The organism is Flavobacterium luteolum (genome assembly GCF_027111275.1).
GTDB classification, from domain to species: domain Bacteria; phylum Bacteroidota; class Bacteroidia; order Flavobacteriales; family Flavobacteriaceae; genus Flavobacterium; species Flavobacterium luteolum.
The window spans coordinates 2,306,858-2,364,528 of the sequence record NZ_CP114286.1; the positions used below are offsets into that span (position 1 = coordinate 2,306,858).

49 protein-coding genes (1 of these 49 cut by a window edge) are annotated in these 57,671 nt (G+C 34.0%); 13 read left to right on the forward strand and 36 right to left on the reverse strand.

Translation table 11 applies throughout. The features are described from left to right. The 6 genes from OZP10_RS09915 to OZP10_RS09940 all read right to left on the reverse strand — a co-directional run. Positions 1-8: the 5' portion of a FecR family protein gene (locus tag OZP10_RS09915; protein WP_281634499.1), read on the reverse strand. 1,171 nt of this gene lie to the left of the window's left edge; 8 of the gene's 1,179 nt are visible here — the first part of the coding sequence; it begins with the start codon at positions 6-8; its stop codon lies off the left edge, out of view. A 429-nt stretch (positions 9-437) separates the two neighbouring features. Next, on the reverse strand, positions 438-1,001 hold the full coding sequence (locus OZP10_RS09920; protein WP_281634500.1) for an RNA polymerase sigma factor: 564 nt from the start codon (positions 999-1,001) through the stop codon (positions 438-440). A 377-nt stretch (positions 1,002-1,378) separates the two neighbouring features. Beyond that, on the reverse strand, positions 1,379-2,035 hold the full coding sequence (locus OZP10_RS09925; protein ID WP_008466087.1) for a hypothetical protein: 657 nt from the start codon (positions 2,033-2,035) through the stop codon (positions 1,379-1,381). 124 nt (positions 2,036-2,159) lie between these two features. Then, complete coding sequence (locus tag OZP10_RS09930; protein WP_281634501.1) at positions 2,160-2,531, reverse strand: YraN family protein; 372 nt, start codon at positions 2,529-2,531, stop codon at positions 2,160-2,162. A gap of 182 nt (positions 2,532-2,713) precedes the next feature. Continuing rightward, a complete protein-coding gene (locus OZP10_RS09935; RefSeq protein WP_281634502.1) occupies positions 2,714-3,613 on the reverse strand; it encodes a S66 peptidase family protein in 900 nt (299 codons plus the stop codon). 154 nt (positions 3,614-3,767) lie between these two features. Beyond that, entirely contained in the window at positions 3,768-4,793 is a 1,026-nt protein-coding gene (locus OZP10_RS09940) for a serine hydrolase domain-containing protein (RefSeq protein WP_281634503.1), read from the reverse strand. Between the two features lie 183 nt (positions 4,794-4,976). Between OZP10_RS09940 and OZP10_RS09945 the strand changes: the two genes are divergently transcribed. Together OZP10_RS09945 and OZP10_RS09950 are read left to right on the forward strand one after the other, a co-directional pair. Further along, positions 4,977-6,077 carry an endonuclease/exonuclease/phosphatase family protein gene (locus tag OZP10_RS09945; RefSeq protein ID WP_281634504.1) on the forward strand — a complete coding sequence of 367 codons (1,101 nt, stop codon included), beginning with the start codon at positions 4,977-4,979 and terminating at the stop codon, positions 6,075-6,077. 115 nt (positions 6,078-6,192) lie between these two features. Then, positions 6,193-6,732 carry a 3-hydroxyanthranilate 3,4-dioxygenase gene (locus OZP10_RS09950; RefSeq protein WP_281634505.1) on the forward strand — a complete coding sequence of 180 codons (540 nt, stop codon included), beginning with the start codon at positions 6,193-6,195 and terminating at the stop codon, positions 6,730-6,732. A 139-nt stretch (positions 6,733-6,871) separates the two neighbouring features. Here OZP10_RS09950 and OZP10_RS09955 read toward each other — a convergent pair whose 3' ends face one another. Then, positions 6,872-7,828 carry an MBL fold metallo-hydrolase gene (locus OZP10_RS09955; RefSeq protein WP_281634506.1) on the reverse strand — a complete coding sequence of 319 codons (957 nt, stop codon included), beginning with the start codon at positions 7,826-7,828 and terminating at the stop codon, positions 6,872-6,874. A 180-nt stretch (positions 7,829-8,008) separates the two neighbouring features. Between OZP10_RS09955 and amaB the strand changes: the two genes are divergently transcribed. Next, entirely contained in the window at positions 8,009-9,562 is a 1,554-nt protein-coding gene (gene amaB / locus OZP10_RS09960) for an L-piperidine-6-carboxylate dehydrogenase (RefSeq protein WP_281634507.1), read from the forward strand. Positions 9,563-9,626: 64 nt separating this feature from the next. Here amaB and OZP10_RS09965 read toward each other — a convergent pair whose 3' ends face one another. From OZP10_RS09965 to aspS, 18 genes are all read right to left on the reverse strand, one after another. Continuing rightward, positions 9,627-12,479: a pectate lyase family protein gene (locus OZP10_RS09965; protein WP_281634508.1), complete on the reverse strand. Its 2,853-nt coding sequence runs from the start codon at positions 12,477-12,479 to the stop codon at positions 9,627-9,629. Between the two features lie 474 nt (positions 12,480-12,953). Then, entirely contained in the window at positions 12,954-13,724 is a 771-nt protein-coding gene (locus OZP10_RS09970; RefSeq protein WP_281634509.1) for a Bax inhibitor-1/YccA family protein, read from the reverse strand. Positions 13,725-13,885: 161 nt separating this feature from the next. Then, positions 13,886-15,277 carry an NADH-quinone oxidoreductase subunit N gene (locus tag OZP10_RS09975; protein ID WP_177211336.1) on the reverse strand — a complete coding sequence of 464 codons (1,392 nt, stop codon included), beginning with the start codon at positions 15,275-15,277 and terminating at the stop codon, positions 13,886-13,888. A 66-nt stretch (positions 15,278-15,343) separates the two neighbouring features. Continuing rightward, positions 15,344-16,783, reverse strand: a complete 1,440-nt coding sequence (locus OZP10_RS09980) for a complex I subunit 4 family protein (protein WP_281634510.1) — start codon at positions 16,781-16,783, stop codon at positions 15,344-15,346. A 10-nt stretch (positions 16,784-16,793) separates the two neighbouring features. Beyond that, positions 16,794-18,683 (reverse strand): NADH-quinone oxidoreductase subunit L, encoded by a 1,890-nt coding sequence (gene nuoL, locus OZP10_RS09985; protein WP_281634511.1) that lies wholly within the window; start codon positions 18,681-18,683, stop codon positions 16,794-16,796. A gap of 6 nt (positions 18,684-18,689) precedes the next feature. Then, positions 18,690-19,010 (reverse strand): NADH-quinone oxidoreductase subunit NuoK, encoded by a 321-nt coding sequence (gene nuoK / locus OZP10_RS09990; RefSeq protein WP_008466103.1) that lies wholly within the window; start codon positions 19,008-19,010, stop codon positions 18,690-18,692. Next, complete coding sequence (locus OZP10_RS09995) at positions 19,010-19,549, reverse strand: NADH-quinone oxidoreductase subunit J family protein (protein WP_177211333.1); 540 nt, start codon at positions 19,547-19,549, stop codon at positions 19,010-19,012. Before OZP10_RS09995 ends, nuoK begins: the two co-directional genes overlap by 1 nt. Further along, positions 19,550-20,095: a NuoI/complex I 23 kDa subunit family protein gene (locus OZP10_RS10000; RefSeq protein ID WP_177211332.1), complete on the reverse strand. Its 546-nt coding sequence runs from the start codon at positions 20,093-20,095 to the stop codon at positions 19,550-19,552. An 86-nt stretch (positions 20,096-20,181) separates the two neighbouring features. Further along, positions 20,182-21,234, reverse strand: a complete 1,053-nt coding sequence (gene nuoH / locus OZP10_RS10005; protein ID WP_177211331.1) for an NADH-quinone oxidoreductase subunit NuoH — start codon at positions 21,232-21,234, stop codon at positions 20,182-20,184. Between the two features lie 3 nt (positions 21,235-21,237). Beyond that, the gene (locus OZP10_RS10010; RefSeq protein WP_111378915.1) at positions 21,238-22,269 is read right to left on the reverse strand and encodes an NADH-quinone oxidoreductase subunit G; all 1,032 of its coding nucleotides are present in this window, start codon (positions 22,267-22,269) and stop codon (positions 21,238-21,240) included. A 93-nt stretch (positions 22,270-22,362) separates the two neighbouring features. Then, positions 22,363-23,733: an NADH-quinone oxidoreductase subunit NuoF gene (nuoF, locus tag OZP10_RS10015; protein ID WP_274255020.1), complete on the reverse strand. Its 1,371-nt coding sequence runs from the start codon at positions 23,731-23,733 to the stop codon at positions 22,363-22,365. A 1-nt stretch (position 23,734) separates the two neighbouring features. Further along, positions 23,735-24,265 (reverse strand): complex I 24 kDa subunit family protein, encoded by a 531-nt coding sequence (locus OZP10_RS10020; protein ID WP_057115709.1) that lies wholly within the window; start codon positions 24,263-24,265, stop codon positions 23,735-23,737. Between the two features lie 56 nt (positions 24,266-24,321). Further along, on the reverse strand, positions 24,322-25,560 hold the full coding sequence (locus OZP10_RS10025) for an NADH-quinone oxidoreductase subunit D (protein ID WP_111368854.1): 1,239 nt from the start codon (positions 25,558-25,560) through the stop codon (positions 24,322-24,324). A gap of 21 nt (positions 25,561-25,581) precedes the next feature. Further along, on the reverse strand, positions 25,582-26,103 hold the full coding sequence (locus OZP10_RS10030; protein ID WP_177211328.1) for an NADH-quinone oxidoreductase subunit C: 522 nt from the start codon (positions 26,101-26,103) through the stop codon (positions 25,582-25,584). A 1-nt stretch (position 26,104) separates the two neighbouring features. After that, a complete protein-coding gene (locus OZP10_RS10035) occupies positions 26,105-26,653 on the reverse strand; it encodes an NADH-quinone oxidoreductase subunit B (RefSeq protein WP_095929653.1) in 549 nt (182 codons plus the stop codon). A 158-nt stretch (positions 26,654-26,811) separates the two neighbouring features. Then, the gene (locus tag OZP10_RS10040; protein ID WP_008466117.1) at positions 26,812-27,177 is read right to left on the reverse strand and encodes an NADH-quinone oxidoreductase subunit A; all 366 of its coding nucleotides are present in this window, start codon (positions 27,175-27,177) and stop codon (positions 26,812-26,814) included. 244 nt (positions 27,178-27,421) lie between these two features. Then, entirely contained in the window at positions 27,422-27,616 is a 195-nt protein-coding gene (locus tag OZP10_RS10045; RefSeq protein ID WP_007137066.1) for a cold-shock protein, read from the reverse strand. Positions 27,617-27,924: 308 nt separating this feature from the next. After that, the gene (gene aspS, locus OZP10_RS10050; RefSeq protein WP_281634512.1) at positions 27,925-29,676 is read right to left on the reverse strand and encodes an aspartate--tRNA ligase; all 1,752 of its coding nucleotides are present in this window, start codon (positions 29,674-29,676) and stop codon (positions 27,925-27,927) included. 158 nt (positions 29,677-29,834) lie between these two features. Here aspS and OZP10_RS10055 point away from each other — a divergent pair, with 158 nt between their 5' ends. After that, positions 29,835-30,827 (forward strand): TlpA family protein disulfide reductase, encoded by a 993-nt coding sequence (locus tag OZP10_RS10055; RefSeq protein WP_281634513.1) that lies wholly within the window; start codon positions 29,835-29,837, stop codon positions 30,825-30,827. Positions 30,828-31,038: 211 nt separating this feature from the next. Next, a complete protein-coding gene (locus OZP10_RS10060; protein ID WP_281634514.1) occupies positions 31,039-31,386 on the forward strand; it encodes a toxin-antitoxin system YwqK family antitoxin in 348 nt (115 codons plus the stop codon). A 55-nt stretch (positions 31,387-31,441) separates the two neighbouring features. Here OZP10_RS10060 and OZP10_RS10065 read toward each other — a convergent pair whose 3' ends face one another. From OZP10_RS10065 to OZP10_RS10100, 8 genes are all read right to left on the reverse strand, one after another. Then, positions 31,442-32,554 carry a PepSY-associated TM helix domain-containing protein gene (locus tag OZP10_RS10065; protein ID WP_281634515.1) on the reverse strand — a complete coding sequence of 371 codons (1,113 nt, stop codon included), beginning with the start codon at positions 32,552-32,554 and terminating at the stop codon, positions 31,442-31,444. Between the two features lie 14 nt (positions 32,555-32,568). Next, the gene (locus OZP10_RS10070; protein WP_281634516.1) at positions 32,569-35,022 is read right to left on the reverse strand and encodes a TonB-dependent receptor; all 2,454 of its coding nucleotides are present in this window, start codon (positions 35,020-35,022) and stop codon (positions 32,569-32,571) included. 112 nt (positions 35,023-35,134) lie between these two features. Continuing rightward, entirely contained in the window at positions 35,135-36,682 is a 1,548-nt protein-coding gene (locus tag OZP10_RS10075) for a PepSY-associated TM helix domain-containing protein (protein WP_281634517.1), read from the reverse strand. Between the two features lie 5 nt (positions 36,683-36,687). Further along, positions 36,688-36,990, reverse strand: a complete 303-nt coding sequence (locus OZP10_RS10080) for a hypothetical protein (protein WP_281634518.1) — start codon at positions 36,988-36,990, stop codon at positions 36,688-36,690. 19 nt (positions 36,991-37,009) lie between these two features. Continuing rightward, on the reverse strand, positions 37,010-37,342 hold the full coding sequence (locus tag OZP10_RS10085) for a hypothetical protein (protein ID WP_281634519.1): 333 nt from the start codon (positions 37,340-37,342) through the stop codon (positions 37,010-37,012). 55 nt (positions 37,343-37,397) lie between these two features. Further along, entirely contained in the window at positions 37,398-39,893 is a 2,496-nt protein-coding gene (locus OZP10_RS10090; RefSeq protein WP_281634520.1) for a TonB-dependent receptor, read from the reverse strand. A gap of 217 nt (positions 39,894-40,110) precedes the next feature. Next, positions 40,111-41,355 carry a 2-oxoglutarate dehydrogenase complex dihydrolipoyllysine-residue succinyltransferase gene (gene odhB / locus OZP10_RS10095; RefSeq protein WP_281634521.1) on the reverse strand — a complete coding sequence of 415 codons (1,245 nt, stop codon included), beginning with the start codon at positions 41,353-41,355 and terminating at the stop codon, positions 40,111-40,113. A gap of 90 nt (positions 41,356-41,445) precedes the next feature. Next, on the reverse strand, positions 41,446-44,220 hold the full coding sequence (locus tag OZP10_RS10100; RefSeq protein WP_281634522.1) for a 2-oxoglutarate dehydrogenase E1 component: 2,775 nt from the start codon (positions 44,218-44,220) through the stop codon (positions 41,446-41,448). A 117-nt stretch (positions 44,221-44,337) separates the two neighbouring features. Here OZP10_RS10100 and OZP10_RS10105 point away from each other — a divergent pair, with 117 nt between their 5' ends. Further along, positions 44,338-44,904 (forward strand): hypothetical protein, encoded by a 567-nt coding sequence (locus OZP10_RS10105; protein WP_177211316.1) that lies wholly within the window; start codon positions 44,338-44,340, stop codon positions 44,902-44,904. Between the two features lie 50 nt (positions 44,905-44,954). Beyond that, entirely contained in the window at positions 44,955-45,521 is a 567-nt protein-coding gene (locus tag OZP10_RS10110) for a hypothetical protein (protein WP_281634523.1), read from the forward strand. Positions 45,522-45,541: 20 nt separating this feature from the next. On the opposite strand, the gene OZP10_RS10115 is transcribed toward OZP10_RS10110, so the two are convergent. Both OZP10_RS10115 and OZP10_RS10120 read right to left on the reverse strand, forming a co-directional pair. Then, positions 45,542-45,895 (reverse strand): hypothetical protein, encoded by a 354-nt coding sequence (locus OZP10_RS10115; protein ID WP_177211313.1) that lies wholly within the window; start codon positions 45,893-45,895, stop codon positions 45,542-45,544. Positions 45,896-45,948: 53 nt separating this feature from the next. Continuing rightward, positions 45,949-46,923, reverse strand: a complete 975-nt coding sequence (locus tag OZP10_RS10120; RefSeq protein WP_281634524.1) for a polyprenyl synthetase family protein — start codon at positions 46,921-46,923, stop codon at positions 45,949-45,951. 266 nt (positions 46,924-47,189) lie between these two features. Between OZP10_RS10120 and OZP10_RS10125 the strand changes: the two genes are divergently transcribed. The 6 genes from OZP10_RS10125 (at position 47,190) to OZP10_RS10150 (ending at position 55,573) form a co-directional block, all read left to right on the forward strand. Continuing rightward, the gene (locus tag OZP10_RS10125) at positions 47,190-47,711 is read left to right on the forward strand and encodes a YceI family protein (RefSeq protein WP_281634525.1); all 522 of its coding nucleotides are present in this window, start codon (positions 47,190-47,192) and stop codon (positions 47,709-47,711) included. A 107-nt stretch (positions 47,712-47,818) separates the two neighbouring features. After that, complete coding sequence (locus OZP10_RS10130) at positions 47,819-48,418, forward strand: TetR/AcrR family transcriptional regulator (RefSeq protein ID WP_281634526.1); 600 nt, start codon at positions 47,819-47,821, stop codon at positions 48,416-48,418. A 93-nt stretch (positions 48,419-48,511) separates the two neighbouring features. Beyond that, a complete protein-coding gene (locus OZP10_RS10135; RefSeq protein WP_281634527.1) occupies positions 48,512-49,843 on the forward strand; it encodes a TolC family protein in 1,332 nt (443 codons plus the stop codon). 12 nt (positions 49,844-49,855) lie between these two features. Continuing rightward, positions 49,856-50,923 (forward strand): efflux RND transporter periplasmic adaptor subunit, encoded by a 1,068-nt coding sequence (locus OZP10_RS10140; RefSeq protein WP_281634528.1) that lies wholly within the window; start codon positions 49,856-49,858, stop codon positions 50,921-50,923. Between the two features lie 91 nt (positions 50,924-51,014). Beyond that, a complete protein-coding gene (locus tag OZP10_RS10145) occupies positions 51,015-54,191 on the forward strand; it encodes an efflux RND transporter permease subunit (protein WP_281634529.1) in 3,177 nt (1,058 codons plus the stop codon). Positions 54,192-54,337: 146 nt separating this feature from the next. Beyond that, complete coding sequence (locus OZP10_RS10150; RefSeq protein ID WP_281634530.1) at positions 54,338-55,573, forward strand: TCR/Tet family MFS transporter; 1,236 nt, start codon at positions 54,338-54,340, stop codon at positions 55,571-55,573. A gap of 75 nt (positions 55,574-55,648) precedes the next feature. Here the strand turns inward: OZP10_RS10150 and OZP10_RS10155 are convergent, their stop codons facing one another. Beyond that, complete coding sequence (locus OZP10_RS10155; protein ID WP_281634531.1) at positions 55,649-57,640, reverse strand: T9SS type A sorting domain-containing protein; 1,992 nt, start codon at positions 57,638-57,640, stop codon at positions 55,649-55,651. Between the last annotated feature and the right edge of the window lie 31 nt (positions 57,641-57,671).

Sequence of the window (57,671 nt, forward strand, 5' to 3'; positions counted from 1 at the left end):
GAATTCATTAAGAATGTTTTTAGGTTCTGTGTTTCTATAATACAGTTGAGATACAATTGAGTACTACTCAAACGTTATAAATTTTTAAATTTTAACATTTTGAATTGTTTAATGTGTTGATTTTTAGCGAAATAATAAAATTTATTTTTTGAAGAAATAATGATTAAATGCATTTTGTCATCCTTTGCTGTCTTGTTTTTTTCAATTGCTTCCAATTTTAACTGGAGGTTATAAAATTCAGTCTCAAATTAGGCTTTAGCCAAAATTATTTAGAAGCAATAGATTTTTTAGCCACAGATTAATAGATTAAAAAGATTCCAATCTGTTGGTTTAAAAAAAAAAATAATCTGTGAAAATCCTTTAAATCTGTGGCTAGAGAAAAATCAAAAAAAAATCACTCCGAAGAGTGATTTTAAGGGTAATATTTGTGGTTTTGGTTAGATAATTTCATCGTGAAGTTGAAAAAAACCGCGCATCGATTCGAGCGCTTTACTCATTTGGTTCCGGACAGTGTTTATCGAGATTCCGAGTTCCTCGCTTATTTCTTCGTAGCTCATTCCTTTTTTCCGCGACATTTTAAAAATCTGCCGTCGTTTTGGCGGGAGCTGTTTTATAGCTTGTTTTCGAAGTTTTTTGCAATCGGCTTCCCGAACAGCATAATCTCCGTATTCATGTGATTTCTGACTTTCGTAGAAAACGGCTTCTTTTAATAAAATTTCATTCGCAGCCTTATTCAAAACATTAAAAGCCTGATTTCTTGCAATAGTAAAAATGTAGGCTTTAAAAGATTGATCTACATCCAGACTTTCGCGATTGAGCCAGACTTTCATAAAAACATCCTGAACATTTTCCTCAGCAGCTTCTTTTGATTTTAGAAGACTAATGCTATATCCATAAATATCTTGGCGGTATAAATCAAAAAGCTGGCGAAAGGCTTTTTCGTTTCCTTTTTTGAGTTCACTTACCAATAACTTTTCACTATGGTTGGCAGCTTCTAACAATTTAAATTGCGTTTATTTAATTCCAGTGGTATTAAACTATCAAAATGCGAGGTCTGATGTCTGACTTCTTCGCAAATATATAAAAATATTATTCGCAACAAATTATATATAAAAAAACTTAATTCTGATTTTTTGTTAGTTTTTTAAAGAAAGAAACAAAAACTCTTGTTAAGTCGCAGTCGCACTAGTAAGTGTTATTTTGACGCTATTGATAAATAAAATTTAATTGTGAATTTGGCTTTTGAGAATATTCTTATTTAAGAAATATAGAATTGAAGGGCTTATTTCGATTTATTTCAAAAGAAAAATCCTTTCATCTTAAGAAAAGACAAAAGGATTTTGTTATTTATAAACTTTAATTTGAATCTATTTCTAAACTAGTTTTTCAAGTCTTTAATTACTTTAAAAGCAACATCTACTTGATCTTCTCCAACTAAAATAGTAAATTCATTTGAAGTCGAAATTACCTCGTTAATGATGATTCCTTCCCAAGCCAAACGCTGAAAAATGAAGTAGTAAATACCAGGAACTACAATATTTTCTTTTGGTAATTTTACAGTAATAGAAGCTAAATTATCCAATTTTTGGATTAATTTTTCTCTCATAAAGTGTTTTTCAACTAAGTGATTTACACTGCTGCTTACTACGATATTCGTTTCATTTACTCCACGAGATGAGGTATAAAAAATATCAGATAAAGCATTAATATCAGAGATCAAATCTGCTTGTTTGTTTAAGACAGTTTCAGACGCTGCGAAAGTGTAATCTGTAAGTTCAGAACGAACCGTGATTTCACCAATATTTTTAATTACTTTATTGATTTTGTGGTTCAGTTTAAAATCTAGTTCTTCCGTCAGTCGTTTTAAAGACATTACTACAGCGCCTTGTTTTACTTCTTTACCAAACTCACTTTCTAATTCGGTCATAATATTTCGCGAAAGTGATGTTAGGTTAATAATTCCGAGAGACAGGGCATTTAATAAAAATGGTTTTGTTTTAATGTAGTTTTCTACAATAGAAGAAACAGTTTTCATAATTCTTTTTTTTTTTTTTGGTAACAGTTGAGTTGGTTTGTTAATTTAACATTGCGATGTTATAATTCTTTGCAAATATAAATAAAAAAACAAATTGTTACAATTATAACAATGAAAAATTATGTTAAAAGTGATAAAAAGCGTCGGTAAGATGTTCAATTGCAAATGATTCCCCGTTTTTATGGATCGCAACGATGTCAAAACGGATTTCTAGATCTTCCTGAAAATCCTTTTCCCTATCGTTTATGTAGGCATTTACTGCTTTAATAAGTAATTGAATCTTTTTTTGCTTCACAAAATCTTGCGGAGAACCAAAATCTAAACTCGAACGAGTTTTAACTTCAACAATGGCCAAAACATTATCTTTTTGTGCAATTATATCTATTTCTGCCTTTTGGATAACAAAGTTTCGTTCTAGAATTGAATATCCATTTTCTTCGAGATGTGAAGCTGCGAGATCTTCACCTAATTTTCCTAAATCGTTGTGTTCTGCCATTTTTATAGTATTCAGTCTCGGTCTCAGTTTTCAGTGTGAATCTGAGAAATTATTTTTATGAAATGAAGTTATTGCACGAAAAAACGCAAAATCACAAAGCATTTTAAAACTTTGCGATTTTGCGTCTCTGCGAGATTTTATGTGGTATTGTTAGATTTCCTTAAATAAGGAGCTTGACGGTATTATTTTTTAAAAGTAACTGTACTTCCAGAAGCAGTAACTTCTATAGAAACGGTATTTCCCATAATTAAAGCTCTGTTGTCTCTAATATGTCCTGCTGGGAAATTAAAAATTACTGGAATATTGTATTTTTTGGTTACATCATCTATAATTTCTAAAGCATTTTTACCCCAAGGAACTTCATTGTCTTTCATACTTGTCATTCCGCCAATGATAATTCCTTTTAGATTTTCGATACATCCGTTACGTCTTAGATTCATCATCATACGGTCGATGTGATAAAGATATTCATCCAAATCTTCGATAAATAAAATTTTATCCTTGCAGTCAATTGCAGACGGAGATCCTAATAAACTATATAAAATAGACAAGTTACCTCCAACCAATTCTCCCGTTGCGCTTCCCACACGATTCATCGGACTTGGACTGATAGAGTAGGAAATAGGTTCGTTAAATAAAGCGGCTTTTAATGAACTTACCGCATCTGGCGTCGCTCTAGGTAATGTTACCGGCATAATACCATGAATAGATTTATAGCCCATCGTATTCAAATGATTATGAAGAACCGTTACATCACTAAAACCGATAACCCATTTTGGATGCTGTTTAAATTTCGTAAAATCTAGTAAATCTAACATTCTAACAGTGCCATATCCGCCACGAACGCACCAGATCGCTTTAATATTTGGATTGTCCATTTGTTTCTGAAAATCGGCAGCTCTCTGTTCATCTGTTCCAGCCAATTGATTATAATCTAATCCAATTGTTGACCCGATTACGGCTTCTAAACCCCAACTGTGCAATAAATCTATTGTTGGTTTTAAGTTGTCGTCGATGTTTTTTCTTGCTGTTGCTAAAAGTGCCACAGTATCTCCTTTTTGTAAATAAGGCGGTGTTATCATGTTTTGTTGAGATTGACAGTTGAATGATTGTAAAGCAAAAATAAGAAATGCGAGTTTACAAAAGACAAAGTGTCTCTTTATATGGTGAAAGCAGTTTTTATTCATTTTTTTCTTTTGCTTAAAATTATAAAATTAATTTTTAAGGTTTAATAATTTAGCCTCCATATTGTTTTTGCAATTCGGCAAGAAGCAACATTAAACCTTTGTCCGCTTCTTCAGATTGCACATTCGCAAATAGTATAAAAGCCTTATTGATATCTTTGCAAATATACACTTTGGTTAAAAATGTTCCTGGATTTCCGTAGTGAAAAGAATATTTTAAGCCCGATTTTTCATTTATTTCAGAATACCATCCAAAAGAAAATTCAGGAAAACCGAAATGCATTTTATTAAATTCTCCTTCAGACAATACTTTTGATTTCCCTAACAAACCTTGTAGCTGCATCTGTGTAAATTTGCAAAAATCAGGAAGATTTACATTGATATTTCCTGCCGATGAAAGCCAATTTAATTTATAATTTACAAATGGTTTTTCAGGCTTCAAATTCTCATCATGTCCCCAAGGCTGATTTATATCAGTAACGTTTGGTTGTCCAAAACCGAAGTTTATGTTTAGCTTTTTGCCCAATTCTTGTACTAAAGTTTCATAACTTTTTCCAGTTGCTTTTTCGAGCATTAAACCTGCCGCAACAAAACTTGGATTAGAGCCGTACCAATCTTGTTTCTCAGTAACAATTTGTTTTTGTTTAAAAAACCAGCTTATAAACTCATAACGCTGTTCCTGATTGTTACCCTTAATTTCTTGTTGATTTGGCGTTTCATTTCCATAAGACCAAGTTGGAATTGGGGCTCGAAATGTCAAGAAATCTTGCAAGGTTACATTGTAAATTTCTGGATTGCTTGCTGCTTTTAATTCAGGATACAAATCAAAGAATTTGATATCCCATTTAATCTTTCCTTCTTTAACTAAAGTCGCCGCGATATAACTTGTGATCGTTTTTGTGATGGATCCTAAACGAAAGATATCATTAATTTTTGCTTTATGAGAAGACTTGTAACGTTGAAATCCTAAAGCATCAATTTCAAGTATAGAATCTGATGAAACAACTGCATAAGCCAATTCTGGAATTTTATATTGTTTTCTAATTTCTTCTGCTCTGAAACTGTTTTTTTTGTCCATAAAATGTATTTAGAAAGCTTAAGAAAAAAGCAAAAAACAGTATTTTTTTCATGTTATAAATTATCAGATTTTTTGAGCAAGGTACAAGACTTTTGTTAGAAACAAATGTAATATTTTTTAAATTTTAATAAAGTAAAAATCTTACAAAATTTTAATTAGATTTGCTTTTTAAATGTCTTCTCTATGCAGTTAAAATTTAGACTCGGTTTACTTTTTATTTTTTCGTTTTCTATCTTATTGGGGCAATCCAAAAAGTACAAAATACATACAATTGCTTTTTACAATTTTGAAAATCTTTACGACACTGTAGATGATGAATTTACAAATGATGATGAATGGACTCCAAACGGGGCACAGCATTGGACAACAGAGAAATATCAGCAGAAATTAAAGAACTTGGCAAGAGTGATATCTGAAATTGGTACATCCGAGAATTCAAACGCTCCAACTTTAATTGGAGGAGCTGAAATCGAGAATCGTAACGTTTTGGAAGCCTTGATCAAAGAACCAGCATTGCAAGCTTTAGATTTGGGAATCATTCATTTTGATTCACCAGACAAGCGTGGTATCGATGTGGCTTTGCTTTATCAGAAAAAACATTTCAGACCAACTTCCTATTCTAATATTCCATTAATCATTTATAAAAAAGAAATTGCAAAAAAAGAGGAACAATCAGAAGTTTTAGATGATGAAGTTGAAGTTAAAAAAGAAAATAAAAACCGGGTTTTTACAAGGGATCAGCTTTTGGTTTCAGGATTTTTAGAGAATGAAGAAATACATATTATTGTCAATCACTGGCCTTCGAGATCTGGTGGAGAAAAAGCAACAACAATGTTTCGTGAAGCCGCAGGAAAATTAAACCGAAAAATTATCGATTCATTACAGCAAATTAATCCACAAGCAAAAGTATTGACAATGGGAGATTTTAATGATGGACCATTTAATAAAAGCATAAAAGAAGGATTAGGTGCAAAGGGCACAAAAGCAGAAATTGCTGAATTTGATGTTTTTAATCCGTTTGAAGAGCTTGCCAATAAAGGTTTAGGAACCATTGCTTATCGTGATTCTTGGAATATTTTTGATCAAATTATCATGACAGCCTCTCTGGTTAAATCGGATTTTTCGACTTTTAATTTTTGGAAAGCAGGTATTTTCAACAGACCATATCTTATTCAAAATTCTGGCGCATATAAAGGATATCCGTTGCGAAACACACTCAGCGAGGCAGGTTTTAGTGATCATTTTCCGGTTTATGTTTATTTGATAAAAGAGGTTTTAAGGTAGAGACGCACTTCAGTGCGTCTAACGTTTTTCAGAAATTAAAATACAAACCCATAGACGCACTGCAGTGCGTCTCTACAATTTCACTACCTTAGCTTTTCATAAATTTTGAATAAAAATGGCTATAGCAAAACCTTTTAACCTGACCCAATGGATTGACGGAAACCGTCATTTACTTAAACCGCCTGTTGGAAATAAAAACTTATATGTTGATTCTGGAGATTATATTGTAATGATTGTTGCGGGACCCAATGCTCGAAAAGATTACCATTATAACGAAACAGAAGAACTTTTTTATCAGTTAGAAGGAAGTATTAAGGTTGTCATTCAAGAAGATGGACAGCGTAAAGAAATGGAATTAAATGCAGGCGATATGTATCTCCATCCTGCAAAAGTGCCACATTCTCCTGTTCGTTCAGAAGGTTCTATCGGACTTGTAATAGAACGTAAACGTGCTGGACAAGGTTTTACGGATGGTTTGCTTTGGCATTGCGATAACTGCAATCATAAATTGTATGAAGTGTATTTTGAACTTCATAATATCGAAAAAGATTTCCTTCCTCATTTTGAACACTTCTACAATTCAGAAGATTTAAGAACTTGTGATAATTGCGGAACTGTTATGGAAACTGATCCGAGGTTTACGGCTAAGAAATAAAATATTTTATTTGATAGAAATACGAAACCCGACAGGTTTTTAAAAACCTGTCGGGTTTAATTATGTTTTGTATTTAGAAATTAAAATTAATTCTTTTAATCCCTTTATCCCGATAGCTATCGGGAGTGGCAAAATAAAACTACAATTCAAACTTTTTCCCCTGTTCAGGATAGATAATCTTCAATCCTAAATCATTTTGAGCTTTTAACTGCTGTTTAATTTTTGCAATATTCTTTGCAGGCGGTTTCAAATGTGTGATAATAATTTTAAAGTTTTCAAGAGAACCTTTTCCAGCTAAATCTTCTAGAGCATGAAGTTCTTTAAGTAAATAATTTGGAGTCAAATGACCAAACAAGAATTTATCTGGCTGTTCATTTGGAAACGAAACTTCAATAAAAATTCCTTTCAATTGTTTGGCTTTAACCAATGGAGCAACAGCTGTCCATAAATCACGAAGATTATTGCTTTTTTCTACTTCATCTGGTCCTGTGTCTCCTAAATATAAGGCATAGTCATTTTCGCTTTTAATTAAGAAAGCAGTACTCTCAAAAGGATTAACATGGCTAAGGGAAAAAGCTTTAACTGTCATTTTGGTACTCGTCAAAGAAGTTTCTTCTCCCAAATTTAAAGTCTGAAAATGGTATTTTTTTAGAGGAAACCCTGGCCCTACGTCTCCAAAATTAGCCCAAGTTTGATCGTTGAAATAATGGTTTTCCATCATTTCCATGCATTTATTTGTAGCATAAACTGTTTTAGAAGAATCGGCAGGAGAATTAATAATCAAACCCGAAACATGATCTAAATGTGCGTGCGAAATCAAATATCCTTTGATGTATTTTCGTAAAACTTCACTTGTAGAAACTTTAAAAGTTTTCTTTTCAATAGCTTTTTCGATTCCCGCGTTTACGGTTCCAGCGTCAAGACAAATATAATCGGTTGTATTTGATGGGGCGATTAAATAAGCTGAAAGATTTTTTTCGTCAATACCGCCCATTACGCCTAACGAAACTACAGAAAAAGAACCTTTTTCTTTTTGAGAAAATATATTTGTTGAGACTAAAAGAAAACAAAGCAGAAGCCTACAATAATGAGTCATATTTTTAATTTTAAGTACTGCAAATTTCATTAAATAAATTCAATATTGAGGTTTCGTTTCTGTTAATACTATAAAATAAGCTTAAATTTACGTTCATTTATGAATTAACTTCAATCAAAAATTAATTCTAAAACAATATCTTTACATAAAAACATAACAATTTTAACTAAAAAAGTTACAATGACAACAATAGCATCGCAATTTGGAATGAAGGAAGCTCTTGATAAATTGGGCATCAAGACAGTAAATGAAGGAACATCAACAGGAATTAATAATTTTTCTTCTGGAGAAATTTTGGAAAGTTATTCGCCAGTTGATGGAAAATTAATTGCTTCGGTAAAAATGTCAACGGCAGCAGATTACGAAAAAGCAATTCAAACCGCAGCAGAAGCTTTTAAAACCTTTCGGTTAATTCCTGCTCCACAGCGTGGTGAAATTGTGCGTCAGTTTGGAGAAAAATTGAGACAAAATAAAGAAGCTCTTGGTAAATTGGTTTCTTACGAAATGGGGAAATCATTGCAAGAAGGATATGGTGAAGTTCAGGAAATGATTGATATCTGTGATTTTGCAGTTGGTTTATCACGCCAACTTCACGGATTAACAATGCATTCTGAAAGACCAGGGCATAGAATGTACGAACAATATCATCCGTTAGGAATTGTAGGAATCATTTCGGCATTTAATTTTCCAGTTGCGGTTTGGTCTTGGAACACAGCTTTAGCGTGGATTTCTGGTGATGTCTGTGTTTGGAAACCTTCTGAGAAAACACCTCTTTGTGGTATTGCCTGTCAAAATATAATAGCTCAAGTTATAAAAGAAAACAATCTTCCAGAAGGAATTTCGTGTTTAATAAACGGAGATTATAAAATAGGAGAATTGTTGACTGCAGATACTCGCATTCCACTTATTTCGGCAACAGGATCAACTAGAATGGGAAAAATTGTAGCGCAAACTGTTGCAGGAAGATTAGGGAAATCATTGTTAGAGTTAGGAGGAAATAATGCCATTATTGTTACTCCAGATGCTGATATTAAAATGACTGTTATTGGTGCTGTTTTTGGCGCTGTTGGAACTGCTGGACAAAGATGTACTTCCACTAGAAGATTGATTATTCACGAAAGTATTTATGATAAAGTAAAAGATGCCTTGGTTGCAGCTTACAAACAATTAAGAATCGGAAATCCGCTTGACGAAAAGAATCATGTTGGACCGCTAATTGATACTCATGCTGTAGAAATGTATGCAGCAGCATTAAATAAAGTAGTTGCAGAAGGTGGAAAAATCCTTGTGGAAGGAGGAGTATTGTCTGGTGAAGGTTATGAAAGCGGCTGTTATGTAAAACCAGCAATTGCCGAAGCTGAAAATTCGTTTGAAATCGTACAGCATGAAACTTTTGCACCAGTTTTATATTTAATTAAATATTCTGGTGAAGTAGAAAATGCCATAGAAATTCAAAATGGTGTTGCACAAGGATTATCTTCTGCAATTATGACGAATAACTTACGTGAAGCCGAAAGATTTTTATCTGCAACAGGTTCTGACTGTGGAATAGCAAACGTAAACATAGGAACTTCTGGGGCTGAAATTGGAGGTGCTTTTGGAGGTGAAAAAGAAACCGGAGGAGGGCGTGAGTCAGGATCTGATGCGTGGAAAATTTACATGAGACGTCAAACGAATACAATCAACTATACAACAAATCTTCCGTTGGCACAGGGGATTAAATTTGATTTGTAATTCATAATATTTGAAATTAAAAAAGGCTTCCAATTTTGGAAGCCTTTTTAAGTTAAGTTAGTTTTTATTTTTTAATTAGTGTTTGGTTAAATGATCCATCGACAGTATAAATTTTGGCTAGGTAAGTGCCAGGAATTAAACTGCTTGTATCAATACTTTGAGAGTTCCCAGAATTAATCATTAGATTTCCAGATATATTATAGATAAGTACTTTTTGTACTTTTTGTTCAGGATCTGCTAAATATAAAGTGCTTGAAACAGGATTAGGGTATAAAACTATTTTTGTTGACTCAGTAGTTATTGCTGAATCTGCAACTGCAGCCGTTTTTAGTGTGCCTCCACCATAAACTGTGCTTATATAGAATAGATTGGCAACAGAATTTTTAGTGATAGAGTGAGAACCTGCGGCAACAGAAACTGTTACAATACCAGCAGATGCAGTATAAGAAACATTGTCTACTTTAATGCTTCCTGTAAAAGTTGAATCAAAAACCAAAGTCAAAGTTGATGCACTCGTTGTGGTATAGGTTATTGATGTGCTTGATTCTATTTTAAGACGTTCAGTAAGTGTTAAGCCGTTATAAGTTACAGAACCTGGAGTTGAATTCATATTTCCTGTAATAGAGTAGAATGTACTTGTTTTACCAGATGTTGTAAAATTATGTAATTCAGATCCTCCACCAGAACCTGTAGTAACTGTTATTGTTCCCGATGCCGATACTGGTGTTCCAGCTGTTCCTGAAGTGGTTACCGTATAAGAAACATTTGCAGTTGGAGTTCCAGTAATAGTTATCGTTTTTGCAGTTGCATTTTTTACAAAAGACAATCCAGAAGCTGGTAATCCAGTTACAGATGCGTCTGTAGCATTTCCGCCCCAAGTAAATACAATTGAAGCAATAGCAGTTCCAGAAGAAACGGTTTGGCTGTTATTGCCAGATGAAGTTAATGTTTGTGTTCCAGCTGGAGTTACTGTTACAGTTCCAGAACCAGTAGCTGGGGAACCACTAGTTCCAGAAGTTGCAATTGAGTACGAAACTGTTGCAGTTGGCGTACCAGAAATAGTTATCGTTTTAGCTGTAGTATTTTTTACAAAAGTCAGTCCAGAAGCAGGCAATCCAGTTACAGTTGCATCAGTTGCATCTCCTCCCCATGTAAATACAATTGAAGAAATTGCTGTTCCGCTTACAACTGTTTGATTGTTGTTTGAAGCAGAAGTTAAAGTTAAAGTCTGTGTTCCAGCGGGCGGATTCCCTTCTCCTTGTACAGCAACTAATGTTCCAGTATAATTTGTAAGTGCTGTTTTTAATGCTGTAATAACTAAAGAAGAAGTATCATCTGTTGCATTATTAAACGTCCATTTTAAATCTCCTCCAGAAACGCGTCCTGCATATTGAGTTGTTTTTGTTTTTGCCGCAGCAGGAGTATCAATTGTTAAATTTTTCACATACAAATTTGCATCTGTATCGAAGTTGTTATAGACATTAGCACCCGATTTCGATTTTACAGAACTGCTTACCACTTCGCCTCTTGTTGCGGCTACGTAAGCATCAAAATCGGTTGTAGAGCTTATTTTTCCAGAGATATTATACAGCGGATTAGGATCATTATAAGCTACGAAACGCATATTGTTTGTTCCGTTAGAAGCATCAAAAGTATTATTGAATGCTTTAATGCTTCCTCCAGCTTCGCCAGAAAATGTTCCCATTGTTCCTGCATTATTCACTTGATTAGCTTCGTCCCAAATGTCAGAACCTTGAAGAGAAGTTAACATTGGATGTTTACTATTTCTATAATAGTTTCCTTCAACAAAAAGTGAAGATCCCATAGTTGAACCTGCTCCATATTTTGAAACTCCGTCATAATAGTTGTTGTAAATGTGAGCTGAATAATAGCGCACGCGAGGATGACGAGAATCTGAGTGATCGAACCAGTTGTGGTGGTAAGTAACATACAATCCAGAAGTTGTCCCTTCACTTAAACCTAAAAGACTCGCTTTTCCATTATCCCAAAAGTGGTTGTAAGACATCGTAATGTAAGTCGAAGTTTTATTGTCTAATGCTCCGTCACCTTTTATTTGGTCAGCATCACTTCCTGCATTTCCGTAGAATAAGTCGCAGTTGTGAACCCAAACGTGGTCGTTGTCCTGTTGCATTCCTACGTTATCACCTGCAGTACTATCACAGTTCATAAATCCAAGATTGCTTACTTCGATGTTTGAAGCCGATTTTAATCGAACTCCCCATCCATTTGCAACAGTGTCGTCTCCAACACCTTCAATGGTAACATAACTCGAAGCATTATTTGCATTTTCAATAACAACATCACCACCTTCCATAACGGTCATGTCAGTTATATTTCCAATTAAGCGAATAATAAACGGACGTGTATCTTTTCCTTTTTTGATAGCATAAAGAATATTTTGTAGGCCAATACATGGATTTGCACTTGCACCTGTAATATTCATTGAAATGGTGTTTTTCGTGTTTTGGGTAATGTACAGAATTACGGCATTGTCTTTCGGAGTTCCGTCTGCTTTATATCCTCCAGGAACACGACCGCCTTCAAATGCAAATCCATTTCTGTCTTGTGCGCTTACAGTTAGACTGCCAGTTGTAGCTCCTGTTCCTTCTGTGCCATTCACTACAGGTTTTACCTTTACTGTGTATGTTCCGGCTTTAAGGCCAGGAATGTCAGCTCGAAAGTAAGATCCATAACTTCTAATAAGCTGGTCGTCTATTTTTTTGTCTGTAAATCCATTACCAGTATAATAGACATTGTACGTTTGGGCACCGCTGACAGGCTGCCATTTTACAAAAGCGGATTCCAGCCAGCCAGAAGCTTCGTTAATTTGGATAGTTTGGGCCCATAATTGAACTGTCATAAGAAAGACAGCCATGAAAAGTAGGTTTTTTTTCATAAGGTTTGTTTAAGATAGTTAATAAAAAAAGCAAGTGGTTTTACTTCCGATTCCAAGTGGTTTAATTGTAATCGATTACACAAAATTATATATTAATTTTTAATACGATAATTTTTTTGCTAAAAAAAAGAAGATACTTGAAATAGTTAGCTTTTAAAGTGATAAAAATGTAATAAATTGCATTAATTGTAATTTATTGCACCTCGCGTGTCGAGTACGGAAAGCCGTATTTTTCTTGCTTTTTTAAATTTTAAAGCGTTAAACAAAAGGAATAAAAAGGGACTGTAATTTTTTTTATTACATAAATTACATTTCACTTTTTTGTAGGAAATAGATTATTTTGTGTTTTGGGTAATAGATTATTCTTAGAAGATTAATTAGAATATCGACTTGGTATTCAAAATTTAATCTATAGCAATAAAAAAAGCCCTTTTGATTTTACTCAAAAGGGCTGTAATTTTTATTTTTAAACTATTAGTCTTTACTAGAAAGTTTTAATAAAAGTCTTAAGAATTCGATATATAACCAAACCAATGTAATCATTAATCCCATTGCACCAAACCATTCCATATATTTTGGCATTTTTTCTCTGGCTCCCTTTTCAATTAAATCAAAATCTAAGAAAAGGTTGAGCGCAGCTATAATAATCACAAAAACGCTAATACCAATACTCATCATAGAATTTCCGTAATGAACAGGTGTCCAGCTAGAGAACATTGATACAACCCAAGAAATTAAATAATAAGTTGCAATTGCCAATGTTGCAGCAACCACTACAGATTTGAACTGCTCAGTAACTTTAACAATTTTAAATTTGTATAAACCAAGGCAGACTAAGAAAGTAACAAGAGTTGCTCCAACTGCATTAATTACAATTCCAGGAACTTTTAATTCAAATATTGCAGAAATACCTCCTATAAATAATCCTTCAAATAAAGCATATCCCGGTGCTAGGTAAGGAGATAGCTGTGGTTTAAATGAAGAAACTAATACTAAAATGAAACCAACAATTGCACCTCCAATTGTAGGCAGCATTGGGTTTATTCCGTTAAAAGTCATCCACCATGTCACCATAGCAGCACCGCATAAAATAAGAAATAAGATTGCTGTTTTGTTGATTGTTCCAGACACCGTCATTTCTTGATTGTAATCAATAATCTGAGCATGGTGTACTTCTGTTCTTGGTTCAGCATTTGATGAAAAACGCTTACTGTTTAAAAATGGATTTTTTGAATTAAAGTTCATATTTTAATACATTTAATTGAACTCAAATATATGGAGATTTTTTGAAGTGCAATTGTTGGATGGAATTTTTTAACATGAATTTCTGTTCTTAATTTAGAGCATAAAAAAAATCCATCAAATATGTTTTTTGATGGATTTTGTATTTTAACTAAAGGATTATATTATTTCAATAAATCTAAAACTAATGATGGGAATAAACCTAATGCAATGTTTAGAACAATTGATATTACAGCCGTTGCATAAATAAGGAATGGCCTTCCTGTTCTTTCTTCGTTTGGTTCTTTTGAATACATCGCGATGATTAGTTTGAAATAATATCCAACACTAATAATAGAGTTAATCACGGCAACAATTACTAAACCGATATATCCTGCTTGAATAGTTTGATTGAATAAGAATAACTTAGCAAAGAATCCAGAGAAAATAGGAATTCCGGCCATTGATAATAATGAAGCGGTAAGGATTGCTGCCAATAACGGATTTGTTTTTCCTAAACCATGGAAATTTGTAATGTCTTCGTTATCGCGATCTCTGCAAACGTATAAAATAACACTGAAAGCTGCGATTCCAGCTAATGCATAAGCAGTAGTGTAATATAATAAAACTCCTGCTGAAGCTGAAACCGTTAATAATGTCATTAACATGAAACCAGCATGAGAGATTCCAGAGAAAGCAAGCATACGTTTTACGTTTACTTGTCTTAGCGCCATAATATTACCAACAGACATTGAAGCAATTGAAATTATAACAACGATCACTTCAAAAGTATGCAATAGGTCTTGATTATCTAGTGAAGAAATGAAATTCATACCAGCAATCAGTTTAAATAAAGTTGCAATTGCTACAACTTTTGCCAATGTACTCATTAAAGCAGTTGTTAAAGCTGGAGAACCTTCGTATACATCTGGAGCCCAGAAATGAAAAGGTACTGCCGCTACTTTAAATAGCATTCCAATAACCATTAAAATCATTCCGATTGGAAACCAGATTGGCAATTCTGCAGATAAAGCACTTTCGTGAATTTCACTAATGTCAAAACTTCCCATTGCACCGTAAATCAAACAGATTCCGAATAGGATAATTCCTGAAGCAAATGATCCCATTAAGAAGTATTTCATACCAGCTTCGTTACTTTTGATATTCAAACGATCACTAGCAGCAAGTACATATAAAGCAATAGATAAAATTTCAATTCCTAAAAAGAACATAGCTAAGTTTCCAAAAGAAACCATTGCAACAGCTCCAGCTAGTAAAAATATTTTAATGGCAACGTAGTCTGAAATTTTTGCTTGATGATTTTGATAGAAATTATGACTTAATGCTACAAGGAAAATCGTCAAAACGATAAACAATGATGAAAAAGCTGTAGAAAACTTGCTTACTGCTATCATATTGTTGTAATAACTTTGTTCTGTTCCAAATTCGCAATAATTAAGTGCCAACACTCCTAATAAACCTAAAATGGTAATAGGAATAATGGCCTTTCTTAAATTAAGAATTTCAAACAATAGGCAGAAAATACCCAATCCTGTTATAGCTATTAATGTATTCATTTTTATCTTTTTGATTTAGGATTTCAATTTTTAAATGTAATCCTAATTTATTTTTTGTTTAAAATATTAGTTCTTATTGATAACTTGTAAAATGTTTTCCAAGCTTGGTGTAATCAAATCTGTAATTGGTTTTGGATAGAAACCAAAGAATAATAAAACAGCGATAATTACGGCAAATGAAATTCCTTCGTTAAGTGTAACATCAGCAAAAGTTTTTGCATTTGTTTCTCCTAACATTACATGCTGGAACATTCTTAACATATAGTAAGCTCCTAAAATAATAGTTGTTCCACCAAGAATAGCAAACCAAATATTAATTTGAGACAAACTGTATAATACTGTAAACTCTCCAACAAAGTTAAATGTACTTGGTAAAGCAACAGAAGCTAATACTAAGATTAAAAACATTGAAGTAAATTTTGGAGACTGTGTACGGATACCACCCATTTCTGAAATTTCTCTAGTTTCGAATCTTCTGAAAATTACTTCAGCAGCAAAGAATAATCCCACTACAACAAAACCGTGAGCGATCATTTGCATAACAGCACCTCTAAAGCCATCAAGAGTTAGAGTGTAAGATCCTGCAGCGATTAAACCAACGTGAGCAAGAGAAGAATAAGCTAATAATTTCTTTAAATCTTTTTGTCTCAATGCAACGATTGAACCGTAGATTACACCTGCAATTCCTAAACCAATAAAGATATACATGTATTCTTTAGCAGCGATTGGTGCAAGTGGCAATTGCCAACGAAGTACGCTGTACAATCCCATTTTTAGCATGATACCAGATAAAAGCATTGTTCCAACAGTTGGTGCTTTTTGGTACACATTTGCCTGCCAAGTGTGGAAAGGAATAATTGGAATTTTGATTGCATAAGCTAAGAAGAAAGCCAAGAAAATCCAGAATTGCTCGCAAGCAGATAAGTTTACTTTGTATAAATCTTCGATTAAGAAAGAACCTGCTTTTTGGTATAAATAAATAAAAGCAGTTAACATGAATAACGAACCAGCAAGAGTGTAAATAAAGAATTTAACCACCGCTTTTCTGCGCTCTTCAGCATCACCATTACCCCAGATCAAAGCAATAAAGTAGATTGGAATAAGTGCTAACTCCCAGAAAATATAATATAAAAGACCATCAGCAGCTAAGAAAGTCCCAGTCATAGCAAAAGCCATAAACAAGATTAGAGCATAGAAGCCTTTTGCATTTTTATATTCATTTCCGAAAGAAGAAAATATGATTATCGGAGTTAAAGCTGCGGTCAATAAAACCATTGCAAGTCCAAGCCCATCACCGTTTAAAGCGAATGAAATTTTTGGTTGATTAATCCAGCTGTTGATTACGCTGATATTTTCACCTGCATTATAATTATTCAATAATACAATTGAACATCCTAAAGCGGCTAAACTGAAAAGTAAAGCAACTTTTGAAGCTAGTTTGTCACCAGAAAAATAAGTGGCAAATGCACCAATTAAAAGTATAATTAATATAGTAGAAACGTTCATAGTAATAATATTATTGAGCTAAAAATATATAGGAAACAATTGCACAAAGTCCTAAAACAAATACAAATAGATATAATCCTATACTTCCGGTTTGTAATTTTTTTCCTTGGAAAGCAATCTCGTTTGCTATTTTACCTAATCCGAAAACAAGAGCAGACAATCCTGTCTCGATATAATCTCTAAAGAATTTAGATAAACTATTAACTGGTGCTACAAATACAGCGTCGTAAACTTCATCTACATAGTATTTGTTGTATAACACTTTGCTGAATCCAGTAATACTTTCATCAGATTCTGGAACATTATCTTGTTTAAAGTATTTTACGTAAGCAATTAAAATTCCTAATAATCCACCTAAAACCGCAACACCCATTAAAGTATATTCAGTTGTGCCTAAATGATGCTCTTCGCCTGCCACCTTTGTGAAAAGAGGAGCAAGGTAACCATTTAACCAGCTGTTTCCAGGTAAACTAATCAATCCGCCAAAAGTTGCTAAAATAGCTAAGATGATAAGCGGAATAGTAATTAATGAACCACTTTCGTGTAAATGATGCTTTTGGTCTTCAGTTCCTCTAAATTCTTTGAAGAAAGTTAAGAACATTAAACGGAACATATAGAAAGCTGTCATGATTGAAGCAACTGATCCAACAACATATAATGGAATACTGTGGTGGAAAGCAGTCAATAAGATTTCGTCTTTAGAAAAGAATCCTGAGAAAAATGGAACTCCGGAGATTGCCAATGAAGAAATTAACATTGTCCAGAATGTGATTGGCATTGCTTTACGCAAACCTCCCATTTTACGCATATCTTGTTCTCCGTGTAATCCGTGAATTACAGATCCAGATCCTAAGAATAAACAAGCTTTAAAGAAAGCGTGAGTGATTACGTGGAAAACTGCTACTTCATAAGCTCCAAATCCTAATGCCAAGAACATTAAACCTAATTGAGAAACTGTAGAGTAAGCTAATACTTTTTTGATATCGTTTTGAACTAATCCAATTGTAGCCGCAACTAATGAAGTAATTGCTCCAATAATTGCAATTACAGATTGAACATCTGTTGCAAGGTCAAAAACAAAGTTTAATCTTGTTACCATAAAAATACCAGCAGTAACCATCGTAGCCGCGTGGATTAATGCAGAAACTGGAGTTGGTCCAGCCATCGCATCAGGTAACCAAGTGTATAAAGGAATCTGTGCAGATTTACCACAAGCTCCAATAAACAAGCATAATGCTGCAAGTGATACATTCCAAGCTATTTGTGGATCATAATGAACCGTTAAAATGGTTTGTTTTAATTGAATATAATCTAATGTCTTAAAAGTGTAAGCTAGAATAAACATTCCAATTAAAAGACCTAAATCTCCAATTCTGTTCATGATGAAAGCTTTTTTTGCAGCATCATTGTAATCTTGGTTTTTATACCAAAATCCAATTAATAGGTAAGAACAAAGTCCAACACCTTCCCATCCAATGAAAAGAACTAATAAGTTACTTCCAATTACAAGTGTAATCATGAAGAATACGAATAGATTTAAATAAGCAAAGAATTTGTGCATATTCTCATCATCGTGCATGTAACTAATAGAGTATAAGTGAATCAAAGATCCGATTCCAGTTACGAAAAGTAACCAAAGAACAGATAATTGATCTAATAAAAATCCAAGGTTGATTTTTAAGTTGCTAATTTGAATCCAATCAAATAAAGTAACTTCGATTCCTTTTCCGGTTGAAGTTATTTGATTAAAAAGTAAAAGAGAAACAACAAAAGAAATTGCTACGGCAATAGTTCCGATTGCACCAGAAACTGTTTTGCCTAAGTTTTTTCCAAAAAAGACATTTACTAGAAAACCTAGTAAAGGAGTTAAAACTAAAATTAAAGCTAAATTGGTATCCATTTCTGATTATCCTTTTAAATTTTTTAAATTATCGATACTGATTGATCCGATATTTCTAAAGATAGAAACTAAAATGGCCAATCCTACCGCAACTTCGGCTGCAGCAACCGCCATCGAGAAGAACACGAAAACTTGTCCCTGTGCATCTTGATGATAAGTTGAAAAAGCAACAAATAAAAGGTTTACCGCATTCAACATAATTTCGATAGACATGAAAACGATAATAGCATTTCGTCTGTACAATACACCAAAAATTCCAATACAGAAAAGTACAACACTCAAAAAGATGTAGTTTTCAATACCTATTTGATTTAATATATTACCCATTATTTATTTAATTTTTCTTTTTTAGACAATAGAACTGTTCCAATCATAGCAACCAAAAGTAAGATCGAAGCAAATTCGAACGGAACCATATATTCGTTCAATAATATTTTACCTAAAACTTTAATTGATTGGAAATCTTCTCCAGTAGAATCGTATTCACCAACAATTGGTTTTGAGTTGATAAAGATTGTGATTAAAACAATCAATATTAAACAGAAAGAAACAATAGCACCTAAACGTGTAATTCTAGGACGGTGAACTTCTCGCTGTTCGTTCAGGTTCATCAGCATGATGGTAAACAGGAACAGAATCATAATAGCTCCGGAGTAGACTATTACATGTACAACAGCTAAGAACTGAGAATTTAATAGTAAATAATGACCAGCAATAGAAAAGAAACAAATTACCAAATAGATGGCACTATGAATCGGGTTTCTGCTGAAAATAGTCAAGAAAGCAGTAATAACGGTAATGAACGCTAAAAAGCAAAAGATAACTTGAATAGTTGTTGCGTGTGCAAAATCTGGAATATGTATCATTTAGTTAGCGTTTTTAAGTTGAGCGTTTTTCATAGCCATTTCTAAAGGCATCACTAATTTATCTTTCCCGAAAATGAAATCTTCTCTATTGTAGTTAGCAGGAACTAATACTTTAGATTCTGTTAAGTAAATAGCATCTTTTGGACAAGCTTCTTCACATAAACCGCAGAAAATACAACGAAGCATATTGATTTCATAGATTTCAGCGTATTTCTCTTCTCTGTATAAATGTTTTTCATCAGGCTTACGTTCTGCTGCTTTCATAGTGATAGCTTCAGCAGGGCATGATAAAGCGCATAATCCGCAAGCAGTACAGTTTTCTCTACCTTGTTCGTCGCGTTTCAGCATATGCTGACCACGATAAACTGGGCTCATTTCACGAACTTGCTCAGGATAATGAATCGTAACTTTTTTTCTAAAAAGGTGTTTTACAGTAATAACTAGACCTTTTATAATCGCCACAAGATACAATCGTTCAACAAAAGACATGTCCTTATTTGACACCACCTTTTTTCTACCCGATAATGATATAGTTTCTATTGACATTTTTACTATTATAGTTTATGATTTATAATTTGAATGAATCAAATTCAAAATCTATTTTGTTTTTTATTTGAAGCTTAATGTGACTCTTAGAATCCTAAAGCTGCTAAGATTTCGTGTCTTAAAATAACAACACCCGTAATCATGATATTAATGATCGAAAGCGGAATTAAAATTCTCCAGCCTAAATGCATTAATTGGTCATATCTAAATCTTGGAATCGTCCAACGCACCCACATGTAAAAGAATATGAAGAAACATATTTTTACAAATAATACCGCAATTCCTAATAAGTTAGCTGTATTTACACCTACATTTTCTACCATCCATTGCATTCCTGGGTAGTTGTAGCCACCAAAGAACAATACAGAAATAATGGTAGACGAGATAAACATACTTGCATATTCAGCAAATAGATAAAATCCCATTTTCATTGATGAATATTCTGTATGGTAACCTCCAATTAACTCGTTTTCGCATTCTGCTAAATCGAAAGGAGTTCTATTTGTTTCTGCAAATGAACAGATTAAGAAAATTAAGAATGATAATGGCTGATAGAAAACATTCCAATTCATTCCAGCTTGCTGTTCAGAAATTACTTTTAAACTCATTGTTCCAGTCATCATCAATAAAGCGATTATTGATAATCCCATTGCAACCTCGTAAGAAACCATTTGAGAAGCAGCACGAATAGCTCCCATCAATGAGAATTTATTGTTAGAAGCCCATCCACCAATCATGATGCCGTAAACTCCAACAGAAAGAACTCCAAAAATGTATAATATAGCTATGTTAACATCTGTAGCTTGAAGAATGATGTCTCTCCCAAAAAGATGAAGCCTATCTCCCCAAGGGATAACAGCACTTGTCATCAAAGCGGTACTCATTGCAATCGCTGGACCTACGAAGAATAAAAATCTATTAGGAGTGTTAGGTTCGAATTCTTCTTTCGAGAATAATTTCATACCATCGGCAAGAGGCTGTAATAAACCTCCCCATCCTGCACGGTTTGGTCCAACACGGTCTTGCAAGAAAGCAGCAACTTTACGTTCTGCCCAAGTAGAATACATTGCCATGATCATTGTTACCGCAAAAACGACAACAATTACAACACTCTTTTCTATAATAAATGCACTTTCCATTTCTTAAACTTTTTTATCATTATCAGTTAATGGAATCGCTGCCATACTAATTTTTTTACGGTCAATATCTCTACCTAAAAGGATATTTTTCTCAGTATCGATTTCAACTTTCTCTAATTTTTGAGTGTAGTTGTTTTGATTGATAACAGAATCTTTTTCAAATTCTCTTGGTCCTTCAATTACCCAGTCATTTACGTTTTTATGATCAAAACGACAGCTGTTGCAGATGAATTCTTCTACTTCATGGTATTCATCTTTACGACCAGTTACACGCTGGATTTCTCCACCAAACATCCAAACTGTAGTTTTACCGCAACATCCCGGAGTTGTGCATTCTCTGTGTGCGTTATAAGGTTTATTAAACCAAACTCTTGATTTAAAACGGAAAGTTTTATCTGTTAAAGCTCCAACCGGACAAACGTCAATCATATTTCCAGAGAACTCATTGTCGATTGCTTTAGAAATACCAGTTGAAATATTAGCGTGATCACCACGATCTAATACTCCATGAACTCTATTGTCTGTCAATTGATCTGCAACTTGTACACATCTTTGACATAAAATACAACGGTTCATATGAAGTTGAATATTTGGACCAATATCTTCTGGTTCAAATGTTCTTTTCTCTTCAATGTAACGTGATTTTGGATTTCCGTGCTCGAAACTTAAATTCTGTAAATCGCATTCACCAGCTTGATCGCAAATAGGACAATCTAAAGGGTGATTGATTAATAAAAATTCTGTTACAGATTTACGGGCTTCAGTTACTCTTGCAGACGATTTACTGTTTACTTCCATGCCATCCATACATCCTGTTACACAAGATGCCATTAATTTTGGCATTGGTCGTGGGTCAGCTTCACTTCCTTTAGAAACTTCAACTAAACAACAACGACATTTACCGCCGCTGCCTTTTAATTTTGAGTAATAGCACATGGCTGGCGGTACTAAATCCCCTCCAATCATACGTGCAGCCTGCAGGATTGTTGTTCCTGGTTCTACGTCTATACTTTGACCGTCTATGGTTACTTTCATCTCTTTATGATTTGAATGTTGAAAGTCGAAATATTGAAAAGAATTGCTGTCCTTTTTAACATTATGAACTTTATAACTTTCTGCTTTTTATATTTATACGATTACTTTACCGCCAACTAAATGCTTAACTTGTGAGAAAGGCTCGGCAACAAAGTGATCTCTATTTTTGATTTTTTCTGGGAAACGAACGTGATACTCAAATTCATCTCTAAAGTGACGAATTGCTGCAGCTACTGGCCAAGAAGCGGCGTCACCAAGTGGACAGATTGTGTTTCCTTCAATTTTACTTTGAATACTCCACAATAATTCGATATCTTCTTCACGGCCTTGACCGTTTTCGATTCTCCATAAGATTTTTTCTAACCATCCTGTTCCTTCACGGCAAGGTGTACATTGTCCGCAAGATTCGTGGTGGTAAAAACGAGCAAAGTTCCAAGTGTTTCTTACGACACAAGCGGTATCGTTATAAACAATAAATCCTCCAGAACCTAACATCGATCCAGTAGCAAAACCACCATCACTTAAAGATTCGTAAGTCATTAAACGATCTTCGCCATTTGCTGTTTTGAAAATCAAGTCAGCAGGTAAGATTGGCACAGAAGAACCTCCTGGTACAAATGCTTTTAATGGACGATCAGAAGACATTCCTCCTAAATATTCATCAGAATTCATGAATTCGTCAACACTTAAACCTAATTCAATTTCGTAAACCCCAGGATTTTTGATGTGTCCTGAAGCAGAAATTAATTTAGTTCCAGTAGAACGTCCAATTCCAATTTTTGCATAATCATCACCAGAATTGTTTACAATCCAAGGCACAGTCGCAATTGTTTCAACATTGTTTACCACAGTTGGATTTGCCCAAAGACCAGAAACCGCTGGGAAAGGTGGTTTAATACGAGGGTTTCCTCTTTTACCTTCCAATGATTCGATTAATGCTGTTTCTTCTCCACAGATATAAGCTCCAGCTCCACAGTGAACGTGAAGTTCTAGATCATAACCTGATCCTAATATATTTTTTCCTAACCATCCGGCAGCTTTTGCTTCGGCGATTGCTCTTTCTAAGATTTTAAAAACCCACATATATTCTCCACGGATGTAGATATAAGATAGGTTAGCGCCCAAAGCGTAGCTTGAAGTAATCATTCCTTCAATCAATAAGTGAGGAATATACTCCATCAAGAATCGATCTTTGAATGTTCCAGGCTCAGATTCGTCGGCATTACAAACTAAGTGTCTTGGTCTTCCTGATTTTTTGTCAATAAAGCTCCATTTCATTCCCGCAGGGAAACCTGCGCCACCACGACCACGTAATCCTGATTTTTTTACTTCTTCAGTAACTTCGTCTGGAGTAAGTGTTTTTAAAGCTTTTTCTACAGAAGCATAACCACCATTTTGGCGATATACTTCGTAGGTTTTAATTCCGGGAATATTGATTTTATCTAATAATATTTTTTGTGACATCTTATTTATCGTGTAATATTATTTTATCATCTCTACAATCAGCAATGATCTGATCGATTTTTTCTTCTGTCAGTTTTTCTTTGTAGAAATCTCCCAATTGCATCATCGGAGCATATCCGCAAGCGCCTAAACATTCTACACCAGCAATGGTAAACATTCCGTCTGGAGTTGTTTCTCCCATTTTAATGCCTAGTTTTTCAGAAGTATAATCCATTAAATCTTCGGCACCTCTCAAGCAGCAACAAGAAGTCTGGCAGAATTCAAACATGTACTTTCCAATCGGCTTTTGGTTGAACATCGTATAGAAAGTAACCACTTCATAAACCTCAATTGGTTTTATCTGAAGAATTTCAGCAACTTTATCTTGCAATTCAATACTAAGCCAGTTGTTGTGTGCATCCTGAACTTCGTGCAAAACAGGCAATAAAGCCGATTTTTGTTTGCCTTCAGGATAATGACTGATTAATTCATTGATGCGATTCATCAATGCCTCAGTCATATTTATTTCTTGTTTGTAATGTTTTCTTTCCATTTTATTCTTGTTTTGCCACAAGGGCACAAAGGCACAATTTTTTTAATCTAAATTGTTTAGGCGTCTAATTCTCCTGCAATTACGTTCAAACTTGAAAGAATGATAATTGCATCAGAAAGCATAGCGCCTTTAATCATTTCTGGGAATGCTTGATAATAAATAAAGCATGGTCTTCTGAAATGTAATCTATATGGAGTTCTACTTCCGTCTGTTACTAAATAAAAACCAAGTTCTCCATTTCCTCCTTCTACTGGGTGATAGATTTCTGCAACTGGTACAGGAACTTCTCCCATTACAATCTTAAAGTGATAGATTAAAGATTCCATAGAAGTATAAACATCTTCTTTTGGAGGAAGGTAGTAATCTGGAACTTCAGCATGATATTCGTTTCCTGGAGGCATTTTTTCTAACGCCTGACGAATAATGCTTAAACTTTCCCAAACTTCAGCATTACGAACACAGAAACGATCGTAAGTATCTCCTGATTTTCCAACAGGAACAATAAAATCGAAATCTTCGTAAGATGAATAAGGTTGTGCTACACGAACATCGTAATCAACTCCAGCAGCACGCAAGTTTGGACCTGTAAATCCGTAAGCCATTGCTTTTTCGGCAGTGATACCACCAACGTTTACAGTTCTATCAAGGAAAATTCTATTTCTTTCGAATAAGTTTTGGAATTCCTGCCAAACTGGAGGGAATTCTTCTAGGAATTTGTCTAGTTTTTTGAAAACTTCTGGAGACCAGTCTCTTTCAAAACCACCGATTCTTCCCATATTTGTAGTCAAACGAGCTCCACAAATTTCTTCGTAGATTTCGTAAATTTTTTCTCTAAATTGAAATACGTATAAGAAACCAGTATACGCACCAGTATCTACCCCTAAAATTCCGTTACAGATAATGTGGTCTGTAATACGAGCCAGCTCCATAACGATAACTCGTAAATATTGTGCTCTTTTTGGAACTTCAATACCTAATAGTTTTTCTACTGTCATCCACCATCCCATATTATTAATAGGAGAGGAACAATAGTTCATACGGTCTGTAAGAGGTGTAATTTGATAAAAAGGACGATTTTCGGCAATTTTTTCGAATGCTCTATGGATGTAACCAATAGTTGGCTCAGCCTCAAGAATTTTTTCACCATCCATCAATAAGATATTTTGGAAAATACCGTGTGTTGCAGGGTGAGTTGGACCTAAATTCAGTACAGAAAGTTCGCTTCCGTCGTCGTTTAGTCTCTCCTTAATTATTTTAGCATAGCGATGCTCTGGTGGTAATAATAGTTCTGACATTTTATAATGTTGAATTATTTTTTAGCAATTTGTTGTTGTTCTTCCAAAGAACCTGTCATCCTTATCAGTTCTTCCGCTATCTTCCAATGGGAATTCTTTTCTCATTGGGTGAGATTGCATTTCGTCCATATTTAAAATACGTTTCAATTGAGGGTGACCAATAAAGTTAACCCCAAAGAAATCGTAAGTTTCTCTTTCCATCCAATTGGAAGACAAGAAAATATTTGAAACCGATTTAATTTCTGGTTTTTCTCCGTTTAAGAAAACTTTGATTTTTAATCTTTTGTTTTCGTACCAGTTGTGCAAATGATACACAATTGCAAACTGACGTTCTGTTTCGTTATCTGGATAGTGAATGCCGCACAAATCTGTTAAGAAATGAAAACGTAATTCTGGATCGTTTTTAAGGAATAGAATCAACGGTGTGATTTTATCAGCCGAAGCTTCTAAAGAAAAAATATCTCTTTCTTGCTGAAAGTTAAAAACATCGTTGTTAAATGTTTCTACAAGTTTGTCTTGAATCAGGGTATTTTCTAAGGCCATCTTATGAGATATTATATGAAGCTAATAATTCTTGGTATTCTGGAGAGCTTCTTCTTCTTACAGATTCACTTTTCACTAAGTCTTGTAGTCTCATAACTCCATCAACAATTTGTTCTGGTCTTGGAGGGCATCCTGGTACATAAACATCAACAGGAATTACTTTGTCAATTCCTTGAAGAACTGAATAGGTGTCAAATACTCCTCCTGATGAAGCACATGCTCCAACAGCAATTACCCAGCGAGGCTCGGCCATTTGTTCGTATACTTGTCTTAAAATTGGAGCCATTTTTTTAGAAATAGTTCCCATTACAAGTAACATGTCTGCTTGACGAGGAGAGAAACTCACACGCTCAGAACCAAATCGAGCTAAATCGTAGTGAGATGCCATTGTTGCCATGAATTCGATACCACAGCATGAAGTCGCGAAAGGAAGCGGCCATAATGAGTTGGCTCTTGCTAAACCAACAACATCGCTAAGTTTTGTAGCGAAGAAACCTTCACCAGTAACTCCTTCTGGCGGCGCAACCATATTTACTTTTGAATCGCTCATTTTATTTTAGATTTCTGATTTTAGATTTTAGATTCTTTGAAATCGTAAAAAGTAAAATCAATTTTTTAAATCAAATTTTTATTCGAGGATTAAATTTTAAATCTTAATTCTAAATCGGACAATCTAAAATCAGAAATCTAAAATCTAAAATCTCTAAATTATTCCCACTCTAATGCTTTCTTTTTGATGATATAAAAGAAACCAACCAAAAGCAAAGACATGAAAACTAACATTTTTAACATTCCTTCAATTCCTAAGTCTTTGAAGTTTACTGCCCATGGGTAAAGGAAGATAACCTCTACGTCGAACAATACAAACAAAATGGCAACTAAGAAGTATTTTACAGAAAAAGGAATACGGGCGTTACCAACAGATTCGATACCGCATTCGAAGTTTTGATCTTTAACTTCAGAGGATCTTTTTGGTCCTAATTTCCCAGAAATGATGATTGTTCCTACCACAAAACCAACAGCTAAAATAAACTGCATTAAAATAGGAATGTAACTGTATTGATCTGATTGCATAAACTTAGGTTTTATACTTAAAAAATGAGCCACAAAGATAACTTGGAAGTCTGTAAAACACAAGTTAAAAAAGGATTTAAGTAGGGTGCGAAACCGTGTTTGTGTCTAATTTTTATTCATTATAAATAACATTGTGTTATTTTAATATTTTTTTAAGAATAAGGCCAAAAAAAAACGTCCCGAATACTTCGGGACGTCTTCTTAGACCATTCAGAGGCAAAAAAAATAAATTGCTATATTTTTCTTAGATTACTGCTACTTTAGCAGCAACTTTCCCTTTTCTTCCTTCTTCTTCTTCATAGCTTACACGGTCACCTTCGCGTAATTCTTCCGCGTTAATTCCTGAAGCGTGAACGAAGATGTCCTTTCCTGTTTCTTCGTCTGTAATGAATCCATAACCTTTAGATTCATTGAAAAATTTTACTGTACCTGTACGCATTGTAATTGTAATAATAATTTATAATAAAACAAATGTAATATATAAAATCATACAAAAGACATATACGTGTTAATTTTTTGTAAAAATTATTGATTTACAGTCTTTTTACGTGCTTTATTGCATCGATTTGCTTATGGAATGCCTTAATTTGCGAATCATTAATTGTAGGAATATGAAAATGTTTCAATTGTAAGAATATGATAATTCAAAAAAAATAGTGGCTAGGATTTTTCTTAACATTTCGTTAAAATAGAAAAGCCACTGAATTTTCAGTGGCTTTTCTATTTTTTATGACTAATTTATTGCAATTAAGCAATATCGACTTTAATTCGAAGTTCTTTTAATTGTGCATCATCAATTGCAGCAGGCGCATCGATCATAACATCGCGTCCTGAATTGTTTTTAGGGAATGCAATAAAATCTCTAATCGTTTCCTGACCTCCTAAAATAGCAACTAATCTATCCAAACCAAAAGCTAAACCACCGTGTGGCGGCGCTCCAAACTGGAACGCATCCATTAAGAATCCAAATTGTGCTTTTGCTTCTTCTTCGGTAAATCCTAGATATTTGAACATTAATTGTTGCGTAGCTTTATCGTGGATACGAATAGAACCACCGCCAATTTCGTTTCCGTTTAAAACCATATCGTATGCATTTGCACGAACTTTTCCTGGTTCTGTTTCCAATAACGCCATGTCTTCTGGTTTTGGAGAAGTAAATGGGTGGTGCATTGCATGATAACGGCCGCTTTCTTCATCTAATTCCAATAATGGGAAATCTACAACCCATAACGGAGCAAATTCTTCAGGATTACGTAATCCTAAACGAGTTGCTAATTCCATACGTAAAGCAGAAAGCTGTGAACGTGTTTTGTTTGCAGGACCCGAAAGTACAAAAATCATATCTCCAGGATTTGCTTCTGTTGCTTTTGCCCAATTTGCCAAATCATCATTATCGTAGAATTTATCTACAGATGATTTGTATGTTCCGTCTTCGTTACATTTTACATAAACCATTCCCGACGCTCCAACTTGTGGGCGTTTTACCCAGTCAATTAATCCATCGATTTCTTTACGAGTGTAATTTCCAGCTCCAGGAACAGCGATTCCGACAACTAATTCAGCTGCATTGAATACAGGGAATTCTTTGTGTTGTGCAAATTCGTTTAATTCTCCAAACTTCATTCCGAAACGAATGTCCGGTTTGTCGTTTCCGTATGTTTTCATAGCATAGTCGTAGGTAATTCTTGGGAATTTGTCTACTTCAATACCTTTAATTTCTTTTAATAAATGTCTTGTCAATCCTTCAAAAACATTTAAAATATCTTCTTGCTCCACAAATGCCATTTCGCAGTCAATCTGAGTAAACTCTGGCTGACGGTCTGCACGTAAATCTTCGTCACGGAAACATTTCACGATCTGGAAATATTTATCCATTCCACCAACCATCAATAATTGTTTGAAAGTTTGTGGAGATTGTGGCAGCGCATAAAACTGTCCTTCGTTCATACGGCTTGGTACAACGAAATCTCTCGCTCCTTCTGGAGTCGATTTGATTAAGTAAGGCGTTTCAACTTCGCAGAAATCTAAATCAGATAGATATTTACGAACTTCCATTGCTACTTTATGACGGAACAATAAACTGTTTTTTACTGGATTTCTTCTGATGTCCAAATAACGGTATTTCATTCTGATATCTTCTCCACCGTCAGTTTCATCTTCAATTGTAAATGGAGGAGTTAATGCAGAGTTTAAAATTGTTAATTCAGAAACTAAAATTTCGATTTCACCCGTTGGAATATTTTTGTTTTTAGCTTCACGCTCGATAACAGTTCCTTTTACCTGAATTACAAATTCACGTCCAAGAGTTTTCGCCAATTCAAAAACGGTTTTATCGGTACGACTTTCGTCGAAAATAAGTTGTGTAATTCCATAACGGTCGCGTAAATCGACCCAATTCATAAATCCTTTATCACGCGATTTTTGAACCCAGCCCGCAAGTGTAACTTCGGTATTAATATTTGAAGCGTTTAATTCGCCACAATTATGACTTCTATACATAATCAAAATTTTAGACTGCAAAAGTAAATACAAAATTCAAGATAATATAGTAAAGTGATAAGTTGATTCAGAATAATTTCAAATAAATTGTTAATTGTGAAAATCCGAAGCTTAAATTTCTTTAGTTTTGATTCTCTAAAAAACTAATCATAATACCTATGAAAAAACTTTTTGTTGCAGGTTTAGTGCTTTTTAATGCTTTAAATGTCATTGGTCAAAGCAAAAATTCAGTAAAGTTTACAGCTAAAATCGCCAATAGAAATAGCGATACTTTGGTTATTAAAGGAAGAGATAATTTCAGGCAAGTAATTCCAATTGATAAAAAAGAAATTTTTGCTGCAACTTTTGATGCGCCTCAGGGATTTTATGTGTTTTCTGACGGAACAGAGTCTTCTAATCTATATTTAAAACCAAATTCTGAAGTTAATCTAACATTGGATGCAAAAGAATTTGATGAAACTATTGTATACAAAGGAAAAGGTGTTGATGAAAGTAATTTTATGGCGCAACAATCTTTAAGAAATGAAAAACTTGAAGAAGCTTTTTCTAAAGAACCAGCGGAGTTTACTAAAATATTGGAAGCTAAAGAAAAAGCAGACAATGAAAGTTTGAATAAAGGAACTTTTGATCCGCAATTTGTAACCGCAATGCAAAGTAGTTTTAAAAATTTTCATGAATTTTCACTTAGAAATTATGAAAGCGCCTATAAGGCAAGTAAAATGGTTGGGAAAGCTTCTCCAGATTTTGACTATGAGAATTTTAAGGGAGGAAAAACAAAACTGGCAGATTTAAAAGGAAAGTATGTTTACATTGATCTTTGGGCAACTTGGTGTGCGCCTTGTAGAGCCGAAATCCCGTATCTCCAAAAGATTGAAGAAAAATACCATGGAAAAAATATTGAATTTGTAAGCATCTCTATTGATAAAGCAAAAGATAATGAAAAATGGAAAAAGTTTGTAACTGATAAAAAATTAGGCGGAGTTCAATTATTTGCTGATAAAGACTGGGAATCTGAGTTTGTTGTTAACTATGGTGTAACAGGAATTCCGAGATTTATCCTTGTAGATCCGAAGGGCAACATTGTAAAATCGGATGCACCTAGACCTTCTGATCCTGAGTTGGATAAACAGTTAAGTGCATTATTGAACTAATTTTTTTACGAAATTTACAACGTTATCGTAAAATTCAAATTTTTCGTAAATACCAGTAAAACCAGTGCTTAAGCGCTGGTTTTTTTGTTTTATTGATTTTTCCAATGTTAAGTTTTTATTCAATGTTACCAAATTGTTAAGCAAAAGTTTTTTTAATGTAAACAATTAACTATATTTGATAAAGATTTCTTAACATTAAATACCTAAAGATATGAAAAAGAGTGTAATTTTAGCTGCAATATTGTTCTCTGGAATTGTAGTTGCACAAGAAGGAAAGCCTGAATTAGAAGCTGCTGGAAACAAGGTAAAAGCAACCTATTACTATGAAAATGGTAAAGTGCAGCAAGAAGGCTTTTTTAAAGACGGTAAATTAGACGGTGTTTGGGTATCTTATGACGAAAAAGGAAATAAAAAAGCCGTTGGAGAATACGCAGACGGAGTTAAAACTGGAAATTGGATTTTCTTTAATGAAAACAGTTTAAGCGAAGTTGCTTATGTAGATAACAAAGTAAGCTCGGTTAAAAATTTACAGAAAAACGCTTTAGCAAACAGAAATTAATATAATTTCAAGACTAACTATAAAAAAAACGTCCCGATTCTTCGGAACGGTTTTTTTATGCTTTTGCTTTTTTGGATTTTCGGTTTCTTCCAAACCAAATTATAAATCCGCTTACAGGAAGTGCGGCGGCAATTAGACTTACTATAAAAGCTATAATTTTCCCTGGAAGATCTAATACTTGACCTGTGTGTATTCCATAATTCATTTCGACAATTTGCAGTCCTAGGCTTTTTTTATCAAAAGGCTGGCTTTGGAGTAATTTTCCGCTTGACGGATGAAAATAATAATTATTCTGCTGATCGTACCGCAATGCATGCGGATAAGCTCCTGTACTAACAATAGCATCTTTTTGCTGTGGAATCATTACAAAGAACATTTCTGCTTTTGGCTGTAATTTTAGAGTTTGAGCAAACGCTTTGTCAATTGCTGAAACCGAATTTATTTTGAATGCGGTGGTATCAATCACAGGTGTTTTTGTCTCGGCTGCTTTGTCTCCACCCAAATTGAAAGATTTATAAATTCCGTCACCAACCCATTCATAAGTAAAAGTAAGTCCGGTTATAGCTAAAATTAAAGCTATTATAGAAATATAAAACCCGGTTGTATTATGCCAGTCGTAATTGACACGGCGCCATTTCGCATTCCATTTAATGGTGAAACTTCTTTTAATATCGCTTTTTCGTTTTGGCCACCATTGTATAATTCCAGAAATCAATAAAAGAATAAAAATTATGGTTGCTCCGCCAATAATGTGTTTTCCGATATAATCGGGTAGAAGAAGATACAAATGAATATATTCAACAATAATGAAAAAATCAGTTTTTGGATTTTCAGTTTTTAAATATTGGCCTGTGTATGGATTAAAATAGAGATATAAATTTTCAGTATCGGAATACGTATAAACAATTGCCGATCTATTTTTTCCATAATAAGCAACCATACTGGCCTTGTTTTCTGGAACAGCTTCTTTTGCTTTTTCCTGCAATTGAGATGGTAATAGAAAAGGTTTATTTTGAGGTTCTACAAAACGCCATTCTTTTCTTGTTATGTCTTTTATTTCATCATGAAAACAGAAAATACATCCTGTAATACAGACAATAAAAACAATAAGCCCAGAAATTAATCCGAGCCATTTATGCAGAAAACGTATTTTCGTTTTGAATCCCATTTTTATAATTAAACTTAAAATTTGTAAGTTATACTTCCCATAAAAGTTCTTGGAGCTTGCACATTTACAGTTGTATAACCATTAAAATAAAGTTCGTCTGTAAGGTTATCTACTTTTAAAGATAGTCTGTATTTTGGCTGATCATAATATAATGTAGCGTTTACGATCGAATATGATGGTAAGACGAAAGTTTCAACATCTGCAGGATTTCCTGAACCGGTTGGGTTTCTATTGTAAACAAAAGTTTCACTACCGTAATTTCCTCCAATACCAAAACCTAAGCCTCTTAATTTAGAAGTCTGAAGGCTGTAGCTAACCCAGTAATTAATTAAGTTTTCAGGACCAGCTGTTTCAGGTCTTAAACCATTGACATCTGCATTTGCATTGTTTAGCTTGCTATCGTTGTTAGCATATCCAAAAATAAAGTTTAAACCAGAAAATGGGTTTGCAGTAACTTCAACTTCAAAACCTTTGCTTGTCTGGTTTCCGTCTTGAACATTTGTGTTAACCACTTGTCCAGCACGAACAATATTTTTTACGTCAATATTGTAATAACTTAAATTAGCACTTAATTTATCTTGTATGATATTTAATTTCAAACCAGCTTCAAACTGATTTGCTTTTTCAGGATCAAATTGCTTTAATTCTGGATTTCCGTTTACGTTTGCAAATAAGTAGCCAATGTTTTTAAAGCTATTTTGATAGTTTCCAAAAACAGAAACTTTGTCTTTTATAATTTGGTAAACAAGTCCCAATTTTGGTGAAAAGGCATTTTGCGAAAAAGCACCCGAATTAATATTGGTTGAAGGATCGTAAGTTCCGTTGTTTTTATAATGATCAAAACGTAAAGCAACTGACAAAATTAACTGATCTGTAATATTGATGACATCTGCAGCATATAAGCTGTACGTTGTCAAAGAAGTAATGGTTCTGTATTGATAACCGTTTACAAATAATGGCTCAATATTGTTTGGGTTGAAATTGTAATAATTAGAATTTGCTGCAGAATAATCTACAATATCATAATCTGTTTTGAACGGATTATTTGGGTCTCCGCCAAGATATCCAAGACTGCTGTTGGTTTCAGATCTCAAAATATCGCCTCCAAAAAGCAATTGATGTTTCATTCCAAAAAGCTCAGTCTGGCCATTAAAGTTTTGTTGAAATTCAACAATATTGTCTTTTCCAACCATATTCCAGGCATTTCTAGACATTTTGTTGTTTCCTAATAAATAAAACCAAGCTTGAGGTCCGTCTGATTGATTGGCGCTTGAACTGAAAATAGTTTGAGATTTCCAGTTTTCATTGATTTGATAATGAGCTTGCGCAAAAACATTCGCAGTTTTGGTATTCATCATGAATTCGCCACCTGTAAAAGATCTTTTCCAATCTCTGGCAATATCTTTGGCATTGTATAAATTGATGCTTTTTGGAGTTTGTCCGTACGGAATATAAGTAAATGCTGGTGACGATGAATTAACTGTTGACAATTCTGCATCAATAGAAATATTCAGTTTGTCATTTATTTTATATAAAAAAGAAGGAGCAAAAAAGTAGCTTCTGTTTTTTCCGTAGTCCTGAAACGTATTTGCATCGTTGTAAGCTGCATTTATTCTTAGTAGCGCCGTTTTATCGTCATTTAAAGGAGTATTAAAATCTGCTGATAATCGGTTTAATCCATAACTTCCAGATTGATAGCTAATATCACCTCTAAAAGTTTCTGTAGGTTTTTTGGTAACTCGATTAATTAATCCACCATAAGAAGTTAAGATGCTTCCAAAAAGTGTTGCTGAAGGTCCTTTTATGCTTTCAATTCTTTCTAGGTTGGCAGCATCAACACTGTTTGTGATTTTTCCGGCGATTCCGTCTCTTAATAAACTTTGCGTTACAAATCCGCGAGAAGCAAAATAAGAACCTCCGTCGCCAACTTTTCCTGTTGCAGCCCAAAGCTGATATAATCCCGGTACATTTTTTAAAGCATCATCTTGGTTAATCACCAATTGATCTCTCATTAAACTTTTTGGAACAACACTATAAACTTGTGAGTTTTCGAGATTTTTAATCTGCATTTTTGAGACAAAAGGACTCTCAGATTTGTTGTATTTATTGATGTTTCCTTTAATGAAAACCTCTTCAAGCTCTTCTGTATTAGTAGAAATATTAAAGTTTTCAATAATTTCGGGTTCACCGCTAACAATAATTTTCTTTTCTTTTGAGGTATGGCCAAGTGCCGAAACTCGTAGCGTATAGCTTCCCTCGCTAATATTTTTTATTTCGTATAAACCTTGACTGTCTGTAAGAGCACCGATTTTAGTTCCTCTTAATTGTACTGAAACATTTTCTAAAGGCTCATTATTTACAGTTGTAATAGTTCCTTTAATAACTGTTTTTTGTTGCGCGAAAACCGATGTTTGTGCAAATAATATAAAGCAAAGACCAATTAATGCTACTGCAAATTTCCCTCTCATTTTATTTAGAATAAATATTGATTGGGCAAAAGTAAGACTTATAGTTTATATGACCAATTGCAATATGTATTACAAGAAGGAAATTATATTAGGCTTATAAGGTGTTTATGTGCTAATTTGTTTTCTTAGGCTTTAAATGATAAGCGGTATATAATGAAATTGCTGCCAGAAAAATCCAGAAAACATCGATAAAGAAAATCTGAAATTTGTTTTGCATAAAAGAATTCCAAAACCAATCTCCAGAAACGATTCCGTTGGTAACTGGAATTAAGAATCCTAAAATACTTCCTGAAATCAGGCAGAATTTATTGGTAAAAGCGTCATTCTTTTTAATGATAAAGAATATGGTAAGCACCAACCATCCTCCAAAATAAAGCGCATACAAATTAGACTGACTTAAAGGGTAGAAAATTTTGCTTCCGATAAAAGCCAGTGCTGTAATTGGATACATGCTTAAGCAAATCGCTAGATAAATGCGAACAACAGCATTATTGAAGCGTCTTTTCTTTTCTGGCATATTGTTTTTTTGTCGGGCAACAAGCCAAATCATAACTCCAGAAATAATGACAAAACAAGTTATAATTCCTAAAATGAAACTTACGATTTTCAATGCATATCCGCCATAATCGCCAAAATGTATTCGGTACAAAACATTTTTTACAACATCTAAATAGCTGGTATGTAAAACAGGATCTTTTTTAGCAATTTCTTTTCCGTCTGCAATACGGTAAACTATTTTCCCTATTCCAGTAAATTTTTTATGACTCAAAAGCTCACCTTCTACCAAAACATGCATATTGGCATCTCCATAATTTTGGATAAAAACACGAGTGATTTCAAAATCAGCCCAGTTTTTTTTGGTTTTAGCAACCAGTTCATTAATAGTAAATGGATTTGCCAGTTTTTTATTTTCAAACTTATAATCAGGGTCAGTGTATTCTAACTCCTTATATAATTTATCTTGATCTCCTTTGTACAAAGCCATTACAGCCGGTGCTACAATTAAAAGCTTAATCATAAAAAATGCTCCTGTAACCGCATATACAAATTGGAAAGGCAAGCCAATCATTCCTAAAGCAGTATGTGCATCTGTCCAAAGTGTTTTTAATTTTTCTTTTGGACGGAACATGTAAAAGTTAGACACGATTTTGTTCCAATGCAATAAAACTCCTGTTATGATTGCAAAAAGAAAGAACAAAGCTGTAAATCCCGCCAAATAATATCCTGCAGGATAAGGAATCTGCGCCAGAAAATGTAGGCGATATAAGAGTTCGCCTAACGAATAAGATTCTTGATACGTATAGGTTTTGTAGTTTTTGTTGTCTAAATAAAAAAACTCGCCCGCCTGTTGTTTTTTTGGAGCCAATGTGTCTTTGGTTCCTTCCATATATACAGCAACCCTATTTTCTACTGAAGGTTTAGAAATGGTAATATTTCTTCCGTGCAAAACGTATTTTTTGTCCAAATACTGTAGTGCGTTATTATAATCTAATTGAATTTCTCTTGTGATTGCTGTAGATTCACTTCTTTCCCAATTGATGATTTCATCTCTAAAAAAAGAAAAAGACCCAGCAAAGAAAATTACAAAAAGAACTACACTGATAACGATGCCGCTGACAGTATGTGTGTGAAAATAGATATTGTAATGACGGTTATTCATAAATATTATTGTGCCGTATGGTTATAGGTTTGACCCAAATAAATGAAAAGACAAAAAAGTAAAGACAACAGAATATAAACTCCCCAAATTTTCCAGCCACTTTTGGCTAAGAAAGCAATAATCATTAAGGCTACCCATAGAATAAAACCGCTGAAAGCCATTGTGATTAATACATCTTTGCGGCTAAACCAAGCGGCTAAAGCCAAATGAAAAGTAACAGAAACAAAGTATCCGCCTAAAATTGCAGCAGTAATTTTGGAAAAACGAGGCCAAAAAGAAGGATTTAGATATTTTGAATTTGCTGGCATGGTATAATTAAAGTAGATTTTAGTTATAATAAAATTCAGTTACGGCAATAAAAATTAATAGAGCCAAAAGTAACTTACTGTTTATTTTTTTTAAAGGCGTAAGAATAATGATTAAGCTTCCAACGGTCATGAGCTGTATAAAAAACATCAAAGTTCCGCAACCCAATGATTGTGTAAAAAGCCACATTGCATAAGCTGTAAGCAAGAGCATTAATCCGATGATTTTAGTTTGCTTTGGATTTTTCTGCATCCATTTTTCAAAGCCTAAATCATACGATAACACTGCTCTTTTCGAAGTATAATACAGTGTGTAAAAAGCTAAGAAAACGATAAGGCTGGCAATTGTAATCATAATCAATTAGAATTTAAAAACACCTTCCGGTGAAGGAAGGTGTTTTTGTTATTTATTAGAATCTGTATGAAAAGTTTGCAGATAAGCTTCTCATATTTTTTGGATGAATTGTTGACCAACCATCGTAAGTGTCAGCATTAGCAATATTGTCTAATTTTAATGTCAATGTAAATTTCTCTGTTCCGTAAAAAATAGAAGAATTTAAAACAGTGTAAGATGGAATTGTAAACTGTCCAACAACATTCCTGTTCATGATTAAGTTCTTGTCAGCATAGTTTCCACCAAAACCTAAACCAAATCCTTGTAAATCTCCTTCAGAGAATTTGTAACTTGCCCAAAAGTTTGCTGTGTTTCTTGGCCCTGAACTCTCAGGTCTGTTTCCTACGAACGAAGGATCTCCAGCATTTAAGATAGCGTCTACATAGCTATAACCAGCAACAATGTTTAAACCAGTAACTGGATTTGCAACGATTTCTGCTTCAAAACCTTTGTTTCTTTGTTCTCCATCTTGGTAAGAAGTTTGAGTTGGTACTCCTTCAGGTGTAGAACCATAAACAGTATAAACCTGATCTGTTACTTTGATGTCATAATAGCTAAATGTTGCGTAAACTTTATCTTTAAGAACATTTAATTTAGTTCCAATTTCAAATTGGTTAGCGTGTTCTGGTTTGAAAGTTCTTGGAATAACTACGCCATTTAAACCGGTATCAGTTGTTGGCGCTGTATTCGTAAAACCATCCATGTAGTTGGCAAAAATCGAAACTTTGTCAATAATTGGCTGATAAACTAGACCAAATTTTGGTGAAAAAGAAGTTTGATTAAAATCATCAACATTTGTAGTAACGTCGCCAGCAGTCATAAAACGGTCTACACGTAAACTTGCCATTGCAGATAACGCAGGAGTAATATTGATTACATCTGAGGCATAAGCACTAATAACTTCTTGTTTTGTTTTGTTATTGTTTGCACTAGCTTCTGCTAAAAGTTTGTCAGAACCAGCTTTTGTTAGGACACCACTGTCACCATTTGTAATATATTTTGCAGGATCTGTTATATTAAATACGTATTGGTTTACAGTTGCTACATCTAAGTTTCCGATATAAACTCTTCCATTTGATACGTATCCAGAACCATTATCAACTTGACCTCTATTAAAGTAATCTAAACCAACAACAATTCTGTTTCTTAAGCTTCCGATTTTAAAATCGCCAATAAAGTTTTGTTGAATATCTGTTGTTAAAGTTGTTGTATCTTGGTAATTCATTGAACGTCCCAAAACAATCCCTTGATTTACCTCTGCAGGTGCATATTGTGTTCCTTCATACAAATAAGTATAATAGCCTTCAGATTTAGATGACCCTCTAGATAAAACTGTTTGAGAAGTCCATTGGTCAGAGATTTTGTAATTCATTTGCCCTTGAAGAGAGTATGAAGGAGTTTCAATTGCAAGTTCGTTACTTGTATAAGAACGTTTGTTATCATAACCCAATTCATCCATATTATGAACTCTTAGTGGGGCACCTCTGTCTAAAAACAACATAGTAGGATTGGTCTGTTTGTTGTTCATGAATTCAGTATTAATAAAGAACGAAAGTCTGTCGCTCACTTGGTAAGATAAAGATGGAGCAAAGAAAAATGATTTTCTGAAACCAGCATCTTGAAAGCTGTTTTCTGTATGGTAAGCAGTATTAACTCTAAAATTAATTTTGTGCTCTTCGTCTACAGGAGTATTAATGTCTGCAGTTACACGGTTTAACCCATAGCTTCCTGCTGTATAGCTCACCTCTCCGCCAAAATGGTCGTAAGGCTTTTTAGTAGTTAAGTTGATTAAACCTCCGTAAGAAATTAAACTACTTCCAAATAAGGTTCCAGAAGGTCCTTTAATAACTTCAATTTTGTCAATATTTGCAGGATCGATACTTCCGTTATTCAAAGCCGGTAATCCATTTGTCATTGTTGGTTGCACGGCAAATCCTCTTAGAGAGAAATATCCTGCACCGTCGCCGCCGCGTCCAGTAGAAGCCCAAAGAGGAGATAATCCAGGTGCATTTTTAAGTGCATCATCAATATTCGTCACTACTTGCTCTTTTAAAAGTTCACCAGTAATTGTAGTATAAACTTGTGGGTTTTCAAGATTTTTAAGCGGTAATCTTGATACTTGTTGATTTTCTTTACGAGCTAACGGGTTTTTTCTGCCGTTTCCGTTAATTACAATTTCGCTTAACTGCTCAGAGTTTGAGGTAATACTGAAATTTTCAATTAATTCGTCTCCACTATTAAGCGTAATGCTTTTTTCTTTAGATGTAAATCCAACTGCCGAGACTCTAATGATATAAGTTCCAGGTTTAAGGTTCTTTATTTCGTAGTTACCTTTGTTGTCTGTGTTTGTTCCAATTTTTGTTCCTTTTAAAGCAACAGATATATTATCTGCAGTTCCGCTATCTGAACTAATCTGACCTTTTATTGTCGCTTTCTCCTGTGCCCAAACAGATGTTCCTGTAAGAAGAACAAAGCATAAAGTTAAGAGCGAAATCGTAAATTTTAATTTCATTTTTATTTAGAATTAATTTTGATAGCGCAAATTTAATTGCTGATTTCCAACTAAGCAAATTGTTTTTATTTATTCTAAATAAAATATTTTTTAAGGGTTAAAATTTACATTAATTCAAAAAATTAACATCTTAAGCTAATCTTAAGCCAATATTAAGCAAAAAAAAGCCCGTTCTATTGAAAGAACAGGCTTTTTATATTGTAGAAAATTCTTAAAATTACAACTCTAAAGCACGTTTAGCGTCTCCATTCATCAATAATTCTACTGGATTTTCTAAAGCTTCTTTAACAGCAACTAAGAAACCAACAGATTCACGTCCGTCGATAATTCTGTGGTCGTAAGAAAGAGCAACATACATCATTGGGTGAATTTCAACTTTCCCGTTTACAGCGATTGGACGCTCGATGATGTTGTGCATTCCTAAAATTCCTGATTGAGGAGGGTTGATAATTGGAGTAGATAACATACTTCCGAAAACACCACCATTTGTGATTGTGAAAGTTCCTCCAGTCATATCGTCAACTGTAATTTGACCATCACGAGCTCTTAAAGCTAATCTTTTGATTTCAGCTTCAATTCCACGGAAAGTTAATAATTCAGCATTACGAACAACAGGAACCATTAATCCTTTTGGTCCAGAAACTGCGATTGAGATGTCAGCAAAATCATAAGCAATTTTGTAGTCACCGTCCATCATAGAGTTAACATCTGGATATAATTGTAAAGCTCTTGTAACTGCTTTTGTAAAGAATGACATGAAACCTAAACCTAAACCACCATGTTTAGCTTTGAACGCATCTTTGTATTCATTACGAATTTGGTTAATTGGCGTCATGTTTACCTCGTTGAAAGTGGTAAGCATAGCTGTTTCGTTTTTAGCCGAAACCAATCTTTCTGCTACTTTACGACGTAACATAGATAATTTTGTACGCTCAGTTCCACGGCTTCCACCAGTTGGAGTTCCCATAGAAGGTACTGCATTTACAGCATCATCTTTAGTGATTCTTCCTCCTTTTCCAGTTCCCGAAACTGTTGCTGGAGCAATATTTTTTTCATCTAATATTTTTCTTGCTGCAGGAGATGGAGTTCCTGCTGCATAGCTTGTAGCAGCTGGAGCTTGAGCTGGAGCAGCTTTTGGTGCTTCTGCTTTTACTTCTGCCTTTGGAGCCTCAGCTTTCGGAGCTTCTGCTGCTGGAGCTGCAGACTCGCCTCCTGCTGGTTTTGCAGCATCTGTATCAATTAAACAAACTACAGCGCCTACTGCAACTGTATCACCTTCTTCAGCTTTTAGTGTAATCACACCGCTCATTTCAGCAGGCAATTCAAGAGTAGCTTTGTCTGAATCAACTTCAGCAATAGCCTGATCTTTCTCTACATAATCTCCGTCTTTTACTAACCAAGTTGCAATTTCAACTTCTTTTATTGACTCCCCTGGTGATGGGACTTTCATTTCTAAAATCATCTTATTTCTTTGTTTAAAGTTTAGTTAGTTTCAAGTTTCAGTCCCGATAGCTATCGGGATTGAAACATGAAACATGAAACAATTTTTTTATTATCTAAATAAATTTTTATCGAATACCATTCTAATTGCATCTGCATGACGACGTTTTGCACGTGTGTAGCTTCCAGATGCTGGCGCAGCGTATGCTTTTAATGAAGCCAATCTCCATTTTACAAGATCAAAGTTCATTAACATAAAGCTATAAGCTCCCATGTTTTTAGGTTCTTCTTGTGCCCAAACATAATCGTCTGCATTTGGATATTTTGCAATGATTTCTTTAATCTGCTCAATTGGGAAAGGGAATAATTGTTCGATACGAACAACCGCAACGTCATTTCTTCCGTTATTTTCTCTTTCTGCAACAATGTCATAATAGAATTTACCAGTAACAAAAACTAATGTTTTTACTTTCTTTTTATCTACTGTATTGTCATCAATTGTTTCTTGAAAACTTCCATTTGCTAACTCATCAACTGTAGATACACATCTTGGGTCACGCAATAAACTTTTTGGAGAGAAAACTACCAAAGGTTTACGGAAATTTGTTTTCATTTGTCTTCTTAACAAGTGGAAGAAGTTTGCTGGCGTTGTACAATCTGCAACATACATATTGTGTCTTGCACAAAGTTGTAAATAACGTTCCATTCTTGCAGAAGAGTGTTCAGCACCTTGGCCTTCATATCCGTGAGGCAATAACATCACAATACCATTTTGGTTGTTCCATTTGTCTTCACCACAAGAAATATATTGGTCAATCATAATTTGAGCTCCATTAGAGAAATCTCCAAATTGTGCTTCCCAAATCGTTAAGGCTTTTGGATTTGCCAATGCATATCCATAATCAAAACCTAAAACACCATATTCAGATAAAAGAGAGTTGAATACTCCAAACTTTCCTTTTTTGTTTTCAATAGCATCTAAAAGAATTACTTCTTCTTCAGAATCTTCAACTTTAACTACCGCGTGACGGTGAGAGAAAGTTCCACGCTCTACGTCCTGACCAGAAATACGAACATCAAATCCTTCTGTTAAAAGAGATCCGTAAGCAAGTGCTTCTGCAGTTCCCCAATCAAGAGTGTTGTTGTCGTATCCAGCTTTTCTATCGGTAACAATTTTAGTAATCTTATTGATAAACTTCTTGTCAGATGGTAAAGTTGAGATGGTGTTGATGATAGAATCCAATCCTTTTTTATCAAAAGTAGTATCTACTTTTTGAAGCATTTGTGTATCAGTTACCTGAACAAATCCTTCCCATTCGTTTTTCATGAATGGAGTAATGATAGTCAAATCTTTTTTACGAGAAGCTTCTAAGTTTTCTTCTAATTGAGATTTGTATTCTTTTTCTAAAGCATTTACATAAGATGCATCGATTACGCCATCAGACAATAATTTCTCTGCATAGATGTCTCTTGGATTTTTATGTTTTGCGATGATTTTGTATAATACAGGTTGTGTGAAACGAGGTTCGTCACCTTCGTTGTGTCCATATTTTCTGTATCCTAATAAGTCGATAAATACATCACGTCCAAATTGCATTCTGTAGTCTAGTGCAAAAGATACAGCGTGTACAACAGCTTCTGCATCATCAGCATTTACGTGTAATACTGGAGAAAGCGTTACTTTGGCAACGTCTGTACAATATGTAGAAGAACGAGCATCTAAGTAATTCGTTGTAAAACCAACCTGATTGTTGATTACAATATGAATTGTACCGCCAGTTTTGTATCCGTCAAGTAAAGACATTTGAATGATTTCATACAAAATACCCTGACCTGCAATAGCAGCATCTCCGTGTACTGCAATTGGCAATACTTTAGAGAAATCGTCATTATAATATTTATCTTGTTTTGCTCTTGTAATACCTTCAATTACAGCTCCAACAGTTTCTAAGTGAGAAGGGTTTGGTGCTAAATTGATGTTGATGCTTTTTCCAGATCTTGTTTTTTTGTCGGCAGTAAGACCTAGATGGTATTTTACGTCACCATCAAAATATTCCTGATCGTAATCTTTACCGTCAAACTCACCAAAAATATCCTGAGTAGATTTTCCGAAGATGTTTGCCAAAACGTTCAAACGACCACGGTGAGCCATTCCCATTACGAATTGTTCAACACCTTTTTCAGCAGCTTGTTCGATCAAAGCATCAAGAGCAGGGATGATAGATTCTCCACCTTCTAAAGAGAAACGTTTTTGTCCAACATATTTAGTATGAAGGAAGTTCTCGAAAGAAACGGCTTGATTTAATTTATTTAAGATTGTTTTCTTTTCTTCTGTAGAGAAAGTTGGCTGATTAACATTTACAGCTAATTTATCTTGAATCCATTTTACAACGCCAGGATTTCTGATATACATATACTCAATACCGATATGCTGGCAGTAAATTGCTTTTAAACGGTTTACAATATCCTGTAAAGAAGAAGGTGCCATTCCGATTGTTTGTGCAGCATCAAAAACAGTTGAAAGGTCAGCTGTAGATAATCCGAAGTTTTCAATATCCAAAGTTGGAGATGAAGTTCTACGGTCACGAACAGGATTTGTTTTCGTGAATAAATGCCCGCGCGTACGGTATCCGTCAATTAATTTAAGAACGTTGAATTCTTTCTTTAGTTTTTCAGAAATCTGACTATAATCTGTGTTATCGCTAGTCACGTACTCAACGATCGTTTGCACAGGATTTTCGTCATTATAAACAGTTTGTCCAAAGTCGAAACCTTGAAAGAAACTTCTCCAGCTAGGCTCAACGCTATCTGGATTTACTAAATATTGATCGTATAATTGTGCAAAAAACTCAGTATGCGCTGCGTTTAAAAATGAAAACCTATCCATAATATGAGTGAATATACTTTTTTGTTATATAGAAAGGCAAAAGTACAACAATCACATTTATTTAAATCTTTTTTTTACGTACTTTTACGTAAAAATTTGTTAAAATAAACGTTAACTATGAATAAAATTCAATTTTCAATCGATTGCAGATATTTTTTTGTGATTTTGGCCGTCTTATTTTCAAGTTACAGTATTGCTCAGCAAAAATATGTTATTGACAATAGCAATCATTTTTGGGAGAAAGTTCAATTTGGTGGAGGACTCGGATTGGGTTTTGGATCTGGTTACACCAATATTTCAGTTATGCCGAGTGCAATTTATAATGTCAACGAAATTGTTGCCGTTGGTGCTGGTCTTCAATTTGGTTATTTATATCAAAAAAATTATTACGAATCTTTCGTTTGGGGAGGAAGTCTTATTGGTTTAGTAAATCCAATTCCAGAAATCCAATTATCAGCTGAATTAGAACAGGTAAGAGTTGATAGCCAATATGAAGCAGGATATGATATTTATGGTAATCGTTATCCGCCATATTCAGATAGTTATTGGAACACCGCTTTATATTTAGGAGCAGGTTATAGAACAGGAAGTGTCACTATCGGTGCCCGTTACGACGTTTTGTATAATCCTAATAAAAGTCTTTATGGTTCTGGATTTATGCCTTTTGTGAGAGTGTATTTCTAAGGTTCTAAGGTACTGAGATACTGAGGTTCTAAGTTTTTAAATACGGAAATTTGAAGAAATTTATTTTTTTAATTACAGCAGTTTTAGTTTTAAGCTGTAATAATTCTAAAAAAGAAAACTTTGAAAATGCAAAGGTTGCAAAAAGAGAATTGCGACCTTTTTTTGATTCTGATCATATCAGTCATTATTATTTGGACATTTCTGATGACAATTTTTTTAAGCTCGTTAGAAAAGAGAACAAAACTGATAAAGAAAAGGAATTAATTAATATCTATATACATACTTTTCCTGATAATATTCCAAAAGTAGATTTTGAAAAAATACTTTTAAGTCATAATTATAAAAAATCGAATTTATCGATTAAAGATGAAAAGCGTATTGAAAATATATTTAGTGAAAAAGATTCATTAAAAAATGATGCATGTGCCTGTATTGCCGAATATAAGGATATTTTTATTTTTAAGAAAAATGAAAAAACTATTGGTATAGCAAAGATTTGCTTTAAAAATGCTCGTTTCCAGATTATAGGAAGTAAAATAAATACGGAAGGTTTTGGACTAATTAATGAACTAGAAAGATTGGAAAGTATCGTTCGTCCCAATGAGAAAAAACCTTAGCATCTCAGAACCTCAGAACCTTACTTATAATAATTCCTAAACCAAACCTTCTGCCATTCTCTTTTTAAAATCAAGAAAGCAACTTGTTCAGCTAGGATAACCAAATCTGAACCATCTAGTTGTTTGATTTCGTTTTCGGGAACATCAATGATGTATAACAAATTTAAATACTCAGCAAATTTGTACTGAATCATTCTGTAGACTTTTTCGTGAAGCTGAATCTTTAATTCATTTGGCGAAATGCTCAACGGAAAATCGATTCCTTCATTGGCCAGATTAAAATCTTTATTAATCTGTTCGATAAGATTCAGATATAAGGTCTCTGCTTGCGCTTGTGCTAATAATGATTCGGTATTTATTGGTGCTACAAACATGTGATTTTAGATTTTAGATTGCTGATTTATGATTGTAGATTTTTTCCTGAATACTAAACTTTACGTCCCATTAAATTCTCGCCAAATGTTCTTAGAATATCCTTTTTTTTAGAATTAACATCCATTTTTTCTAAGGTTTCAAAGGCTTTTAAAGTATACATTTCAATAGCTTCTTGTGTAGCTTTTGAAGCTCCTGATTCGTTAAAAATCGTTTTGGCTGTTTCTATTTTTTCTGAATTATCATCTAATTGCAAGGTGAATAATTTTTCTAATTCTGAGGCTTTTTCATCAGAAGAAAATTCTAAGGCTTTTAGATATAAATAGGTTTTTTTGTTTTCTATAATATCACCACCAACTTGTTTTCCAAAAGTTTCTGGATCACCAAAAGCATCTAGATAATCATCTTGAAGCTGAAACGCCAATCCTAAATTTAATCCGAAATCATAAATTAAATCTGCTTCTTTTTCAGAAGTTTTAGCTACAATTGCACCCATTTTCATGGCAGCAGCAACCAAAACAGCTGTTTTATATTCAATCATTTTAAGATATTGAGGAATCGTAACGTCTTTGCGAACTTCAAAATCTACATCCCATTGCTGTCCTTCACAAACTTCAAGCGCAGTTTTGCTGAATAATTTGGCAAGGTTTCTAAAAACAATCGGCTCGTATTGTTCAAAATATTGATACGCCAAAATAAGCATGGCATCTCCAGATAGAATTCCAGTATTTAAATCCCACTTTTCATGCACCGTAATTTGTCCTCTTCTTAAAGGAGCGTCGTCCATAATATCATCATGCACCAGCGAAAAGTTATGAAAAACTTCAACCGCCATTGCTGCCGGTAACGCAATCGAATAATCAGTATCAAAAACTTCAGCAGCCATTAAAGTTAAAACTGGACGAATGCGTTTTCCTCCAAGTCCTAAAATGTATTCAATAGGTTCGTAAAGATTTGTTGGTTCTTTATGTATGTTTTGACTCTCTAGATAATTGATAAAAAAATCTTGGTACTGACTTATATCGTGCATAATGAATTCTGATTTCGAGGCTCAAAGATACAATTCAAATATGAATTTTTAGAGATGAAATGTTAAAAGCGTATCAATCATTTAAAATGCACTTTTAATGCATCTCATTTTTAATGTGTTAAAATTTTTTCCAAAAAACTTGGAAACTTTTTTGGTATTCAGAGTTTCCTGTCTATATTTGCAGCGTTAATATGGAAACTAAGAACACTGTAAAAGTTTCCATGAAGAGTTTTAATGATTTGTAAGATCAATTAAATCAGTTATTTATGAAGACAAAATGGACTTTAGATTCAAGCCAATCAGATGTTTTATTAGAAATGAGAAGATCTAGAACTTCTTATTTGGGAGGTGATACAAACAAATTTGGGGGTTATGTAAATATTGAAGACAATGAGATTGAAGATGCTTCTGTCGAATTCTCATTAGATATCAATAACAAAAAAGAGAGTTTCCAATCTATAGACGCTTATTTACAGCTTCAAGATTTTTTTGAAGAAGATGAGCATCCGATTATCAGTTTCAAATCGACTTCATTTCAAAAAGTAAATCAGAATATCAATTTTTTCAAAGGAGATCTAACGATAAAAGATATCACAAGAGTAGTTGAATTGGATGCTGAATTTCTTGGAGAGAATATTTATAACGGAGAGAAGAAAGTCGCTTTTGAAATTAAGGGAAATATCAAACGCGAGGACTTTGGTTTGGATTACAATTCTTTCAATCATACTTCAGGTGCTGCCTTAGGGAAAGACATAAAACTTATAGCAAATTTAGAATTTAGCATATAAATCTTACTAAATCAATAAATTGATGTAAAATTATTACAAATAAACAGGAAACTATTTTTTTAATTTTAGTTTCCAAAGTATATTTGTGATGCAATCGAGAATTTAAAATGAAAGAGAAGATTATAGCAAAAGCAAGCGAGTTATTTTTAAAGCTTGGTTTTAAGAGTGTTACAATGGACGATATTGCGGGCGAAATGTGTATTTCTAAAAAAACGATTTACAAGTATTTCTGTAATAAAGAAGTTTTAATTGAAGAGAGCACGTCGCTGGTTCATGGCCAGGTACATGAAATCATGGATACTATTATAGCAAAGAATTTTAATGCTATTCATGAAAATTTTGAAATCAGAGAAATGTTCCGTGACATGTTTAAAAACAACATTGACACGTCTCCTATTTATCAGTTAAAGAAACATTACCCTGAGATCTATCAAAATATTCTTTCATTCGAAATTGATCAATGTACTCAGCTTTTTAGAGAAAACATTGAAAAGGGAATTCGTGAAGGTCTTTACAGAAGTGATTTAAATGTAGAAGTGTATGTGAAGTTTTATTACACACTGGTTTTTCATATAAATGAAAATACTGTTTCTGAAAGCGAAGCACAAAGAATTGAGCTGGAAGCATTAGAATATCATACTCGCGCAATGGCTACTCAAAAAGGAGTTGAAGAATTAGAGAAGCAGCTAAAGAGAATAAATAATTAATTCATCCAAATATATTCAATCGTCATTATTCTGAGAGAGGATGGAAGATGACGATACTATCTCAAAATTTAAAAAATAAATATTTAACTACTTATGAAAAGAATCCTTCTTATATTTTTGTGCACCATTGGCTTGTCTGCCAACGCACAAACCACTTTAACCCTGAAAGATGCTGTCAATTATGCGCTTCAAAATAAAGCCGATGCGAAAAAAGCAAAGCTTCAGGTAGAGAATAGTGAGTATCAGATTCAGGAAATACGTTCGAGAGCTTTACCGCAAATTAGTGCAAACGGAAGTTTAACGTATAATCCGGTAATTCAAACTACAGTTATTGATGGAGCTGCATTTGGTGCGCCAGGAACTACAATTCAGGCTGCATTTGGACAGAAATGGACTTCAACTGGAGGGATTTCTTTAACTCAGGCATTATTTGATCAATCTGTTTTTACAGGTTTAAGAGCTGCAAAAACGACTCGTGAGTTTTATCAAATAAATGATCAATTAACAGAAGAACAAGTTATTGAAAGAGTTGCAAATAACTATTATTCAGTTTATGTACAAAAAGAAAGGCTTATTTTATTAGACAGTAACTACGTAAATACGCAAAAAGTTCGTGATATTGTTCAAGGACAGTTTAATAACGGTTTGGCTAAAAAAATTGACTTAGATCGTATTATCGTAAAAATGTCTAACATCGATACAGATCGTCAGCAGGTTAAAAATCAGATCGAATTACAGGAAAATGCGTTAAAGTTTTACATGGGTATGCCTATCGAAACTCAAATCGTTATGCCTAAAGAAGAATTTCAAGTTGTGCCAGCTGCTTTAACACAAGAGCCAAATATTGAAAACAGAACAGAATATTTGCTTTTGAAAAAACAAGAAGAACTTTTAGTGTTTAATAAAAAGGCAGTTGAAGCTGGTTACTATCCGACACTTTCATTGTCTGCAGGATATAATTATATCGGACAAGGACCTGAAATGCCTTGGTTTGCAAAACCAGAAAAAGGAGTGTATTGGTCAGATTTCTCAGCAGTTGCCTTAAACCTACACGTACCAATCTTTACAGGTTTCGGGACTCGTGCAAAAGTTAGACAGGCAGATGTTCAAATCAGAGAACTTCAAGAAGACATCAAAGACACTAAATTATCTCTTGATTTAGATTATAAAAATGCAATGGCACAGATTAATAATAACCTTGTGACTATTGAGAATCAGAGAGAAAATATGCGTTTAGCGCTAGATATTTTAAGCAATACTAAAAACAATTATCTTCAAGGATTAGCATCTTTAACCGATTTGCTAGATGCAGAAAATGCATCACTTGAAGCTCAAAATAACTTTACAAGAGCAGTTTTAAATTATAAAATTGCCGAAATATCTCTAATCAAATCGAAAGGCGAACTTAAATCTCTTACTAAATAACAAATTATTACAATGAAGAAAATAATTATAACAGTCGTAATCATAGTCGTGGCTTTTGTCGGGATTAACTACATTCTAAATAAGAACAAGGCAGAAAATGAAGCGAAAACTGCAATTGTAGCAGAAAAAAACGCAGCAGTTTCTGTAAAAGTGGCTACAGTAAAAACAGAAGATGTTAACTTAGGTTTTACTGCAAACGGAAACTTCGCACCAATTCAGGAATTGACTTTCTCTGCTGAAAAATCTGGAAAAGTAATTAGTGTGTTAGTTAAAGAAGGTGACTATGTAAGAGTAGGCCAAACTCTTTTAACAGTAAGAGGTGACGTTATCAATGTAAACGCTCAAGCAGCTGAAGCAGCATATCAAAACGCAAAATCTGATTATGCTAGATATGAAAATGCTTTCAAAACAGGTGGTGTTACAAAACAGCAATTAGATCAAGCAAAATTAGCTTTAACTAATGCTCAATCTAATTATACTCAAGCTAAAATTAATGTTGGAGATACAAGAGTAAAAGCTCCAATTAACGGATACATCAATAAAAAATATATCGAGCCAGGTTCTATTTTAGCAGGAATGCCTGCAACTGCTTTATTTGATATTGTAAATGTTTCTAAATTAAAATTAACTGTTACAGTAAACGAAACTCAAGTTGCTAGTTTAAAATTAGGACAAACTGTAGACATTACAGCAAGTGTTTATCCTGATAAATCATTTAGTGGAAAAATTACTTTCATTGCTGCAAAAGCAGATGCTTCTTTAAATTTCCCTGTAGAAATTGAAATTACAAACAATGCTAACAACGACTTAAAAGCAGGTATGTACGGAACGGCAAACTTTGGTGCGAAGAGTCAAAAACAAAACTTGAAAGTTGTTCCTAGAAATGCTTTTGTTGGTAGTGTGAGCAGTAACGAAATTTTTGTTGTAGAAAACGGTGTTGCTAAATTAAGAAAAGTAGTGGCAGGAAGAATTTTAGGAGATAAAGTTGAAATCATTAATGGTTTAAATGACGGAGAAACTGTAATTGTGACTGGTCAAATCAACCTACAAGACGGAAATACAGTAGAAATTATTAAATAATTATTTGGCTATAAGCATTAAGCTATAGGCTATAAGCAATTCCAAAGCTTAAAGCCTATTGCCTACAGCTTAAAGCATAAAGAAAAAATATATGAAATTAGCCGAAATATCCATAAAACGTCCGTCGTTGGTAATTGTATTGTTTACAATTCTGACACTAGGTGGATTGTTCAGTTACAGCCAATTAGGCTACGAGCTGATCCCAAAATTCGAAACCAACGTTATTACGGTTTCAACTGTATATCCTGGAGCTTCTCCGAGTGAGGTTGAAAATACAGTAACGAAAAAAATTGAAGATGCGATTGCGTCTTTAGAAAATATCAAGAAAATCGATTCGAAATCTTATGAGAGTCTTTCGATTGTGTCAATTACATTGACTTCAAATGCGAATGTTGATATTTCGATGAATGATGCTCAGCGTAAAATTAATGCGATTTTGAGTGATCTTCCAGATGATGCAGATCCTCCGTCATTGACTAAATTCTCTTTGAGTGATTTACCAATTATGACGCTTGGTGCGAATGGTAAAATGGATGAAGCAGCTTTCTACGATTTGATCGATAAAAAGATTGCGCCAGTTTTATCTCGTGTACAAGGGGTTGCTCAGGTAAACATTATTGGTGGTCAAGAGCGTGAGATTCAGGTAAACCTTGATGCAGTAAAAATGCAAGGTTACGGACTTTCAGTTCCACAAGTACAGCAGACTATCTTGAGTTCAAACTTGGATTTCCCTACAGGTAACATCCAGACTCGTAACCAAAAAATCTTAATCCGTTTAGCGGGTAAATATAAGAATGTTGACGAATTAAGAAACTTAGTAGTTTCTTCTCAAAACGGAATTCAAATTCGTTTAGGCGATATCGCTGATGTTCAGGATACACAAAAAATTGCAGAGAAAATTGCACGTGTAGATCAAAAAAGTGCAATTGTTCTTCAAATTGTAAAACAATCAGATGCTAATGCCGTTGCGGTAAGTGAGCAATTGATTAAGACAATTAAAACTTTAGAGAGCGATTACAAATCGGCTCAATTGAAATTAGAGGTTGCAAAAGACAGTACTGTCTTTACGCTTGAAGCAGCAGATTCTGTTGTACATGACTTGTTAATTGCAGTTATTCTGGTAGCATTTGTAATGTTGTTCTTCTTGCACAGTATTCGAAACTCGTTAATCGTAATGGTATCTATTCCAGCATCTTTGATTGCGACATTTATCGGAATTTATTTGTTAGGTTACACACTTAACTTAATGTCTTTACTTGGTTTGTCTCTTGTTGTAGGTATTCTTGTGGATGACGCGATTGTGGTACTAGAGAATATTTACCGACATATGGAGATGGGTAAAAGCCGAATTCGAGCGGCTTATGACGGAACTGCCGAAATTGGTGCAACCGTAACTTCGATTACATTAGTAATTGTGGTAGTGTTCTTGCCAATTGCAATGAGTACAGGATTAGTATCGAACATTATTACCCAGTTCTGTGTTACGGTAATTATTTCTACAATGTTCTCGTTGTTGGCTTCATTTACAATTATTCCATGGTTATCTTCTCGTTTTGGAAAACTAGAGCATATTGAAGGTAAAAATCTTTTCGGAAAAATTATCCTTGGTTTCGAAAGCTATTTGACTCGTTTTACAAACTGGGTATCAAACTTGCTTAACTGGTGTTTAGATCACTATATTAAAACAATAGTTGCAGTTGTAGTAATGTTTTTTGGAACGATCTTCTGGTTAATGGGAGGTGGATATATTGGAGGAGAGTTCTTCGCATCATCTGATAGTGGTGAGTTCTTAGTACAAATTGAAATGCCAAAAGACGCTTCGTTAGAGCAAACCAACTTTATGACGCAAAAAGCAGAAGCTTTCTTAAAAGGAGAGAAATATGTTTTCAGCCAGATTACAACAGTTGGTCAAACCAGTGAAGGTTTAGGAGCTGCTCAGGCAACTGCATACAAAGCAGAGATTGACGTTAAAATGATTGATCAAAAAGATCGTACAGACGACGCCAACGTTTATGCTGCAAAAGTAAAACGTAAACTGGAAAAAGTTTTAGTTGGAGCAAAAGTAAAAACAGTTCCAGTAGGTATCTTAGGTACTGCTGAGGATGCAACTCTAGGTTTGATCGTAACTGGTCCAAACGTAGAAAGCGCAATGAAATTTGCTAAACTTGCCGAAGCAGAATTACGTACCATTCCTGGAACAACTGAGATTAAATTAACAGTTGAAGACGGAAATCCAGAGATCAACGTTCAGGTTGATAGAGATAAAATGGCTGCTTTAGGACTAACACTTCAAACAGTTGGTTTAACTATGCAGACTGCTTACAGTGGTAATACAGACGGTAAATTTAGAGCTGGTGAATACGAGTACGATATCAACATTAAATACAACGAATTTGATAGAAAAAATATCACAGACGTTAGTAACTTGATTTTCATCAACAATGCAGGTCAGCAAATTAAATTAAACCAATTTGCTACAATTACTGAAGGTTCTGGACCAAGTAAATTAGAGCGTAGAGATAAAACAGCTTCTGTAACCGTACAAGGTCAGAATGTTGGGGTACCAGCAGGAACAATCGTTCAGCAATGGCAGGCAAAATTAGATAAATTGCAAAAACCTACAGGAGTTAATTACATCTGGGGTGGTGACCAAGAGAATCAATCAGAAGGATTTGGTACTTTAGGAATCGCATTATTAGCCGCTATTATTTTGGTTTACCTTGTAATGGTTGGATTATATGACAGTTTCGTTCACCCGTTTGTTGTATTATTTGCTATTCCGCTTTCGTTCATTGGAGTTTTATTCGCCCTAGCATTAACAAACAATACCTTGAATATTTTTACCATCTTAGGGGTAATCATGTTGATTGGTCTTGTGTGTAAGAATGCGATCATGCTTGTCGATTATACGAATCAGCGAAGAGCAGCCGGAGAATCAATCAGAAACGCTCTAATCCAAGCAAACCACGCTCGTTTACGTCCGATTTTGATGACGACAATTGCGATGGTATTTGGTATGTTCCCGATTGCATTGGCATCTGGAGCAGGAGCTGAATGGAAAAACGGATTAGCGTGGGTAATTATTGGAGGTTTGATTTCTTCATTATTCCTAACGTTAATTGTGGTACCAGTTATCTATGATATTATGGAGAAAATCATTAGAAAATTCTCTAAAGGAGAAAAAATCGACTACGAAGCAGAAATGCATGCCGATTATGTGCATACTGAATTAAGCGAAGACGGTTTTAATCCGAAACATACTCATTAATAGTTTTAATTTTTGATAGTGGAATTCCGAGCCCGAATTCGGAATTTCACAATGAAAAATCCCAAGTTCCTTTAAATTGGAATTTGGGATTTTTTTTATTGTTAATCGAAAAATCTGTTTATTTGCATCACCTTACAAAAACAACTATGCTACAAAAAGACAAGTCAGCAGCTATTGGTTTTATTTTTATAACCATGTTAATAGACATTACAGGATGGGGAATTATTATTCCTGTAATACCAAAATTAATCGAAGAATTAATTCACGGAGATATCAGTGAAGCCGCAAAAATTGGCGGCTGGTTGACTTTCGCGTATGCGATAACTCAGTTTGTATTTGCTCCCGTTATTGGAAATTTGAGTGATAAATTTGGAAGAAGGCCAATTATCTTGATTTCCCTTTTCGGATTTTCATTAGATTATCTTTTATTAGCATTTTCGCCAACTATTATCTGGCTTTTTATCGGAAGAATTATTGCTGGAGTTACCGGTGCCAGTATTACAACCGCTTCAGCTTATATTGCCGATGTTAGTACACCTGAAAACAGAGCTAAAAACTTTGGTTTAGTAGGTGCAGCTTTCGGATTAGGTTTTATCATCGGACCAGTTATTGGTGGACTTTTAGGACAATATGGATCAAGAGTGCCTTTTTATGCCGCAGCAGTTTTATGTATGCTGAATTTCCTTTACGGATTTTTCATTCTGCCGGAATCGCTTAAAAAAGAAAACCGCAGACCTTTTGATTGGAAACGTGCCAACCCAATTGGAGCTATTTTAGGATTAAGAAAACACCCAACCTTAATTGGTTTAATCGTTGCAATATTTCTTCTGTATGTAGGTTCTCATGCCGTACAAAGCAACTGGAGTTTCTTTACCATTTATCAATTCAATTGGGATGAAAGAATGATCGGAATTTCATTAGGGATAATTGGTTTATTGGTCGGAGTGGTACAAGGAGGATTAGTTCGATACATCAATCCGAAAATAGGAAATGAGAAAAGTATCTACATTGGTTTAGCTTTATATACCATCGGAATGCTATTGTTTGCTTTTGCAACAGAAAGCTGGATGATGTTTGTATTTTTAATTCCGTATTGTCTTGGCGGAATTGCCGGACCAGCATTGCAATCTGTTGTAGCAAGTAAAGTCGAACCTAGCGAACAAGGAGAAATTCAAGGAACTTTGACCAGTTTAATGAGTGCTTCTTCGATTATTGGTCCGCCAATGATGGCCAATACATTTTATTTCTTCACACATGATGATGCGCCGTTTAAATTTGCAGGAGCACCTTTTATTTTAGGGGGAGTTTTAATGTTATTGAGTACAGTTGTTGCTTATTTTTCATTGAAAAAACATGCAGTTCCGAAAACAGAAATGGAATAATAAACAGAAATGTTTTAAAATAAAAAAAGCCTTCATATTTAAATTATGAAGGCTTTTTTTATTTGTGGTGAAGTTTTATTCTTTAATAAATTTCAAAGCTTTTTCTTTTCCGTCAGATTTTATATTTAAAATATACAATCCTTTAGCAAGATTTGACAAATCAATTTCAGAATTTGTTTTATTTATTTTTTTTGATAAAACAGATTGTCCTGAAACAGAGAAAATCTGAATGTCTTCAATTATTGATTTGTTTTTAATCGTTAAAATATGTTTCACAGGATTAGGGTAAAACTGAAAGTCAGTCAAATCAAAATCTGGAGTAGAAAGCGAGCCATTTAGTTTGGCTGTTACAGCAAGACGTTCTTTACTCTCGATTCCGTTTATTGTTTGCGAGGCATAATACGTTACACCATCAACCAAAACCGTAGACAATGGTAAAGAGGGTTCTATAGCAACTTTACTTGTTTTTCCGGTTGGAGAAGTTCCTGGTCTACTGTACCATTTAATGTTTTGACCATCAATAACAAGATCACCCAAAGTTTGTCCAGATTTAAACTCTAAAATCATTTCTTTTTTACCATCTATTAAAGGCGCTGGCGGATTGACCGTTATATACAGCAATGTGGCACATCCTTTTTCATCAATGACCATAACTTCATGATCTCCATAACTTACGTTTGTAAACACATTATTAGATTTTCGATCAAAAGAATCCATCTGATACAAATAATTACCATTTCCTCCAATAGCATTTACCGTTACAGTTTGATTTTCAATACTTACTGTTACATCTAATGAAGAAGGCTGACTAATATGAATCATCGATGCTTTTATACTGCAGTTAGCACTATCGGTAACATCAACAGTATAATCGCCGGCACTTAAATATTCAAAAATATTAGACGATTGTTGGTTTGTTAATGCAGTGCCAGCAGCATTTCTAAGTAAATATTTGTACGGAAAAATACCGCCTGTTACATTTACTTGAATTGATCCTTCAGATGAGTAAGGACAAATTGCATCTTTTGTGATGACGTCTAGCGCTAATGGCTGATATTCGTTAACGATACAAATTAAATTACTAGTGCAGTTTGCATCATCTTTTGTTGTTATAGAATAAGAGCCTGGTTCTACGTTGGCTAAAGTATAGCTAGATGCTTGACTAGCTATATAAGGAGCACCGTTTATAGAATACTGATATGGCGGTTTTCCGCCTTCGGTAACAATTTTAATTGAACCTTTGTTATTACAAGTAGGATTGGTTATAATAAGAACCGAAGATAAAGTAGATTTATACTGATTGACCGAAACGTTTGTTGAAGCAATACAGCCATTTTGATCTTTTACATACACAGTATAGTCGCCCGCGTTTAAGTCGCTTGAAGTATTTGAATTGGAATAATTAATGCCGTCAAAAGAATAAGTATATACAGATGTTCCTCCATTTCCTGTAATTGTAACAATATCTTTGTTGCCGCAGTTAATGCCTTCTGTTACAACTGCATTTGCTTTTAAAGGTATATAAGGTTTAACCTGAACAAAAACAGGAATGTCAGTTTTACAATTATAAGAATCTTTTATTAGAATAGTGTAATCGCCAGGCTCCAGATAAAAATCTCTGTTAGGAAGATACGTCTGTCCATAATCTAACGAATAGCTAAAATTTTGACTCGCGCCTGGCAGAACTGAAACTAATTGAATTCTTGTTCGAGGTTCATTACAGTCAGGATTTATTGTTAAAGCCACAATCTGCTCAGTCGGATAGAAGATTAATTGAAAGAAATTTGTTGTAATAGTACCTTTATTGTTTATTCTCGCATAAACGATTTGCGATTGAGGCGAAACAAAATAAGTTGGATCTGGAATTGGACTTGTATTAGCAGTAGCGTCATTAAGACTTAAATGGTAACTTACGGTAGTTTCGTTAGGATTTAAGTTACCGATTAATTCAGCATTGCGAGTTGTTAAATTAAATATTGGATACGTTTGACATCCACTGAGAGGGCTAATCTGTGCAAAAAATAAAGTAGGCAGTAAAAAAAGAAAACAAAGTAGAGTTTTTTTCATAAGGATAGATTTGTTAAAATGGCGAAACAAA

Coding starts and splice junctions, on each gene's coding strand:
- nuoL (WP_281634511.1), bottom strand. CDS start 18,683: ATGGATACCAATTTAGCTTTAATTTTAGTTTTAACTCCTTTACTAGGT.
- OZP10_RS10150 (WP_281634530.1), top strand. CDS start 54,338: ATGCTACAAAAAGACAAGTCAGCAGCTATTGGTTTTATTTTTATAACC.
- OZP10_RS10080 (WP_281634518.1), bottom strand. CDS start 36,990: ATGCCAGCAAATTCAAAATATCTAAATCCTTCTTTTTGGCCTCGTTTT.
- OZP10_RS10055 (WP_281634513.1), top strand. CDS start 29,835: ATGAAAAAACTTTTTGTTGCAGGTTTAGTGCTTTTTAATGCTTTAAAT.
- amaB (WP_281634507.1), top strand. CDS start 8,009: ATGACAACAATAGCATCGCAATTTGGAATGAAGGAAGCTCTTGATAAA.
- nuoK (WP_008466103.1), bottom strand. CDS start 19,010: ATGGGTAATATATTAAATCAAATAGGTATTGAAAACTACATCTTTTTG.
- OZP10_RS09965 (WP_281634508.1), bottom strand. CDS start 12,479: ATGAAAAAAAACCTACTTTTCATGGCTGTCTTTCTTATGACAGTTCAA.
- OZP10_RS10135 (WP_281634527.1), top strand. CDS start 48,512: ATGAAAAGAATCCTTCTTATATTTTTGTGCACCATTGGCTTGTCTGCC.
- OZP10_RS09950 (WP_281634505.1), top strand. CDS start 6,193: ATGGCTATAGCAAAACCTTTTAACCTGACCCAATGGATTGACGGAAAC.
- OZP10_RS10155 (WP_281634531.1), bottom strand. CDS start 57,640: ATGAAAAAAACTCTACTTTGTTTTCTTTTTTTACTGCCTACTTTATTT.
- OZP10_RS10100 (WP_281634522.1), bottom strand. CDS start 44,220: ATGGATAGGTTTTCATTTTTAAACGCAGCGCATACTGAGTTTTTTGCA.
- OZP10_RS10115 (WP_177211313.1), bottom strand. CDS start 45,895: ATGTTTGTAGCACCAATAAATACCGAATCATTATTAGCACAAGCGCAA.
- OZP10_RS10040 (WP_008466117.1), bottom strand. CDS start 27,177: ATGCAATCAGATCAATACAGTTACATTCCTATTTTAATGCAGTTTATT.
- OZP10_RS09970 (WP_281634509.1), bottom strand. CDS start 13,724: ATGAACTTTAATTCAAAAAATCCATTTTTAAACAGTAAGCGTTTTTCA.
- OZP10_RS09940 (WP_281634503.1), bottom strand. CDS start 4,793: ATGGACAAAAAAAACAGTTTCAGAGCAGAAGAAATTAGAAAACAATAT.
- OZP10_RS10065 (WP_281634515.1), bottom strand. CDS start 32,554: ATGGGATTCAAAACGAAAATACGTTTTCTGCATAAATGGCTCGGATTA.
- OZP10_RS09925 (WP_008466087.1), bottom strand. CDS start 2,035: ATGAAAACTGTTTCTTCTATTGTAGAAAACTACATTAAAACAAAACCA.
- aspS (WP_281634512.1), bottom strand. CDS start 29,676: ATGTATAGAAGTCATAATTGTGGCGAATTAAACGCTTCAAATATTAAT.
- nuoF (WP_274255020.1), bottom strand. CDS start 23,733: ATGTCACAAAAAATATTATTAGATAAAATCAATATTCCCGGAATTAAA.
- OZP10_RS10060 (WP_281634514.1), top strand. CDS start 31,039: ATGAAAAAGAGTGTAATTTTAGCTGCAATATTGTTCTCTGGAATTGTA.
- OZP10_RS10020 (WP_057115709.1), bottom strand. CDS start 24,265: ATGGAAAGAAAACATTACAAACAAGAAATAAATATGACTGAGGCATTG.
- OZP10_RS10145 (WP_281634529.1), top strand. CDS start 51,015: ATGAAATTAGCCGAAATATCCATAAAACGTCCGTCGTTGGTAATTGTA.
- OZP10_RS10070 (WP_281634516.1), bottom strand. CDS start 35,022: ATGAGAGGGAAATTTGCAGTAGCATTAATTGGTCTTTGCTTTATATTA.
- OZP10_RS09930 (WP_281634501.1), bottom strand. CDS start 2,531: ATGGCAGAACACAACGATTTAGGAAAATTAGGTGAAGATCTCGCAGCT.
- OZP10_RS10035 (WP_095929653.1), bottom strand. CDS start 26,653: ATGAGCGATTCAAAAGTAAATATGGTTGCGCCGCCAGAAGGAGTTACT.
- OZP10_RS10125 (WP_281634525.1), top strand. CDS start 47,190: ATGAAGACAAAATGGACTTTAGATTCAAGCCAATCAGATGTTTTATTA.
- OZP10_RS09980 (WP_281634510.1), bottom strand. CDS start 16,783: ATGAACGTTTCTACTATATTAATTATACTTTTAATTGGTGCATTTGCC.
- OZP10_RS10025 (WP_111368854.1), bottom strand. CDS start 25,560: ATGTCAGAACTATTATTACCACCAGAGCATCGCTATGCTAAAATAATT.
- OZP10_RS10090 (WP_281634520.1), bottom strand. CDS start 39,893: ATGAAATTAAAATTTACGATTTCGCTCTTAACTTTATGCTTTGTTCTT.
- OZP10_RS10000 (WP_177211332.1), bottom strand. CDS start 20,095: ATGTCAATAGAAACTATATCATTATCGGGTAGAAAAAAGGTGGTGTCA.
- OZP10_RS09995 (WP_177211333.1), bottom strand. CDS start 19,549: ATGATACATATTCCAGATTTTGCACACGCAACAACTATTCAAGTTATC.
- OZP10_RS10010 (WP_111378915.1), bottom strand. CDS start 22,269: ATGAAAGTAACCATAGACGGTCAAAGTATAGACGTAGAACCAGGAACA.
- OZP10_RS09935 (WP_281634502.1), bottom strand. CDS start 3,613: ATGATAACACCGCCTTATTTACAAAAAGGAGATACTGTGGCACTTTTA.
- OZP10_RS10105 (WP_177211316.1), top strand. CDS start 44,338: ATGAATAAAATTCAATTTTCAATCGATTGCAGATATTTTTTTGTGATT.
- odhB (WP_281634521.1), bottom strand. CDS start 41,355: ATGATTTTAGAAATGAAAGTCCCATCACCAGGGGAGTCAATAAAAGAA.
- OZP10_RS10140 (WP_281634528.1), top strand. CDS start 49,856: ATGAAGAAAATAATTATAACAGTCGTAATCATAGTCGTGGCTTTTGTC.
- OZP10_RS10130 (WP_281634526.1), top strand. CDS start 47,819: ATGAAAGAGAAGATTATAGCAAAAGCAAGCGAGTTATTTTTAAAGCTT.
- OZP10_RS10120 (WP_281634524.1), bottom strand. CDS start 46,923: ATGCACGATATAAGTCAGTACCAAGATTTTTTTATCAATTATCTAGAG.
- nuoH (WP_177211331.1), bottom strand. CDS start 21,234: ATGGAAAGTGCATTTATTATAGAAAAGAGTGTTGTAATTGTTGTCGTT.
- OZP10_RS09955 (WP_281634506.1), bottom strand. CDS start 7,828: ATGACTCATTATTGTAGGCTTCTGCTTTGTTTTCTTTTAGTCTCAACA.
- OZP10_RS10075 (WP_281634517.1), bottom strand. CDS start 36,682: ATGAATAACCGTCATTACAATATCTATTTTCACACACATACTGTCAGC.
- OZP10_RS10045 (WP_007137066.1), bottom strand. CDS start 27,616: ATGCGTACAGGTACAGTAAAATTTTTCAATGAATCTAAAGGTTATGGA.
- OZP10_RS09975 (WP_177211336.1), bottom strand. CDS start 15,277: ATGAATACATTAATAGCTATAACAGGATTGGGTATTTTCTGCCTATTG.
- OZP10_RS09945 (WP_281634504.1), top strand. CDS start 4,977: ATGCAGTTAAAATTTAGACTCGGTTTACTTTTTATTTTTTCGTTTTCT.
- OZP10_RS10030 (WP_177211328.1), bottom strand. CDS start 26,103: ATGGCCTTAGAAAATACCCTGATTCAAGACAAACTTGTAGAAACATTT.
- OZP10_RS10085 (WP_281634519.1), bottom strand. CDS start 37,342: ATGATTACAATTGCCAGCCTTATCGTTTTCTTAGCTTTTTACACACTG.